Source organism: Neobacillus drentensis (assembly GCF_036965645.1).
In the GTDB taxonomy this organism is placed as follows: Bacteria; Bacillota; Bacilli; order Bacillales; family Cytobacillaceae; genus Neobacillus; species Neobacillus drentensis_D.
The window spans coordinates 1-57671 of sequence record NZ_JBALPZ010000128.1 but is presented as its reverse complement, the minus strand read 5'-3'; the positions used below and the strand labels follow the sequence as shown (position 1 = coordinate 57671).

Sequence of the window (57671 nt, the reverse complement as noted above, 5' to 3'; positions counted from 1 at the left end):
ATTAATTTATAAGAGATGAAATTTAAGTGAGATCAGGAGGTATTATCATTGAAATATGTTTTTCCAAAATCCTTCCTTTGGGGGACAGCTACATCTGCCTACCAAGTAGAGGGAAATAATGATAAATCGGATATGTGGGCTGAAGAATATTCAGAAGGGTCTCCTTACAGAGATTATTCGGGTGATGCCGTCGATCACTATAATCGGTACAAACAGGATATTGAGTTGATGGCAAGCTTAGGTTTAAACAGCTACCGTTTTTCGATTGAGTGGGCGAGAATTGAACCGGAGCAAGGAATATATTCACAAGAGGAATTGGATCATTATCGTGACGTCATTAAGGTATGTTATGACAACAACATCACTCCAGTCGTCACCATGATGCATTTTACGTCTCCACAGTGGCTGATGAAACTAGGCGGTTGGAAAAATCCTGAAACCGCAGATCTATTTGCGAGATATTGCGAGGTTGTATTCAAGGAATTTGGTCAGGATATTCCTTACGTCTTAACAATGAATGAAGTCAATTTGCCTGTTATGTTAAAAGAATTGTTTATTAATATGAACTTTATGCCGCCTGTTGGGATGGATGCCAAGTCATGGACAGCTCCAGGCTGGCGTGAATCGGCTGCTGCAAAATGTGGTACAACCATCGATCAATATTTTACTTTCCATATGGCTTCTGATGAGGCTTCTTTGGAAATTGTGATCGATGCCCACCGGAAAGCAAGAGAAGCGATGAAAAAAGTGAATCCATCCACTAAAGTGGGTCTTTCCTTGGCGTTACCTGAAATCCAGGCTATTGAGGATGGGGAGGAGCAGGCTGCAAAAGTATGGCATGATTATTTTGGGCAATTCAAATCTGTCATTGAGGGTGACGACTTTATTGGTATACAGAACTACACCCGTGAAGTATATGGTCCAGAGGGACAAGTTCCGCTGCGTGATGGAACAGAAGTAACAGCAATGGGATATGAATTTTATCCGGAAGCACTTGCCGGAACTATCCGAAATGTGGCCAAAGAGTTAGATATCCCTGTGTTGGTAACAGAACACGGCATCGCAACAGATGATGATAGCCGTCGGATTGAGTTTATCCAACGAGGACTTAAAGGGCTGCATGCGTGTATGGACGAAGGAATTCAAGTTTTAGGTTATCTTTATTGGTCCACTTTTGACAACTATGAATGGACGTTTGGCTATGATCCGCATTTTGGGATTATTGGGGTCAACCGTGAAACACAAGAGAGAGTAGTAAAAGAAAGCGGTCTTGTTCTAGGGGATATTTCAAGGAATAATGTTGTAAATGAATAGACTTAAACAGATAGTTGAATTGTTTGGACAGGCTGATGAAAAAGCTGGCGTACTTGTCCGAACCCGAAGCGACTTCGGACAGGTCTGAAGTAAAAGCAGGTGTATTTGTCCGAACCTGAAGCAACTTTGGACAGGCCTGAAGAAAAAACAGGTGTATCTGTCCGAACCCAAAGCCATATCGGACAGGTTTGAAGAAAATCTAGTGTTCCTATCCAAATTCTAGTAAATCTTCTTATAGACTTGGAAAAGTATATGGTGATGTTGTAAGAATTAAGTATCTTTCGAAAAGGGTTATTATTTAATCCCTAATAAACAAAAATCTATGAATAAGAAAGGGATTTCGGTTATGAAATATCAAAATCCAGTTATCAGCGGTTTCCATCCAGATCCAAGTATTTGTAGAGTAGGAGAAGATTTTTATCTAGTCACAAGTTCATTTGAATATTTTCCAGGTGTACCGATTTTTCACTCAAAGGATCTTGCTAATTGGAAACAAATAGGTCATTGTTTAACTCGTGATAGTCAATTACCTTTACACGAATCAAAGAGTTCCATGGGGATTTTTGCTCCAACACTTCGATATAATAATGGCCGTTATTATATGATTACAACGAATCTAACAATCGGAAAAAACTTTATCGTATGGACTGAAAACCCTGAAGGCCCTTGGTCAGAACCAATTTGGCTGAATTGGCCTGGAATAGATCCCTCTCTATTATTTGATGAAGATGGAAAGGTTTACCTAACAGGAACACAAGATATCTTTAGTGGAGAACCTTCAGGGATTTATCAGGCTGAAATTGATGTTGATACAGGAGAGATTCTTACTGAGCGCCGCCTAATATGGCAGGGGACAGGCGGGGCCCATCCCGAGGGACCGCATCTCTATAAGATAAACGGCATTTATTATTTGATGATTGCTGAAGGTGGAACAGAATACGGACACATGGTAACCATGGCACGAAGCAATCAGCCTTTTGGTCCTTTTGAAAGTCATCCCAATAACCCAATTCTTACTCATCGCAGCAGTGCAAGTCCGATTCAAGCTACTGGACATGCTGATTTAGTACAGTATATAGATGGCAGTTGGTGGACGGTATTTTTGGGAATACGTCCTGCCCCCATTCCATTTAGCGGAAAGCATCATTATATTGGCAGGGAAACCTTTTTGGCACCAGTGGATTGGAATGACGAAGGCTGGCCGATAATTGGCGCTCAAGTCGAATTAGAAATGGACGGAAGAACACTCAAGCTAGGTGACAAAGAACAGCTAAGTTGCAAAGATGACTTTAATCAGACAGATTTAGATTTTTCTTGGAATTTCTTGCGCAACCCTAGCGAAGAAAGCTGGTCTTTAACTGATAGGCCGGGTTTCCTTACGTTATATGGGTCTTCAACTAGTTTAAATGACTTAGGTTCTCAAGCGTTTGTAGGTCGTAGGCAGCAGCATTTTGAATGTACAGTTTCTACAATTCTTGAATTCTCTCCAACTGAGGAGGGGGAAGAGGCTGGATTAACAGTCTTTATGAACGAGAGATTCCACTATGAAATAGCCTTGGGTACTCGGGGTGGTGTAAAGAAGGTCTTTGTAAGAAGAAGAATCGGTTCTCTTTGGAAGGTTGAGTCTGAGCATGAATATGGAGAAGAAGCGATAATTCTAACGGTTGATGCAGATGCAAAAAATTATATATTTTCCTTTCAACAGCCAAGTGGGGAATCTACTATTTTAGGTTTAGGAGAATGTTCGCTTTTATCAACTGAAGTGGCCGGCGGGTTCACTGGAGTATATTTCGGACTTTATGCCGCAGGAAATGGACAGAAAAAGGGGACTCCTGCTTATTTTGATCGGTTTGAGTATTCTATATAAATCTCTATTAAAAGAGCACCATTGTGAACTGCCCCGTAAATGTTAGACACACTACTAACATTTAGGGGCAGTTCATTGAGGTGATCTTTTGGTGAATTTACAATAGAATCTACCTAGATACGGATTTAATTGAAAGGATTGATATCCCTCCAATTATCGAGAAAACAAACGACATTATAAAAATGGATGAAAATCCTATTGCTGAAATCATAAATGCAGCAATAACCGGGGCAATAGCTTGAGTTACAGTATTTCCTAAATTGTAAATTCCTAGGAAAAATCCAACGCGATCTTTATCAGGGATAACTTTCAAATTTAAAAGGTTATCCAATGAATTCCATATTCCCATTCCCAAACCAGCCATAAAAGCATAAATAATTATACCAATTTCATTTTGTAAAAAGAAAATGCATAGTGCACCAATACCTAATAAAATAGTAGATAAGCCTACTGGTAATTTTAATAATTTGAACTTATCTGCAATAGGCCCAGCAATAAATCCCATAGCAATACCAAATATCAACATTATTAAATTAATTAATTGTATAGAATGTTGTGTAGCAGATGTATTTTTGTGTAAAAAATCTGTCATTATAAATAATAGATAACCTGTAACAGCAAAGTTTCCAATCCCTTGGAAGAGTTTTCCGATTAATGCCAAATAGTAATCATGGCCAACAGACCACTTTGGAAAAATTGTTAATACTTCTTTTATAGACAATTTTCCTTTTTTTGTTGATGTTGATATATCTAATTTCTCGTTCAAGTTTGATGGCTCACGGACAATAAATGCTGTAATCAATGTGCCAATAAATGTAATAATACCAAAAATGATAAAACCTAAACGGTATTGCCCTAAAAAAATAGCTCCTATAATATTAAAACCATTATTGCCGAGCGCCATACCTAAGCCGCCATAAGCAGCTGAGGCTATTCCTTTACCATTTTCAGGTGCTAAGTCTAACCAAGCAACCATTGGTGCTACAATGAAATTTAAAGCAACCTGTCCTAGCATCCAACTTAGTAACAATAAAGGAATAGTAGTACTTATGGAGGCAAAAATCATTGCCAACATAAATACGAATGCTCCGGAGACTAGCCAAGGCGTTCGTTTCCCAAAACGAGACTTTGTACGGTCAGAAAGATATCCAGCGACCATATTTGAAATCGCTGCGGTAATCATCGCTACTGATGAAAATAATGCTACTAATTTAATTTTGTTATCGGCATCCAGATGCTGAATCAAAGCTGGTAAAAATAAACTTACACATGCAATATAGGGTCCAAGCCAGGAAGCTGGTCCAATAATTAATCCTGGTACTAAACGTTTTAGTGATATTGTATTCACGTGGACCTCCGATGTTTCAGTTGTTTCGGTTGTATGTTTTAATGGAATAGCCATGTAAAACTTCCTCTCTGGAAACTAGTAATTTTTTACTGAATAGTAATCAAAATCTGCAAATGAGTCATGCTGATGAGAATCAACTGAGCCTATAAAATTAAACAATCCTGTAAACCCACCAATTTCACCTGGTTCCCCGTTAACGCCTTCATCAGACAGATAAAGAACATCGATATGATCTACAAATAAATGCCAATCCAAGTTGTCACTCAAACGATAAAAGATATCAGCTATACCTGAATTGTAGACAATCTTCAATTCTACTACACCTTCAGGTACTGAAATATTGTTCTGAACAAATTCGATACGTTCTCCTTGTTTAGCCTGTAGTAAACTTAAAACTGTTCCACCAAATGATTCTGAATGAGTTAAGTGGACATATATCCAATTATTCGAATCATAGTAAAGCCCCATACCAGCAGTTTCTGAGTAATGATCAGGATGAAATTCAACTTTTGTTTGAAATTCATAATTAAATGATGTCACTCGTGTTGCCATAATTGCAGGATTTACTTGTGAAAAGAAAGAGTTCTCGCCGTGAATACGCAGATATCCTGGACGCTCAATCGTATTCACCCAATCAACCACTTGATTTCGATAAGGAGTCATAAAATGTATATCATATTTTTCGTTATTAAAATGATCAAATACATCATGAGATAATCTAGTAGATAATTTAACTCCCTCCATACCTTCGACTTCCATCTTTGCTAAATTTGATCCATCTTCCATTTCCAGCCAACTGTCTTCCGTCCACTTCATTTTTTGAATAGACGTTTCACGTCCTAATGGATTTAAGTGAGTTCCATCAATTGGGCGAGACATTAAATGAGCAATATACCATTCGCCTGTTTGGGTTTGAACTAATGAACCATGACCTGCTTTTTGCATTGTAGAATTTGGATTAAACATTTCAAAATGCCCCGCATCTGGATCACCAAGTGAAAATAGATGTCGTGGTGAAGATGTAATAATCGGTTCTCCTGATGGATGAGGTTCATATGGCCCAAAAATACTCTCCGAACGTCCAATCTCTACACCATGTGCATAGCCTGTCCCACCAGCAGCTATAATTAGATAGTAATACCCATTATGCTTATATATTTGTGGTGCTTCAGCACATCCACGACTGGTGAACCCTTGCGTTACTCGGTGCCATTTACCAATAATCCCCCCATTATCTAAATCAACCTCGGCAATTACAATATGTCCAGGCGCTTGATACCCTTGACGTGTTTCCCATTCAAGTATGGAAATGTAATGTTTTCCATTTTTATCATGAAAAATAGCTGGGTCGAAACCTATGGATGTAAGATAAATCGGATCTGACCAAGGTCCATTTATATCTTCTGCCCACATTGCATATGAGTCTGCGTTAAATTCACGACCTGCCATATTTACCATGTGAGAAAATGCTAACCAGTATTTGTTCGTGGAAGAATCATAGGATAAGTGTGGCGCCCAAATACCAGCCGGTGTATTCGTACCACGTAAATTGACTTCACCGTTTTTTAATACGAAACTAATTAGCTCCCAATTTGCTAAATCCATTGATTTAAAAATTTGTATGCCGGGGTTCCAATGAAAAGTGGATGTTGCGATATAATAGACATCCTCGACCCGAATAATTGATGGATCTGGTGCCATACCTGGAATAATTGGATTTTTAATGATTGTCATTTCTCTAGTTCCTTTCGCCGCCTAATGGTTTTTTTTTTAGTCGGTGGTTCAATATAAGCGCTTTCTATTTTACCCCCTCCTTATTTACCCTTTTTTCTAAGAAGCCATAATACCTTAGACAACAGATTGATACCGTTTTCTATTTTGACTATAATAAACATACGCTTCGCTAAATGATCGGTAATCTAGGTGTAATCATTCCAACAACGAAAGCGTTTCCTGTTTTATAGCTATATTATAATAACTATTAATCTGAAAATGCGATTGTACAATGACGGACAAATTTACCCAAATCAAAGGTGGGACTTAAAAAATGGAAAATAATATAAATAGTTTTGTAGGTAATAAAACACAAATTCTCCCGCGTATTGATTGGAATATACGTTTTTTTGGTGCACACAAACAAACGGTTTATACAAATTGGTCAATGACTAAGGAATTTCACCATGCTTTCGAGATATTAATTGTATTAGATGGTGCACAAGAAACATTTATCGAAAATGAACAACATATATTAAAAAGTGATGATATTCTCCTTATCCCTCCTGGCTTTGAGCATATCAATAAATGTATCTCCACTAAATCTATGACCTATTTTTGTGCTCATTTTGATATAGACGAACCTTCTTTACGAATGAAAATAATGAAAAACTGTGATTGGGTCTATAAACCTTCCAATTCATATCATAGTAGGCTAAAAAAATGTCTTCAAAAATGGATTGACATTTTGGATGAACCAGAAATATTGGTTTCTAAAGCAAAATTAAGAGCGCAAGTTGTCCTTTTTGAGTTATTAGAAGTATTGGTAGATATACAGCCACTAAACACGGACATAGGAACAAATCAATCAATGACTACAGCAAAATATGCCAAAGAAATTGCTGAAGCAATAAAGTGGACCTTTAAAAAAAGATGTATAGAGAAAAATGAAAATGTAGATTACACAATTCACATACAACCGATTATTGCTTCTCTTGGGATAAGCCCCAATTATGGATTAGAAGTCTTTCAGAAAATTTACCATATGTCTCCCCGTAAATATTTATCTGATCTAAAATTGCAAGAGGCTAAAATTTTACTCCAACAACCTGAAATATCTTTAAAAGAGATTGCAAATCGTTTAGGTTATAAAAACCTTTCTCACTTTAGCAGACAATTTAAAAGGTGGACTGGATTAAATCCTACCGAATTTCGTAAAAAAACTTACGTGTAAACATATAAAGGGATATATATATATTTCTGGCATATGATTGATGGATGTTTTGGCAGGTGTCGACTGAAGAAGCAGGAGGATTTACGGGTGTATTTTTGGACTTTATTGACGACAGTCGCTCAAGTAAATGGACCAGCAGGGTAGTCAAGAGAGCTTATTGACGACCGTCATCCAATAAAATTAATCATCAGAGTATTCAATAACCATTTATTGGTAGAAGCTGCCATTTACTAGCAGCTTTATTTTTATTGATGAAGTTACCTAAGTTGAACAAGGATTTTCTAGGTGATTAACATATCATAACTATTTTTCACAGAATTTGATGAACTTGTCTTGATGTATTAAAATCCAAGAAACTCTTTGTGCAGCCTTACGAATATACCTCTTGACGGTATCAATAGAGTCAACCCCGTCCCAATAACGGCCGAGAAAATGGATAAAGACATCTAAACTTCGAAGCTGGATTAGAAGCGGAAGGGCATGAATTTCTCCTTCTGTCAGCTGAATCCTACTGCCATACCCCGTTAGGAAGGCAGTAATCTTTTTAAAAATAATGGTCTCATCCTCTTCATCGTCTATAAAATCGGAAACAGAAACAGCCACTTCCATCACTCGTAAATCATGTGTAACAAATTCAAAATCAAGAATGGCGGAAATCTTTTCATCCCCTCCCGATAGAATGTTGGAAGCATTTAAATCTCCATGGACGAGCTGGTGGGGAAGCCTTTTTAAAAATGGAACTCTGTCTTGAAATGAAACTAGTTGTTTGTAGATAATTAATAATTCTTGAGTTAACTCCACAAAGTCCCCTGGTGGAGTTAGTGAAAAATCTTTAATCTGATCCAAAGAACATCTTGGGTGTGTACTATCCATATCATAATACGGTTTATATACCGGCAGTTGATTTATACTGACCTCGGCAAGTTCTGCAGTAAGTTGACCAGTCACATTACCAAATGAATATATTTGATCTAAGTCCTCTAGGGCGGGATTCATCCCATCGACAAATCTAAACAATCCTGCAAGTAATCCGGACTCTGTTTTGACAATGGTTTGCCCATCTTTTGTTCTCATTGGTACTGGTATGGAGAAGGAAAGAGGGCGTTCTTTTAATGCTAGTAATACAGCATGTTCATAGTTTACCTTGTTTTCATCTTGATGGGTTTCGTAAATTCTCAGTACGTATTGCTCATTGTTTGTCAGAATAAATATGGTTGTATTGTTTTCCCCACTTGGCCCGGGAACAATCTCCCAGTTATCCATTGGGAAGTACAAAGGTACTATTTCTTCAATAAATGATAAATTTTTTTTCATCTATCCAAAATCCTTTTTTAAAAGAAGTCTATCATGTACTTAAAAAAGAAAAAAGTAATTTTGAATAGAGAAATTGGAAGTAAAGAATTATTGAATTAACCATAATCTTTGAATCAAGCAGCAATAGAATCAGGACACCACCCTATTATTAAGTTTTATAATTGTTTAGGTCAAAAATTTGCCTATTTTCAGTCAAAAAAAGGGATGTTTTATACAAAAATTAGGTATATTATAAAACTTATAATAGAAAGCGCTTTCTATAAGTGGGATTGTATTAGAACACTTAGTCATTTAGTTTAACATTCATATTCTTATATCCAGATTTAATGGGAGGCTTTTAATAGGTTAGATTGAAAGATTATATGTTTAGAACTTTAGGGAGGAGTTTTTTAAACATGCGAAAATATGAAACAAGTGCCATCGACCAATTACAAAAGGAAACAACGATTATCGAAAATCACGGAGTGAACATTATCGTAAAACCAAGCCCTGGAGAAGAGAGACCAGGATTTATTGATCCTAAGGAATTAAGTCTTATGGATAATCATTGGGCAGGAAAGCTAGATGGGGAAGAACCTGCAGCCATGCCGCCAATGGAAGTATTGATTCCCATCATGAGGGAAACCATGGGATTCCCTAACTATAATTTAAACACAGTAGAAATACATACAAAATATGAAGAGATTACAGATAGCGGAAATACAGTAGGCTTGTGGCGTTATTACCCAAGAAAATCTGAAAAGAATCCGAAACGTCCTGCTTTTGTATTTTTTCATGGAGGCGGATGGATTGGCGGCAGCGTCTATACGGTTGAAAACTTCTGCAAATTGATAGCTGAATTAGCAGATGCGGTTGTATTTAACGTAGACTATTCTTTAGCTCCAGAGAAGAAATTTCCTAATGGTTTAAATGACAATTATTATGCAGTCAAGCATGTTTATGACCATGCAGAAGCCTATGGCATTGACCCTGATAAAATCTGCGTTGGCGGAGATAGTGCGGGTGGAAACTATACAGCCGCAGTCTGTTTAAAAGCAAGAGATGAAGGAACACCCAAAATTGCGATGCAGGTACTGATTTATCCGGCAATTACACAAGCGGATGCCAAGGTTGAAGGATATGAGTGGAGTGAGAACTTTTTTGAAAAGTCAATGGAGCACAAGGACATCATCAATGGGCTAATTTCACTTGGAAGACCTTCAAAATTTGAAGATAATCTTTTTTTAGGGGCTTATATTTCTGATAAGGAAGATGTCAATCATCCATATGTTAGCCCAATGCTTGCCGAATCACATGCAGGTCTGCCAAAAGCGATTCTAGCAGGAGCAGAATTTGACGGTTTGCGCATTCATACAGAGTTTTATGCAAAGCAGCTTCTGGATGCAGGAGTAGAAACCACTTGTTTCCGTTATAAAGGGATGACCCATGCCTTTATTGATAAATTAGGCCATGTTCCGCAGGCAGAGGATTTGTGTATCGAGATAGCAAAGGCAATTAGGAAAATATAACACTAAAAAGATATTTCGAAATTCATAAAAAGTTTATTAAATAAAAGATAAGAAAGCGTTGACAACTCTCTTAGTATGATAGTATATTATTAACATGAAAGCGATAACAAAATATTACTAGGATTGTTACTGGTCAGGCAGGCAAAACCTAAATCACATGAACGTTTTGAGTATGATGCTCGAAAGGTCCGTGATTTTGGTTTTGCCTGTCTTTTTGTCTTTTGTTATTCTCCCGCGGGTTCTATCATTCTTTCTATTTTATATTAATGGAGGTTACGAACATGAAGTATGAAAAGTTAGCTAAAGACATACTTGAATTAGTTGGCGGAAAAGAAAATATCAACAGTGTTTTCCACTGTGTTACAAGACTTCGTTTCAAATTGAAAGACGAAGGCAAGGCGAAAACAGAGGAAATTAAAAATCTAGATGGTGTTGTTACGGTCATGAAAAGTGGCGGACAATACCAGGTCGTTATCGGAAATCACGTACCAGATGTTTATGCTGCAGTATTAGAAGTTGGAGGTCTTAGCGGAGTGAGTGAAAGCGCTTCAAATAATGATGAAAAAGTAGGATTAGGTGCTAAATTCATCGACATGATTTCAGGAGTTTTCACCCCAATCTTGGGCGTACTTGCTGCAACCGGTATGCTAAAAGGTTTCGCTGCATTGATTTTAGCCTTACATTGGGTAGAAGCAACATCGGGAACTTATAACTTGCTAAATATTGCAGGAGATGGATTGTTTAACTTCTTACCAATTTTCCTAGGTTACACAGCCATGAAAAAATTTGGTGGAACCCCGTTTGTCGGTATGGCAATCGCCGCAGCACTTGTTCATCCAGGGCTAACAGCGTTGTCAGCAGGAAAACCCCTTTATACCTTATTTAAAGGAACGTTATTCCAGTCTGATATTCATATCACATTCTTAGGAATTCCAGTTATCTTAATGAGTTATGCATCAAGTGTTATTCCAATTGTCTTGTCAGCATTTTTTGCAGTAAAGGTAGAAAAAGGATTCAAGAAAGTGGTTCCTGATGTAGTAAAAGCATTCCTAGTTCCATTCTTAACGATCATGGTTATGGTTCCAGTAACCTTCCTAGTCATCGGACCAATTGCAACATGGGCTGGTAGTTTACTAGGTGCGGCAACCATTTGGATTTATCAATTAAGTCCAATTGTGGCTGGTTTAATCCTTGGTGGTTTCTGGCAAGTGTTCGTTATGTTCGGTCTTCACTGGGGACTTGTTCCAATTGCAATGAACAACATTACATCTATGCATTACGACCCAGTTTTAGCTACAGTCACTTTCGTATCTTTTGCTCAAACTGGTGCTGTTTTAGGTGTTATGTTAAAGACAAAAAACAAGAAGTTGAAATCTCTAAGCATCCCAGCTTTCATTTCAGGTATTTTCGGTGTGACAGAACCAGCGATTTACGGTATTACATTACCGCTTAAAAAGCCTTTTATTATGAGTTGTATCGCTGGTGGAATTGGTGGCGGAATTATCGGTGCTTTTGCAAGTAAATTATGGATGTTTGGTGGAATGGGAATTTTCGCAATTCCAAGTTTTATCAAACCAGGTGCAGGACTTGATACAGCATTCTGGGGTGCTATGATTGCGATTTTAGTATCTTTCGTAGTAGGATTTGTCTTAACTTATCTTTTTGGCTTCAAAGACACTGCTCAAAAAGAAGAAACAAAAGTAGAAGTGAAAAAAGTAGAAGTGAAAAAAGCAGATGGTCCGGTAGGAGTTGTAAGCCCTATTAGAGGTCAAATTGTTCCTTTATCTGAAGTAAAAGACCAAGTATTTGCAAGTGAAGCCATGGGTAAAGGCGTAGCGATTAACCCATCCGAAGGAAAAGTATTTGCTCCTGTGAATGGTGCAGTAACTACCTTGTTTAAAACCAAGCATGCGATCGGTCTTACAGCTGAAGACGGTGCTCAAATCCTTATTCACGTGGGCATGGATACAGTAGAATTAGACGGAAAGTACTTTACTGCTCATGTAAAACAAGACGATGTAGTAAAAGCAGGAGATTTATTGGTGGAGTTTGATGTTGAAGCGATTAAAGCAGCTGGCTATCAAGTTGTTACACCGGTTGTTGTTACAAACACTCCTGATTATAAAGAAGTTAATGTGGTAAAAACAGGTCGAGTTAATACAAATGAGAGAATATTAGTGCTTAATTAATAAAAATATGGTTTCGGTCTCAAAGCCGGAACCATAAATCCTATACATTACTTGGAGGTAAAAATAATGGCAAATTTTAAATTTCCTAAAAACTTTTTATGGGGCGGAGCAACCGCTGCAAACCAATTAGAAGGTGCGTATAATGAAGGCGGCAAAGGATTATCGATTTTCGATATGGTCAAATTTGTGCCAAAAGAGGAACGCGGAAACGATATCGAGATGGATGTCAGAAGCGAAAAAGAATTAAAAGAATTATTATCCTTACAGGATGGAGAAAATTTTCCGAAGCGACGCGGAATTGATTTTTACCACCGTTATCAGGAAGATATCGCTTTGTTTGCGGAAATGGGCTTTAAAGTCTTCCGTATGTCTATTTCTTGGCCTCGTATTTTTCCAAATGGCGATGAGTTAACGCCTAATGAAGAAGGTCTAGCATTCTATGATAAAGTATTTAATGAATTGCAAAAATATGGTATCGAGCCTTTGGTCACTTTATCACACTATGAAATTCCTCTAAACTTGGTTCAAAAATACAACGGCTGGACGGACCGTCGCGTAGTTGAGTTCTTTGTAAATTATGCGGAAACCGTATTTAATCGTTACAAAGATAAAGTGAAGTATTGGCTTACATTTAATGAAATCAATATCTCGCAATTTTCTCCGTATATCGGTTCAGGTATTCTAGTTGATCGTGTGGAGCATAAGGAACAGGCCGTTTATCAAGCGCTTCACCATCAATTTGTAGCTAGTGCAAGAGCAGTTAAGGCTTGCCATGAAATCATTCCTGGTTCGCAAATCGGCTGTATGTTGGCTCGGATGGAAGTATATCCAGAAACATGTAATCCAGCCGATGTACTAGTCGCATTGGAAGAAGACCAAAAGAATCTATTCTTCACAGATGTACAGGTTCGAGGCTATTATCCAAGCCATATGTTAAGTTATTTTGAGAAAAATAACATCCAAATTGAGATGTTACCTGGTGATGAAGAAATCTTGCTGCAACACCCAGTTGACTTCCTATCATTTAGCTACTATATGACAATGGTGGCGAGCGGTGATCCTGAAAAATTGAAACAAAAAGGGAACTTTTCGAGTGGAATTTTGAACCCTTATTTAGAAACATCTGATTGGGGCTGGCAAATTGACCCTACAGGCCTAAGAATCACATTGAAGAAATTGTATGACCGCTATCAAGTGCCTTTATTTATTGTAGAAAATGGCTTAGGTGCGTATGACAAGGTAGAAGAAGATGGTTCAATTCAAGATGATTACCGAATTGATTATCTACGTGAGCATATAAAAGCCATGGGAGCTGCCATTCAGGATGGAGTAGACCTAATTGGATACACCACTTGGGGATGTATTGATTTAATCAGTGCTGGTACTTCAGAAATGTCTAAACGCTATGGGTTTATCTATGTAGATCAAGATGATTATGGTAATGGTACATTAAAACGGACACCGAAAAAATCTTTCCATTGGTACAAAGATGTTATAGCCACTGATGGAGAGAAGCTTTAACTATTAAAATAATATGGTTAATCTATTTATAAAAATGGATGATGGCAGCAAGACATGAGGCCGCAAAAGGAAAAGGTCCGATAATTGGTTGTTTACAGGTGGGATTGAATTATTAAAGATGACTATATGCAATGTGTAGTTGACTGGAGCTCTTATTATTAAGGGCTCTTTTTTTCATTCTCTGTTAATCTACGAACATATTGAAATAAAAATTAGAACAAATATCGTCCTGTTTTCAGCCAAAAAGGGGAAAGCGATTTAAGGCTGTTTTTTATATCATAATAATAGTAATAGTAATAGGAAACGCTTTCAGGTGGTGCCGCAATTAGTTGCAACATCGCTTACTATTGGTATAAGGATGGGAACATATGAAAATATCAGCAGTCATTTTTGATTTAGATGGTGTGATTGTTTCAACTGACGAATATCATTACCAAGCATGGAAACAAATCAGTGATCAAGAAAATATATATTTTGATAGAGAAATAAATGAAAAACTTCGCGGTGTAAGCAGAATGGAAAGTCTCGATATTATTCTGAGTCATTCGGATAAAGCTTACAGTGAAAAGGAGAAACTTCTTCTTGCACAGAGGAAAAATGAGATCTATTGTGAACTGCTTAACAAGTTATCACCCAACGATATTTTACCAGGCGTTATCAATCTCTTAATAGGTTTAAAAGGTAGGGATATAAAAATCGCTATCGGTTCTTCAAGCAGAAATACTCCCTTTATTTTAGATCAAATTGGATTGGCAGCTAATTTTGATGCGATTGCAGATGGAAACAGTATTAAAAAAAGTAAGCCAGATCCAGAGGTATTTTTACTAGCAGCAAAAATGCTCGGCTTGGAACCTGAAGAGTGTGCTGTTATTGAAGATGCCCAAGCGGGAATTGATGCGGCAAAGGCTGCTGGGATGAAGGCGGTCGGTATAGGTTCCGCAGCTAATTGTTTAAATGCAGATATGAAATTTCAAGATTTAACCAATTTAGATATAAACCAGCTATTAGAAGTTAATCAGATTAGGAGTTGAAAACCATGTTAAAACTTAATGAGAGTCTAGCCCATTTAAAAAATAAACCCTTCTTCCTAAGTGATAAAGATATCGAGTGGGTGGAAGAAACTCTGCAATCGATGAGTTTACATGAAAAGGTGGGACAATTATTTTGTCCGATTGGCGGTTCAGGCAATAAAGAAGAGTTAGAACCATTTATTGCGAATTATCATCCTGGGGGCATCATGTACCGGCCGGATACAGGCGCAAAAATACAGGAAACACACCGGTTGTTACAAGAGCTTTCTCCAGTTCCTTTATTGATCTCTGCTAACTTAGAAGCTGGCGGAAATGGCATTGCTACAGATGGCACCTATTTCGGAAAACAAATGCAGGTGGCCGCAACCGACAATGAAGATATGGCCTATAAATTAGGATTAGTTGCTGGCCGTGAAGGACGGGCAGCTGGGTGTAACTGGGCTTTTGCACCGATTGTTGATATAGATATGAACTATCGAAATCCAATCACAAATGTAAGAACATATGGGTCTGACCCGATCAGAGTTGCTCAAATGTCTAAAGCTTTTATGGAGGGAATTCATGAAAGCGGACTTGCAGCGGCAGTCAAGCACTTCCCAGGGGATGGAGTAGATGACAGAGACCAGCATCTCTTAGCATCCGTAAACAGCTTATCTACTGAGGACTGGGATCAAACCTTTGGGATGGTCTATAAAGAGATGATTGACAGTGGATCTAAATCGATAATGGCAGGACATATCATTCTCCCAGAGTATTCGAGAAAACTAATGCCAGGTATTAAGGATGAACAAATCATGCCGGCCACACTTGCACCAGAATTACTCAATGGTCTATTAAGAGGAAATCTAGGTTTTAATGGTTTAATTGTGACTGATGCATCCCCTATGTTAGGGTTCACTACTTCAGAAAGAAGAGAGATTGCTGTACCTAAGGCAATTGCTTCAGGCTGTGATATGTTCCTCTTTAACCGTAATATAAAAGAAGATTATGAGTTTATGTTAAAAGGGATTGAAACAGGTATTCTAACTTTAGAAAGAGTAGATGAAGCTGTTACTAGAGTACTTGCTCTTAAAGCATCACTAGGTCTGCATGTACAAAAGGAAATGGGCACTTTAGTACCCGGGGAAGCGGGATTATCGGTCTTACAGTGCGAAGAACATAAGGATTGGGCAAGAGAATGTGCAGACCAATCCATTACATTAGTAAAGGATACACAAAAACTACTCCCTATAAATGCTGAAAAGTATAAGAGGGTTCGTCTGTATGTATTAGGTGATCATGAAGGAGGCCTAAAGGAAGGCGGTTCTGTCACCCAGCCGTTCATCGACTCTCTTGAATATGCTGGATTCCAAATAGAACTTTATAATGATAAGCAAGTTAATTTTCAAGAGTTGTTTATGAGTGTGAACGATTTTAAAGAGAAATATGATCTTATCATCTATGTTGCGAATCTTGAAACAGCAAGTAACCAAACAACGGTTAGAATTAATTGGCAGCAGCCTTTGAATGCCAATGCTCCATGGTTTGTAAAAGATATTCCTACATTATTTATATCGGTTGCAAACCCGTACCACCTTCAGGACGTTCCAATGGTGAGGACCTATATCAATGCTTATTCATCTAATGAATTTGTGGTTGAAGCAATTATGGACAAAATTTTAGGTAAGTCTGAATTTAAAGGGAAGAGTCCAGTAGATCCGTTCTGTGGGAAATGGGATACTAGATTTTAATTAAGAGAAAGCACTCCATTTTCAAAATGGAGTGCTGCTCCTCTTAATTGGTTTCCTAACTCCCTTTATCTTTGATTTGAGCAATGTTAATCTTTCTTTTCAATATTAAATAATATAAAAGCGTTTGCTAAAATAAATTTATGGAAATATCAGTTTAATCTTTTAAATAGTTACATGTTTTGTGACTACCTATTGAGAGGAAAATGAAAACATGAAAATAAAAAATTTGAAAACAAACCGTATTACAAACCCACTGGGATTTGATTTAGGAAAGCCGCGTTTATCTTTTGTCACTAATGACACAACCGCTAAAAAACAAACAGCTGCGCAAATTGAGGTTGCCCTTGATGAAAAATTTGCAGTTATAGTATTTGATAGTGGAAAGAGTCCGGAGATTGATAGTCTTGCTTTTGAACTTCCTATTCAATTGGAGCCCTGTACGCGCTACTTTTGGCGAGTGACGGTTTGGGCGGATAATGGGGATGTGGCCGCTAGTGACACCGCTTGGTTTGAAACGGCCAAAATGGCAGAACCTTGGGAGGCAAAGTGGATTACACCAGAACTTGATAAGGAAATACACCCTGTTTTAAACAGGAATTTTGAACTGTCAAAGGAAGTTGTTTCTGCCCGTGCCTATGTATGTGGCTTAGGTTTATATGAAATGGAGATTAACGGTGAAAAGGCTGGGGATGAATACCTGGCTCCAAATTTCAATGCCTATGACAAATGGCTGCAATACCAGACCTATGATATTACTGATCTAGTTAGAACGGGACAAAACTCAGTTGAAGTTAGTCTTGGAAATGGATTATACAAGGGCCGCTTTGGTTTTGAAGGCGGAGAAACGGAAGTTTATGGTGATCAATTTGCCCTTCTATGTGAAATTGTTATAAACCATGCAGATGGAACAACGACCGTCATTCATTCGGATGAATCATGGAAAGCCAGAAAGAGCAATATTCTATTTAGTGGTTTATATGATGGTGAGATTTACGATACAACCTTTACTGATGGTACATCGTACAATGTTAAGATGCTTGACCCAGGATACGACAGACTAAAGGCAAGATTGAGCCTGCCGGTAGTAGTGAAGGAAGAGTTAAAGCCGATTGACGTGATCAAAACTCCAGCTGGAGAAACGGTTTTGGACATGGGCCAGAATATGGTTGGCTGGGTTCAATTTAAAACCAAAGCTCCAAAGGGTTCTGAAATTGTTTTACAGTATGGGGAACTACTGCAGGAAGGGAATTTTTATCAGGACAATCTGCGGACGGCAAAGGCAGAGTTCAGGTATATCTCCAATGGAGAAGAATCAACGGTAAGGCCGCATTTTACTTATTATGGATTTAGATATGTGAAAGTATCCGGTTGGAACGGGGAAGTAAATAAGGATGATTTCACAGGATGTGTCTTGTATTCGGATATGGATCAAACGGGAAGTTTTGAAACTAGTAATCCATTGGTTAATCGATTATTCTTGAACGCTTTATGGGGGCAAAAAGGGAATTTCTTAGATGTACCAACAGATTGCCCTCAGCGTGATGAACGGATGGGCTGGACTGGCGACGCTCAAGTCTTTTCAGGAACAGCTGCCTTCAATATGGATACCTACGCTTTCTTTAGTAAATACGGTTATGACCTTGCTCAGGAACAATCAACATTAGATGGGATGGTTCCAATGGTAGTCCCAATGGCAACAGTTAAAGGCGGCGGTTCAAGTGCATGGGGAGAGGCAGCTACTGTCATCCCGTGGAATGTCTATCTTCACTATGGTGATAAAGCGATCCTTGAACAGCAATTCGATAGTATGAAGGGCTGGGTTGATTTTATTAAAAGGGCAGACGAAGCTTCTGTTGCTAAAAGGCTTTGGACAACAGGCTTCCATTTTGGTGACTGGCTGGCATTGGATGGGGATGATCCCAATTCTCCAATGGGTGGAACAGAAACAGCTTTTATTTCATCAGCTTATTATTACTATTCGGCTATGCTGGTGGCAAAGGCAGCAAAGGTACTAGGCAAGGAGGGAATTGCCGAGGAGTACGAACAGTTATCAAATGAAGTAAGAGCTGCAATCCAAGCAGAATACTTTACTTCTACAGGACGTCTCGCCCTGAATAATCAAACAGCATTTGTTGTTGCCTTATTTATGGATCTTGTTCCAGAAGCACATAGTGAAAGATTAGCTAATGATTTACGTCAAAGATTGAAAAAGGATAAGAACCATTTAAAGACAGGATTTGTGGGAACACCTTACCTCTGCAGAGTGTTGTCAGAGAACGGAAACAATGATTTAGCTTATACACTTCTCTTAAATAAGGATTATCCAAGCTGGTTATACGCCGTAACAATGGGAGCAACAACCATTTGGGAACGTTGGAACTCTGTATTACCGGACGGCAAGATTAGTGGAACCGACATGAACTCATTAAATCACTATGCATATGGTTCGATTGTGGAATGGATGTATCGAAACGTGGCAGGAATCAACCCTGTTGAAGATCAGCCAGGCTTTAGACATGTAAGATTAGCGCCACAGCCTGATTACCGATTAAAGTATGCAAAGGCAACACTGGATTCATCAGCAGGTTTATACGAAAGTCAGTGGGAACTAAATGAAGACGGACAGTTGAATTTTAAATTTGTTATTCCTTTTAATACTACGGCTACAGTTGAATTACCTGATGCGAGGCTAGAAAACATCCTTCTAAATGGAAGGTCTTTAAACGAAGTAGAAGTTAGTGCTAGTCAATCCGATAAACAGGTGCATGTTGAACTAAACAGTGGAACCTGGGAATTTTTCTATACACCGGAGGCTGACTATTTAAAATACTACAGTACACAAATGCCATTAAGTGAATTGCTTGGAAATGATAAAGTGAAAATTGTATTGGCAGATTCAGTACCTCAAGTTGCAGCATTTCCTCAGGAAATGATTTCCAATATAGGCCATCAATCTCTAAGGGAATTGTCCCATATGCCGTTCTTGCCAATTTCAGCAGAAGTTCTCGACGAGTTAGATGTAAAGCTAAACAAAATAAAAGTGATGGTTCAATAATCTATAATTGATAGTCATTCATAAAAAGGACGAGACAGGAGAAATGATGGATGAAAACTAGTGATATAAATATTCGGGATCCATACATTTTATATCATGAGGAAAAGTACTATCTTTATGGGACAAGGAGTGCCACCACTTGGGGGCTTGCAGATGGCTTTGACTGCTATGTAAGCGAAAACTTAGAAGACTGGAAAGGTCCGATAGAAATTTTCCACAATTATGGGGACTTCTGGGCTGACAGATGCTATTGGGCACCTGAATGCTACTATTATAAGGGCTCGTTTTATTTAGTAGCTTCTTTTAGATCAGCAGTTAGAAATTTGGGAACCCAAATATTGATAGCTGATTCACCAACCGGACCCTTTAGGCCTCATAGTGATGGTCCAGTTACACCAAAAAACTGGAATTGTCTGGACGGAACCCTATATTTTAGTGATGACGACAAGCCATATATGATTTTTGGGCACTCATTCGAGGATAATCCGAATGGTGAAATGCATGCGATTGAACTATCTCAGGATTTACGAACCCCTGTAGGGGAACCAAGAATGCTATTTGAAGCTTCAGCAGCACCATGGTCCGTTCCCATTCCCTTTGCAAAAAAGGAATTCGGAATGGATGGGGATGTTTATTTTGTTGATGGTCCATGTATGTATCGGACGAATTCTGGGAAGTTACTTATGCTCTGGTCTAGTTGGGGAGCAAAAGGATATTCGGTTGGAATTGCCTATTCAGATAATGGAGAAATCGACGGGACATGGCATCACTTGGAGACGCCGCTTTACGGTGAAAACGGCGGGCACGGAATGCTGTTCCAAACTAAAACAAAAGAATGGATGTACGCCCTACATTACCCAAATGATTTATATAAGGAAAGACCACAGTTTAAAAAGGTCAAAGAAGCAAATGATGTTTTGTTGTTATAGAGTAATAAGCCAAACACAACAAGTGTTTGGCTTTTGGCCATTTGAGCCATTTAAAGTTAACAAAAAGTCGGAAATTTGAAAATAATTAGTCGTATTTACAGTGGGAAAGGGCTTTCATATATTCTATCTTTAAAGTAGAAAAGACTATTAAAAATAGGATTTCAAATCTAAAAAGAACGGACGTGACATTAACATGAAATATACTAATCCAGTCATAAGCGGATTTCATCCGGATCCAAGTGTTTGCAGGGTGGGAAAAGATTATTATTTAGTTACCAGTTCCTTTGAATATTTTCCCGGAATACCGATTTTTCATAGTAAAGATTTAGTGAATTGGAAGCAAATTGGTCATGTATTGACACGCGAAAGTCAGCTGCCGCTTACCCGTATTCATAGATCGGGGCCTTCACAAGGAATATTCGCCCCCACAATCCGTTTTCATAATGGACGTTTTTATGTGATTACAACCAATATCTCAACAACTAAGAATTTCTATGTATATGCTGAACATCCAGAGGGTCCTTGGTCCGAACCAATATTCATTGAGGGATGGGGAGGGATTGATCCATCCTTGTTCTTCGATGATGATGGAAAGGTTTATATAAGTGGAACAAGTGCTTTTGGAAGTGCTGAACCGGCGGGAATCTATCAAGCTGAGCTCGATATTGAATCCGGAACGCTGCAAACTGAGCGTCAGTTACTTTGGAAAGGAACAGGTGGCAGTTCCCCGGAAGGTCCGCATCTATATAAAATAAATGGATGGTATTACCTTATGATTGCGGAGGGCGGTACAGAATATGGCCATATGGTAACGATCGCAAGAAGCAGAAGTCCTTACGGGCCTTTTGAGAGCAACCCCAATAACCCGATCTTGTCAAACCGTAGTACAGATAAACCAATCCAAGCCACCGGGCATGCCGATTTGGTTCAGGCAATCGATGGCAGCTGGTGGTCTGTGTTTCTAGGCATTAGACCAGTTGGTTATCCAAAACGCCACCACCTAGGGCGAGAAACCAATCTTGCTTCAGTCCAATGGACAGAGGAAGGATGGCCGGTTATTGGAGATCAAGGCCGAGCAGAAGTGGAAAATGAAGCTGATTCCCTTTCATTAAATCAACCTCAGCAATGGCAAGAGAAGGATAATTTTGATAGCGCTTCCCTTTCGGCGGATTGGAATTTTTACCGAAATCCGGCTGCTGGCTCTTGGTCCTTAACAGAACGATCTGGTTGGTTAACACTCCATGGTCAATCTTGTACCTTGAATGATCCGGAGTCTCCAGCATTTGTTGGCCGCAGGCAGCAGCATCTCAACTGTGAGATTTCGGCCCTTATGGATTTTATCCCAAATGAGGAGGGAGAAGAAGCCGGACTAACTGTTTTTATGAACGAGAATTATCATTATGAAGTAGCAAGAACGTTAAAAGAAGGAAAGTCTCTTATTCTATTCCGCCGCCAAATCGGCAGCCTGAGGAAGGTTGAGGCAGAAGTGGAATATAACGAGCCTACGATTATTCTCGGAATAAAAGCCGATGATTTTAGTTTTACTTTTTCATTTACTTCCCCAAGTGGAGAAAAAATTACTTTAGGTAAAGGAGAAAGTGCTTTGCTTGCTACTGAAGTGGCAGGAGGTTTTACCGGGTTGTTTTTTGGAATGTATGCGACGGGTAATGGTAAGCCATCCACAGCGCCGGCACATTTCGATTATTTCAACTATCTACCAGGTGAGGATTCAGAGACAGATTTGTTTGCTGCTTTAATAGCTTCAGAAGTGAAGTAAATAGTACATTGTTTCAGGCCTTGTTAATAGGAGGAAGTTAAATGATTGGAACTTGGAATACAAAATTGGAAACTCCAATAGCTAAGATGAAAGTTGTTTTTACAGTAAAAAAAAATGAGAAAGCTTATAGTTTACATGTCAAAACGGACCCTATTCCGTTAAACTTTGAATTTGATTCAGTAACGGTAGAAGGAGAGGACCTTCAGGCAATAGGCAGGTTCAAGCTTTTATCAGAAGAAAAGGCAGAGATTAATCTTAACTTTTTAGAAGATACGTTTACAGGCTCCATTAGCCTTCAATCTTTAGGTGAACTTCAAATGGAGGGACAAAAAGGAGAGGGAGTTTCATTAGCTGAATCACTATTAAAAGAAGTGGAAAAGTATCGAAAGCCTGAACTGATTATTGAAAGAACAGAAGAAGAAATTCAAAAGGAAGTGGATAAGCTGATTGCTAAAATGACCATTCAAGAAAAAGTCGGTCAGATGAGCCAATGCATGGCGTCTACTTTTTCTTTTGGAGGAGATGTTGAATCAGATTCTCCACAGAAACTGGTTGAAGAGGGCAAGGCTGGTTCCATTTTAGGAGCTTTTGATATTAATAGAGTTTTTGAATTGCAAAAAATTGCCATAGAAAATTCACGATTAGGAATCCCGCTGCTTTTTAATGCTGATATTATCCATGGCCACCAAACGATTTTTCCTGTTCCGTTAGCGTGGGCGTCAAGTTGGGATTTAGAAGGAATTAAGAGGGCATGTGCCATTTCAGCCAAGGAAGCGTCAGCATCAGGAATTACATACAACCATGGACCGATGGTGGATATAACAAGGGATGCTAGATGGGGAAGAGTGGTTGAAGGTGCAGGTGAAGACCCTTATTTAGGAGCATTAATTTCCAAAGCTCAGGTAGAGGGATTTCAAGGAGACAGCCTCTTTAGTGAGGAAACGATCATTGCTTGTTTGAAACATTTTATTGCCTATGGTGCAGCAGAAGGCGGCCGGGATTATAATACTGTGGATATTTCCGAGGGAACATTAAGAAATGTCTATCTACCTCCTTTTAAAACAGGGCTGGAAGCTGGAGCGGGTTCAGTTATGAATGCGTTTAATATTTATCAAGGTATCCCGGCAGCTGGCAATAAAACCCTATTAAAAAATTTATTAAGAGACGAACTCGGTTTTGAAGGGATGCTGATTTCCGATTATGGTTCTATTGACGAAATCGCCATTCATGGAGCTGCCAAAGATAGCAGGGAAGCGGCAAAAATGGCACTTGATGCCACTATGGATATAGAAATGGTTTCAACTTCTTATCTAAACCACCTGCCTGAGTTAATTAAGGAAAATAGAGTACTAGAAAGTCAACTGGATAATGCAGTAAAGCGAATCCTTACTTATAAATTTAGGATTGGAATTATGGACGATCCGTTCCGTTATATAAGACCTGACAAGGAAATTGAATACCACTTTTGTAAAGGACATTTGCAGGAAAGCAGGGAACTTGCGAGAAAATCAATCGTCCTGCTTAAGAATAAAGGGGTTCTCCCTCTTAATAAAGAAGCCGCAAAAATTGCCTTGATCGGACCATTTGCGAACAGCAAAGATCTATTGGGACCTTGGCAATTCTCCAGATATGGTGATAAAACAGTGACCTTGTTGGAAGGATTGAATGCAAAATTCGAAAACCAGGAACGTCTTTTATTTGCAGAAGGATGTAAAGTGGAAAACGAACTAACTGGTGGGGTGGAAGAAGCTATCCGCCAAGCAAACCAGGCAGAAATCGTGATACTAGCTTTGGGGGAAAGCAGTGCTATGTCAGGGGAAGCCGCTTCTAGAATGAAACTAGAACTTCCTGAAGCTCAAAAAAGATTAGCTGAAGAGATCGTCAAATTGGGTAAGCCTACCGTACTTGTTTTAACCAATGGACGTCCGCTTGTATTAGACTGGTTTGAGAACAACGTAGATGCTATCGTTGAAACCTGGTTCTTAGGTTCAGAAGCCGGGCATGCCATTGCTGATGTTCTAGTAGGTGATTTTAATCCTTCGGGAAAACTGACGATGAGTTTCCCAAACCAAACTGGACAGGTTCCTGTTTATTACAATCACTTTAATACAGGGAGACCGTTAACAAAGAAAAATCAACATGAGAAATTTATATCCAAGTATCTTGATGGACCAAACGAACCTCTATATCCTTTTGGATTTGGCTTAAGCTATACAACCTTTGCCTATTCTGCAGTTACATTGGATAAGAATCAAATGTCTAGGAAGGAAGAAATTCAAGCCAGCATCACGATAAGGAATACGGGAACCATGCCAGGGGAGGAAGTGGTTCAGCTTTATATTCAGGATCTTTATGGAAGCGTTGTCCGCCCAGTTAAAGAGCTCAAGGGATATAAAAAGGTTCATTTACATCCTGGTGAAAGCAAGGAAGTCATCTTCACCATTACCGAAGAGGATTTGAAATATTATACGGCTGACATGAGTTACCAAGCGGAAGAAGGAGAGTTCAAAGTTTACATTGGAACGAACTCGAAAGTTGTGGAAGAAGCGTTTTTTAAATTAATAAGGTAATTTCAAAAATAATAAAAAAAGGGGTAAAAACGCAATGGAAATTGGATTAAATTTATTTTCAGTCTTTAGAGAGTTAAATGAAGACTATTTCGGTACTTTAGAAAAGGTAGCTGAAATGGGTTATAAAAATGTAGAGCTAATTTCTGCTAATTTCTCAACAGGGGAGCGGTTTACCGATACCTTTTCTCTTCCCGTTATAAAACAGAAGTTGGACGATCTTGGATTAAAAGCCTTTGCAGCACACGAAGGTGTTTCTCCAGGTAAAGCGTTACTCGACAATAATTGGGACAAGATTATTGAAGAAAATGCAACACTCGGATGTCAGTCGATTGTATTCCCAATGGCATTTATATCTGATCTACAGGATACCCTGCGAACGGCTGAACAGCTTAACCAAATAGGGGAAAAGTGTAAAGAAGCGGGTATGGGTTTTTACTATCATAACCATGCACATGAGTTTAAAAGAATAGGAGAAACATCATTATTTGAACTTCTTGTAGAAAATACAGATTCAGAGAACGTGAAATTTGAGATTGACCTTGTATGGGTTATGAGGGGTGGATATGAACCAATGGCGTTGTTAGAGAAATTAGGCAATCGCTGCGACATGATCCATCAAAAGGACTTAGGCAAACATGTTAATCCGGTTAATCTATTCGCCGTTTCTAGCCAAGAGGACAACCCAGATACGATGAAATTATATACAGAGCTTGTGAAACCAAATGATTTTGTTAATCTCGGTACTGGTATTGTTAATTTTCAAGAGACCTATCAAAAACTGAATGAATTAAGATATATCCGTTATGCGATTGTGGAAAATGAAGGACAGCTAGGAAATAAGTTTACAAGTATTGCGGAAGATTTAAAAGTGATGGAGAAATATGTACAAGGACTTATCAAAAATTAATTCTAAAAAAACAACATGATTGGGGGTAATTAAATGAATGATTATCAAACAAAAATTAATACTGAAGATCATATCAAATACATGGAAAATAACGGTGGGCCGACCTTAGGCTATTCAGAAACATCAGGAATTACAATCATTGAAAAAGATGGGCACTTTTTTAAGGATTTAAATAAAGATGGAAAAATTGATAAATATGAGGATTGGAGATTGACTTCAGAGGAAAGGGCAAAGGACCTTGCTTCGAAGATGACAATTGAGCAAATTGCCGGACTCATGTTGTACAGCAGGCATCAAGCGATTCCGGCAGTGAGTAAAGGCTGGTTTGCTGGTACCTATGGCGGGAAGGCCTACGAAGAAAGTGGTGCCAATCCATGGGACTTAACCGATGAACAAATCGAGTTCCTATCTAAAGATAACTTGAGACATATTCTTGTAACTACCTTAAAAAGTCCTGAAACGGCTGCGCGCTGGAATAATAATATTCAGGCATTTGCAGAAGGAACCGGCCTCGGCATCCCAGCAAACAATAGCTCAGACCCACGCCATGCATCGGATTCGAGTACTGAATTTAATGCAGGTGCCGGCGGAAAGATCTCCATGTGGCCTGAGCCTCTTGGGCTTGCAGCTACATTTACTCCAGAATTAGCAGAAAGATTTGGAGAAATTGCTTCAAAAGAGTATCGGGCACTCGGTATTACAACGGCCCTGTCGCCGCAAATAGATATTGCCACAGATCCGCGCTGGTTCCGTTTTAATGGAACTTTTGGAGAAGATTCACAGCTTTCGGCAGATATGGCTCGTGCTTATGTGAACGGTTTTCAGAAATCAGCGGGTGATAAAGAGATTGCTGCAGGCTGGGGTTATGAAAGTGTTAATGCCATGGTAAAACATTGGCCGGGAGGCGGCTCTGGCGAGAGCGGCAGGGATGCCCACTATGGATATGGTAAGTATGCTGTTTATCCAGGCGGTAATTTTGAGGAACATTTAATTCCTTTTACAGAAGGTGCTTTTAACTTACCTGGTAAAACAAAGATGGCTTCAGCAGTTATGCCATATTACACAATTTCAGTCGATCAGGATCCTTTGAATAAAGAAAATGTCGGTAATTCATACAATTCGTATTTAATTAATGATTTGCTTCGAAAAAGATATGGTTATGACGGTGTGGTCTGTACGGATTGGATCATCACAGCCGATGAACCTGAGAACATTGATACCTTTGTGGGCGGGAAGCCATGGGGAGTCGAAAATCTAACCGTAGCTGAGCGGCATTATAAATTAATCATGGCAGGTGTTGATCAATTCGGAGGAAATAATGAAGCTGGTCCCATTTTGGAAGCTTACCAGATGGGCATTGCCGAACATGGTGAGACATTTATGCGCAAGCGTTTTGAGGAATCGGCCGTACGATTATTAAAAAATATCTTCCGTCTTGGCCTTTTTGAAAATCCATATTTGAAAGTAGAGGAAACGGTTCAAGAAGCCGGGAAACCAGAGTATATGCAGGAAGGATACGATGTGCAGCTTAAATCCATCGTGATGTTGAAAAACAAGAATAACATTCTGCCATTAACGAAGGACAAGGTTGTTTATATCCCTAAAAAGTTTACACCTGCAGGTAAAGATTGGTTTGGTAATCCTACACCTGAAAAATTTGAATACCCCGTTAATATCGATGTAGCAGGAAAATATTTTAAGGTGACAGATAACCCAGAAGAAGCAGATTTTGGACTCGTCTTTATTAGTACGCCTAAGTCTGGAACAGGCTATAGTCATGATGATGTGAAGGAAGGGGGGAATGGGTATGTACCAATTAGCCTTCAATACAAACCTTATACAGCGACCTATGCCCGGGAAAAAAGTCTTGCTGGAGATGTGCGCCCAAATGATGTGCTAAACCGATCGTACAAAGGAAAAACAGTGACACCATGTAATACAACGGACCTGGATATGGTGTTAGAAACAGTGGAAGCCATGAATGGGAAACCGGTTGTTGTGTCGCTGCTGTTATCAAACCCGACGATCGTAGAAGAATTTGAAGGAAAAGTAAATGGCATTATTGCGAATTTTGGCGTGCAAGATCAAGCGATTTTTGACATTTTAACAGGCATAGCGGAGCCGTCAGCCCTTTTGCCAATGCAAATGCCTGCGAATATGAAAACAGTCGAGGAACAATTGGAAGATGTTGCCCACGACATGGAATGTCACATTGACACAGAAGGACAAGTATATGACTTTGCCTTTGGTCTAAATTGGTCTGGCAAGATTCAGGATGAAAGAAGTGAAAAATATCAAAAAAAACAAATAAATAGTAAGCCTTGGTAAATAGAGGAGGGCTTCATTACCCTAACTTGAAAAAATATAGGTCCTTGGTAAATGAAAGGCCAATTCATTGCCCGAGATGGAATAAAAGGAGCTCTTTGAGTAAATGAAACTGTTTCTATCAAATAATTATTCATAGGTGGGGAGAAAAGTGTCCAACGAGCGATATTTAATACTAAATGCGGATGATTTTGGAATGTGTCATTCAACAAATGAGGCGATTAATACGCTGCTTACGGAAGGCTCCATTACTTCTGCCAGTTTCATGATGACATGTCCTTGGACATTGGAAGCCGTCCGCCTCATTAAACAAAATCCATGGATGGACATTGGGATTCATTTTACCCACACATCCGAATGGGATGTTTACAAATGGGGGCCGCTAAAAACAAATATGTCTACCCTAGTTGATGAAAAGGGGTATTTTCCTGCAGATACACAAACGGTTATATCACAAGCAGATCCAGACCAGCTTCGCGAAGAAGCGATTGCTCAGATGGAGTTTGCGCTTAAGTTAGGATTAGACCCCACCAACATTGACAATCACATGGGAAGTATGCACCATGTCATGGAAATCCTGTTAGATCTTTGCGAAAGGTATCAATTGCCCTTAAGATATGCCAAACAAGGCCATTCGTTCAGAACGCAGGCCAATCATGAAGAAATTATTTCGCTTGCCGAAAAAAAGGGGATTCAATTGCCGGACTATATCGAGATGTTACCTTTTTTTACGCCTGAGGGAAAAGAACCAGCTTATCAAATCACCAAAGAGGCTGCCATTAACTGTTTACGTTCATTAAAACCAGGTGTAACGGAATTAGTTTTTCATCCTTCCTTAGATACAAACGAATTAAAAGCGATAACGGAAACTTGGCCTATTAGGCGGTTTGAATTTGATGTATTCCGGGATAGAGAAATCAAGGAATTACTGCGTTCAGAAGATATAAGACTAATCCAATGGCGTGATTTGCGTAATCAACAAAGACAAATGTGATGATGGAGCCCGAAAATTGGACGCTTGAAAAAAGTCCAATTCTTCGGGTTAATCTGTTTTATTGGAGGGTTTTTAACATGAAAAAGCTAAGAATCGGTTCCGGAGCCGGATATGCAGGAGACAGGATAGAACCCGCTATAGACATTATTAAAAAAGGAAACTTGGATTATATTATTTTCGAATGCCTAGCAGAAAGAACCATCGCACTTGCACAACAGCAAAAACTTATTGACCCAACTAAAGGATATAATGAACTACTAGAATATCGTATGGAAAAAATCCTCCCTTTATGTGTTGAAAAGAAAGTAAAGATTATCACCAATATGGGGGCAGCCAACCCCTTGGAAGCCGTGAAAGCAACCAAAAGACTGGCAGAACAATTGGAAATCAAACAGCTCAAGATAGCAGCCGTTCTTGGGGATGATGTTTATCACAATACCGAAAAATACTTGGATTATACACTAATGGAGACAGGTGAAAAACTTCGCTCTATTCAATCTCAAATGGTATCTGCCAATGCCTATATTGGTGCAAAAGGCATCTTACAAGCTCTAATAGAAGGGGCAGATATCGTCATTTCAGGCAGGGTTGCGGACCCATCTCTGGTTGTTGGACCCTTACTATATGAATTTGGCTGGGATGTTCATGATTACGACTTATTGGGAAAAGGGACCCTTGCAGGTCATTTATTAGAATGTGGCTCACAGGTGATGGGAGGATACTTTGCTGACCCTGGTTATAAGGACGTTCCTGATTTATGGAACATTGGCTTTCCAATTGGAGAAATTGATGAAAAGGGCAGCATTCTCATTACCAAGCTTGCTGAGGCCGGCGGATTGGTTACTCCTGAAACCTGTAAGGAACAAATACTATATGAAATTCAAGATCCTGAAAACTATTTTACGCCTGATGTAATAGCAGATTTTTCTAAGGTGGTCGTACAACAGCTTGAAAAAGACAGGGTACTAATCCAGTCTGCTAGTGGCAAAGAAAAGACCAGTCTTCTAAAAACCAGCATCGGATATAGGGATGGTTACATTGGAGAGGGAGAAATAAGTTACGGCGGTACTGGTGCCTTGGGAAGGGCCAGGTTGGCCGGAGAGATTGTTAAAAGACGGATAGAGAATTGCGGCCTGCCAATTGATGAATTAAGAATCGATTTTATTGGGGTCAATTCACTTTATCAAGACTCTTTAAGTGAAATTTTGTTTGATGGCAAACAAGATTTTAAAGAGGTACGTTTAAGAGTTGCCGCTAGAACGCAAACAAAAGAGGCTGCAGATCAAATTGGAACCGAAGTAGAAGCACTCTATACGAACGGGCCTGCAGGGGGCGGAGGAGCCAGAAAGTTTACCAGAGAAATAATTGCGATAGGATCCATCTTAATTCCGGAAACTGATATAAACCATGAAGTAGTTTATGAAGAGGTGAAATTATGAAATTAAGGGAAATCGCCCATTCAAGAACCGGAGATAAGGGAGATATTTCTGTGATATCCGTCATTGCCTATGATATGGAAAACTATGAAAAAATAAAAGAACAGGTAACTGCTCAAAGAATAAAAGACTGGTTTAAGGAAATTATTCAGGGTGAAGTGACCAGATATGAGATACCAAGTCTAGAAGCATTAAATTTCGTCTTAGAAAAAGCCTTGGGTGGAGGAGTTACTAAGTCACTAGCAATCGATATGCACGGAAAAAGTTTAAGTTCAGCTCTGTTAGATATGGAGATAGCAGATTAGATTTTTAAGAATACTTACTAAAAAATAGAATGGGAGAAAATAAATATGGCCTTAATCGAAATGAAATTTTTTTCTCAAGTCTTAGGAATGTCTACAGCAATGAACATTATACTGCCAGAATCTAATTTTCATCAAAATATAGATAACAGCAAACCTATTAAATTTCAAACCCTATATTTACTGCATGGGGGAACAGATGATCATACGGCGTGGACAAGGCAAACGGCTATCGAACAGTATGCACAGGAACATATGGTTGCCGTGGTTATGCCTAATGTGGATCTAAGCTATTACACAGATATGGTCCATGGAAAAAGATATTGGACTTTTATTACAGAAGAGGTGCCACTCATTGCAAGAAGATATTTTCCATTATCCGATAAAAGAGAAGATAATTTTGTTGCCGGTTTGTCCATGGGTGGGTATGGAAGCTTTAAATGGGCGTTGAAAAAACCTGAAATGTTTATGGCAGCTGCCAGTTTCTCCGGCACACTTGATATGCCCCATTTGCTAAGTAAACTGCATCCTGCCATGCAGCCAATCAGGGAAAAAATCTTTAATGAGATATTTGGAGATTACGCTAATATGGCAAATGGAGAGGAAGATTTATTGTTTTTATCCACTCGGGCAAAGGAAGCACAAACAAATTTGCCATTATTATATCAATGCTGCGGCACCGAAGATTTTACCTATGATTTGAACATCAACTTTAGAAACCATGCTAGAAATTTAGCATTAGACCTACACTACGAAGAAGGTCCAGGAGGACACACCTGGTCTTATTGGGATATGTGTATTCAAAAAGCACTTGCATGGTTTCCTTTAAAAAGAACCACAGTTTAAGTATGATATAAAAGTCGGAAAATTTAAAATTATTGGTCGTTTTTTTAGTAAGTTTGCCATTAGATTCTCTTTTAGAATGAAGTTAAGAAGGAGATCATATCAAATTCTTAATTTGATTTTTTGGTAACGCTTTCAGGGAGAGCGCTATCGCACAAAAATAAGGGGGAAAACGATGAATAAGAAAATGATTTTTGCCAGATTTATAGTGGTCATCCTATCAGTTTTTTTAATTCTGACAGGATGTTCCTCGAAGCAAAGCAGCACTGCTAGTAAAGGGGAGTCGAATGGAAAAGGCGAACCATATCAACTGACAATGGCCTACCTGGCTTTTACAAAAATTGACGATCTTCCATTGGTTCAAGAGGAAATCAATAAAATTACTAAGAAAAAGATCAATGCAACCGTTAAACTAATGCCAATTAACGGTTCCGCCTGGTCACAGCAATCTAACCTGCTGCTTACAGGAAATGAAAAACTAGATTTAATCGTATCCTCATCATTCTTTGGCTATAATACATCTGCTGTGAAGGGGCAGTACCTGCCATTAGATGATCTCCTTGAAAAATACGGCAAAGGAATTCAAGAAGCAGTGCCTAAAACGCTTCTTGAAGGAGACAGAGTGAACGGAAAACTCTATGCAGTTCCAAGTGCAAGAGACTGGGGCGTTGATTATGGTTTTGTTATGAGAAAGGACATTGTAGATAAATATAACATTGACCTTTCACAGGTAAAATCTTTTGCCGATTTAGAGAAGGTGTTTAAAGTTGTCAAAGAAAAAGAACCAACTTTAGCCCCAATTGTTAATACAGGTGCCATAACAACAGCGAGTGTCATAAATGGCGGAAAGTATGATGTTCTTGGTGATGGCTTGGGCGTCATGTCTTTTAAAGACAAAAAGTTTATCAATATGTTTGAAGATCCAGATTATTTAGATTCAGTAAAATTAACAAGAAAATGGTTCAAAGCTGGGTATGTCATGAAGGATGCAGCAACATCACAAGAAGCAGCAGCTAATATCGTAAAAGCAGGAAAAGGGTTTGGTTACTTTTCTCATATGAAGCCAGGATTTGAAGTACAGGAACAAGGAATCACAGGCCACGAAATGGTAGCGGTTAGATTTACAGACGTTTACGCATATACTGATTCTGCCACAGCTTTTGGGATGTCCATTGCGAGAAACAGCCAAAATCCTGAAAAAGCAATGGAACTTATGAACTTACTTTACACTGACAAAGACATTATGAATTTAATTGCAAATGGTATTGAAGGGAAACATTACGTCGTTAAATCCGATGGAACTATTAAATTACCGGATGGTGTTAAAGAATCCAAATATGTTTTTGGACAATGGGAAATTGGAAACAACTTCTTAACTTATCCTTGGGAAGGGAACCCGTCAAATTATTGGGAAATTTTTAAGAAGCATAACGACTCTGCTATCTTCTCGCCAGCTTTTGGTTTTACGTTTAACCCAGATCCAGTAAAAACAGAAATTGCAGCAGCAACAAACGTTTTAAATCAATATAAAGTAGGGATTGAAACAGGTACATTAGATCCAAATAAGAGCTTACCAGAATTCAATAAAAAGTTGAAACAAGCAGGTTTGGAGAAAATCATTGCTGAGAAACAAAAGCAATATGATAAGTGGAAAAAAAATAAGTAATCAAGGACCAATAGGAGAGCTGGACCATACTTCAGTTCTCTTTTTTATAAGTCTATTAATACTATTCATAATAATATAAAAGTTAATAGAGGAGTTGGAAAGATAGATGTTGTCATATCAAAACTTACAACCATTATTGAAAAGTTTTATAGAGAAAGGGCCTGTGGGCTGTTCTTGTGCGGTGATGCAAAATGGGGAAAAGGTATTTGAAGATTACCTTGGCTACGCGGATTTGGAAACGCAAAAACTAATTTCCGCTGAAACGATTTTCCGAATCCACTCTATGACAAAGATCGTTACATGTACTGCTGCTTTAATCTTATTCGAACGAGGGAAGTTTTTGCTGAATGATCCGCTTGAGGAATATTTGCCCGAATTTAAAAATCCTCAGGTCTATCGGACCAGTAAAGATGGAGAACAAGAAATTTTGCCTGCGTCAAAGCCAATTCTAATCAAAGATCTCTTTACTATGACATCAGGACTGAGTTATAGCTGGGGAACGACGGAACAGGAAATCCGGGTTAAGGAAGTAGAGGAACATTTAAATAACCAAGAGGATTTCACAAAAGAAACCTATATTCGAGCACTTTCTAAAGCACTAAGTACTATTCCGCTTGCATTTGATCCTGGAACGGCATGGAAATATGGGTATAGTCACGATGTTTTAGGGGCTTTAATAGAGGTCATATCTGGAAAAACGCTTGGTCAATTTCTAAATGAGGAAATCTTTCAACCTTTATCAATGAATCATACATTTTTTAATCTGCCTGAAGAGAAAAGAGAGCATCTTTCCAGCTATTATATCCGCAATGAAGAAGGTAAGCTAATTAAAACCTTAGATATGTTTCCGAAAGTTGATACACGTTTTGAGAGCGGAGGTGGAGGGCTTTTCTCTACTCTAGGTGATTATAGCCAATTTGCCCATATGTTAGCCAGAGGAGGGGAATGGAATGGTAATCGAATTATAGGAAGAAATACGATCCAACTAATGTCAACCAATCATTTAAACATACAAAATTCCTCAGATTTTAATTGGAATCGCCTGGAAGGATATGGTTATGGTCTTGGAGTTCAGGTTATGATAAACCCACCATTGTCTGGAAGCAACAGTCCTATTGGTGAATTTGGCTGGAACGGGATGTCAGGTACATGGGTAACTATTTGTCCAAATGAGAAACTCTCAGCTGTTTATATGCAGCAGATGCTGCCAAACCTTGAGGATTATCAGCAGCCAAGATTACGGTCCGTTATATATGGATCATTATAAGTGTAATTAAATAATATCTTATACAAGTCTTGAGTGAATGCTCAAGGCTTTTGCTTTACTAGCAGTTTATAAGTGTACGACGCTATTGACGAACGAGCAAGAGAAAAAAGCGTCTCGAAGCTAAATCAATAGGACTTTAGCACCGATCCGTTGACAATTAATTTAAAGTTTTTTCATAATTTCAAAAATAAATCATGTATAATAAGATTTAATAGTTTGTAAGGGATTACATCAGGAGGGCTGCCTATGCGATCGATTAAGCCGATTTTTAACTCGTTACTGTTAAAACTCTTTTTAAGTGTATTTTTTATTATTGGACCACTAATCGTGGTTCACATTGTCAATAACTATTATGCAGTCGAAGTAATCAGGAGCCAGGTAGCCCAATCAAACAAAAATATGCTGAATATTTATATGGACCAAATCGACAAAGGGCTGGAAGGTGTCGGAAAATATATCTTTCAAATGACGCAGAACAATACAGATTTATATTTTCTTCAATATAATGCAACCTTAGATCCCAATGATTATGAAGAGGCCAAAATACGATTATTTAATACGATTACTAACCAATCTTATTTATATACCTCAATCGATTCCATTTTTATCTATTCGAAGGCTTATAACGATTTATTATTTACACAGAATTCATCAGATGATTATTTTGCCCGGTATGAAGCAAGAGATGAAATTTATCAGTTGCTCGAGAAACATCCGGAGGAGCTTAGCGAAGGGAGATGGAATATCTGGAAAGGGAAAAGTAATTATTATTTGATTCAATATTATAACGTTAATGGAGTATATGTTGGTGCCTGGGTGAATATGGACAAACTTATTACACCGTTTAAATATATTGATTTTGGAGATACAGGAAGAGCATTACTGGCAACTTCTAACTTAGAACCCATTACGAATAAGACCTTTATTAAACAGGAAAAAATAGATTTAACGATAAAACAGAAAAAGTATGTCATAACTGGGGAAAATAACCGGTTTGTATTAATGAAAAAAAAATCATCACAAGCTAATTTCTATCTTGCAGCGTTGATTCCCGAGAAAGAAATATTAGAGAAACTTCCATTTTTACAAAGAATTTCGTCGTTAATTACCTTTTTAGCTGTATTGTTCTTACTATTTTTTATTTTTATTATGAGAAAGGTTTTTCTACAACCGATCAATCAAATTGTCTCAGCTATGAAGAAACTGCGAAAAGGAGATTTGGATATTCGTCTTCCTGCTAATCGGAATTCGACGGAGTTTCGGGTAATGAATGGAACCTTTAACCATATGGTCTCTGAGATTAAGGATTTAAAAATAAATGTATACGAAGAAAAGTTAAATTTACAAAAAGCAGAATTAAAGCATTTGCAGCTGCAAATCAACCCGCACTTTTTCCTTAATTCATTAAATATTATTTATAATTTGGCCACAGTAAAGGATTTTGCAGTCATTCAAGAAATGGCTAAATGTCTGGCCAATTACTTTCGGTTTATGTGTCGCAGTAATTCCTATTTTGTTAGCTTAGTAGATGAACTAAAGCATACAGAAAATTATTTGAAAATCCAACAACTACGTTTTCCTGAATCCTTTAAATATTATATAGAATCACCACCAGAGTTTTTAAAATGTAAGATTCCTCCACTTGTCATACAAACCATTGTCGAAAATTCAATTAAACATGCCTTTAATCTTGATGATCCTCTAGATATTTTCATAGTGGTAATGAAAGACGATGACCCTAAGTATTTGAATATTAAAATTCAGGATACTGGAGAAGGTTTCCCAGAGGATGTTTTATGTAGTTTGAAATTGGACAAATCATTGACAAATGAAGAAGGAGAGCGAATGGGAATTTGGAATATTAAACAAAGATTAAGTTTGTTATATCATGAAAAAGCAGACATATTATTTTTCAATGAAATGGGCAGGGGAGCAACTGTACAGATACGAATTCCTAACGAATTAATCTAACAAAAAAGGTGGCATGGTTATGAGTCAATTTCATGTACTGATCGTTGATGATGAAATTCATTCCATTCGGGGTGTACAAGCGGGAGTTAATTGGGACAAGCATGAAATCACATCTGTTTATACCGCTAATAACTTAAGACAGGCCCAAGAAGTATTTTTAAATCACAAGGTTGATTTGCTATTATGTGATATTGAAATGCCTAAAGGTTCCGGCCTGGATTTGTTAAAGTGGGTGCGTGAACACTACTCTGAAACGGAAGCCATTTTTTTAACCTGTCATTCAGACTTTTTCTATGCGAAACAAGCCTTACAATTGAAAAGTTTTAACTATTTACTTAAACCAGTTGATTACCAGGAACTAGAAGAAGTGATCCAAGAAGCATTGGAGAAAATCAAAAAAGATCGAGAAGCAAGAATGGTAGAGGAATCGTATCTTCGATTACAAAAGTCTCACCTTTCAGTCATGGAAGAACGGTTCTGGTTAGATTTAATTAATCAAGTTTTCCCGGCTACCAAGGAAACAATTGAAAAACAAATGATAAATTACCATTTATCTTATTCAGATGTAAATACTTTTCTGCCAATTTTATTTCATGTTCAAGAATGGAAAGAAGATCTGTCGGTACATGAAGAAAAGGTGAGTCGATATGCTTTGAAGAAATCGCTGGCTGAAATTGTAGAAGAGTATCATATGGATGGGTATGTTCTTGATTTAGAAGGTGGATATGTCTTAATGATTATTGCTCTTGAAGACTCCATCAATTTGAAAGAGTTTAAGGGAAATTGTAATAAGTTTATTTTGGAATTTGCTCAGTTTTTTTCATGTGATCTTTGCGGTTACATTGGTCATCAGGTTCCTATTGAAGAATTAGTAGGAATGGTCCATACTTTGCATGAATTTGATCGAAATAATGTCACTGTAAGTAATAAGACAGTGGTATGTAACCATCAAAAAAAATCATTATGTTCTTTACCGTTGCTGCCTACAGCTGAGTGGACAAATTTTATGAAAACTGGTCCAAAAGTAAAATTTTTAGAGTCGATTAATCTATATTTTACAAATTGGAAAAAGGCAGATGAAAATATAACTGCCCAATCATTGCATTTGTTTTATCAAGATTTTTTGCAATTAATCTTTTATGTTCTTCAGGTAAAAGGAATTCAAGCCAATCAAGTTTATTCTCAAAACCTGCTGACTGAAAAGCCACAAAGAGTGTTGAAATCATTAAACTCACTCCATAATTGGGTCATATATATAGCAGAAGTAGCCATGGACCAGCTTTATTTGCCTCAAGAAAAAGGGTCAGTGGTGGATATAGTGAAAAAGTATATACATGATAATCTTGGTGAACAACGTTTATCTCGTGAAGATATAGCCAATTTCGTTTATTTGAATCCGGATTATTTAACAAGATTATTTAAAAAACAAACAGGGTTATCCATATCTGATTATCTGCAGCAGCAGCGGATTGAATATGCAAAAAAATTATTAATAGAAACCAATTTGCCTGTAAGTGAAGTAGCATTGTCTGCAGGATATTCTAATTTTTCCTATTTTTCTACTATTTTCAAAAAATCGACAAAATTAAATCCGATGGAATATCGAAAAAAGTCACTATTTTCAGAAAAGTCGTTATAACAAAAATAAAAAGTCGGATTTTTAGTAAGTGTTTTTTATCCTATCCTCTATACTAAAATTAGTTCTATGGTAACGCTTTCAAAGGGAGATTCATAGAACCGACTAGAAAATAAGGGGGAAAGAAAACAATGAATTGGTTTAAGGCATCCATAAGATTTTTACTAATCGCTATATCAGCTATTTTAGTTTTAGCTGGCTGCAGTTCAAAGGAAAGCAGTACAAGTAATAATGGTGGTACGGACTCAAAGGGGCAGCCTTATCAGATTAACATGGCGTATATCACCTTTACAAAGATAGATGATCTTCCATTAGTGCAGGATGAAATTAATAAAATTGTTAAAAAGAAAATCAATGCTACCGTTAAATTAGTACCTATTAATGGTGCAAACTATCAACAGCAATCAAACTTAATGCTGACAGGCAATGAAAAACTAGATTTGGTAGTTACCTCATCCTTTTTTGGCTACAGCACACAGGCCGCAAAAGGACAGCTTCTTGCATTAGATGATTTGGTTCAATCAAAAGGCAAAGGCATTTTAGATGTCGTGCCTAAGCGCCTTTTAGAAGGTAATAAAGTAAATGGTAAAATGTATGGTATTCCAAGTATCCGTGACTGGGGTTCTTATTATGGATTTGTCATGAGAAAGGACATTGTCGATAAATATAAAATCGATCTGTCACAGGTTAAAACATTTGCAGATTTGGAAAATGTTTTTAAAGTGGTCAAAGAAAATGAACCAACTTTAACTCCAATTGTAAACACTGGAACAACAACGACGACCACCGTGCTTGCAGGTGGGAAATTTGATATTCTTGGGGACAGCCTTGGAGTAGTTTCTTTTAAAGACAAGAAAGTTGTCAATATGTTTGAAGAGCCTGAATATGTGGATGCAGTTAATTTGACTAGAAAGTGGTTCAAGGCCGGCTATATCATGAAGGATGCAGCAACTTCACAAGACGCTGCTGCCAATATTGTGAAGGCTAATAAGGGATTTGGTTATTTCTCCCATATGAAACCTGGTTTTGATGTTCAAGAAAAAGGAATTACAGGATATGACATGGTATCTGTGAAATTATCCAATGTATATTCATACACGGATGCAGCAACAGGCTTTAACCTATCCATTGCCAGAAACAGCCAAAATCCAGAAAAAGCAATGGAATTAATTAATTTACTTTATACGGATAAAGATATTATGAATTTACTTGATAACGGTATCGAAGGGAAGCATTATCAAGTTAAATCGGACGGAACTATTAAATTACCGGATAATGTCAAGGAATCCAAATATGTATTTGGCCAATGGCAAATCGGTAATAACTTCCTAACCTATCCTTGGGAAGGAAATCCAGCAGATTACTGGGAAGTCATGAAGAAACATAACGATTCTGCTATTTTCTCTCCAGCATTTGGTTTTACATTTAACCCAGACCCTGTGAAAACAGAAATGGCCGCTGCAACAAACGTAATTAATCAGTATAAATTAGGACTTGAATCCGGTACCTTGGACCCAGGAAAGAGCTTGCCAGAGTTTAACAAAAAGCTAAAAGCAGCAGGCCTAGATAAAATCATCGCCGAAAAGAAAAAGCAGTTTGAAGCTTGGAAAGAAAAGCAATAAGGAAACAGAAAAAGAGAACTAGCGGATCTAGTTCTCTTTTTTCATAGAAGCATGGGGACTGTTCTTCTGCTTCCATCTATATCCAGAACTAAGTATTGAAGATATTTTCTGAAAAGTCGGATAAACAAAAATAAGAAGTCGTATTTTGGATAGTTTCTATTTAACTAGTTTTATAAAATAAAGATATAACTTGGAATGATCATTTTGTAAGCGGAATCATTTAACTGCGAAAAAGGGGGAAAAGGGATGTCAGAAGTGACAGTGAAAAAATTGGAAGCAGGGGTCCAAACGGTTCCTGCAAAAAAGGTTAACACCAGGCGGATAAGATTAAAAAGGGCTTTACCACTTTTTATCATGATGATGCCTGGATTGGTTTACTTATTGATCAATAATTATTTGCCAATGTTTGGACTTATCATTGCTTTTAAAGATATTAACTATGCTAAAGGGATCTTAGCCAGTGATTGGATTGGCTTCAAAAACTTTGAGTATTTGTTTAGTACAAGAGATGCATTTGTCATTACCCGTAACACCATTCTTTATAATGGCGGTTTTATTATCCTAAATACCGTAATTGCTATTGTGGTAGCAATCATGCTAAATGAAATAAAAAATAAACTGGCAAAAAGCTTTTATCAAAGTGTCATTCTTTTACCGTTTCTAATCTCCATGGTAATCGTCAGTTATTTGGGATTTGCCTTCCTTAGTGAAGATGTTGGTTATTTGAATAAAACTATCTTACCAATGTTGGGTCTTGATGGTATCTCCTGGTATAACGAAGCCAAATACTGGCCATACATTTTAACCTTTATCAATTTGTGGAAAGGTGTAGGTTTCTTGTGTGTGATTTATTTAGCCGCTATTATCGGAATCGATCAAGAATACTATGAGGCAGCCACTTTAGATGGAGCGAATAAGTGGCATCAAATTATTCACATCACGATTCCTTCGATTATGCCAGTTATTATTATGATGACCTTATTGGGAATCGGGCGCATTTTCTACTCCGATTTCGGACTGTTCTATCAAGTCCCAATGAATTCAGGTGCTATCTATGATACCACCAATGTTATTGATACGTATGTGTACCGAGGTTTAATGCAGCTCGGGGATATCGGTATGTCCGCCGCAGCAGGTTTGTATCAATCCATTGTCGGATTTGTTCTAGTACTATTATCGAATTATCTTGTTCGTAGAAAAAGCAAAGACAATGCATTATTTTAAACTGGAGGTGGAAAAGGATGTATAGATCTGAACGAATCACACAATGGGTTTCACATATCGTTTTAATGGTTCTTGCGGCAGGCAGTATCATACCTTTTATTATTCTTTTGTCTTCTTCCCTGAGTGATGAAGCATCCATTTTGAAGGATGGGTATTCCTTTATTCCAAAGGAAATAAGTTTTGCGGCTTATGATTACCTGCTGTCAAATTCATCAAGTATTTTACGAGCTTACGGAATTACGGTTTTCGTAACGGTGTTTGGAACGTTTGTCAGCTTGGCAATGACTTCATTTTTAGCTTATGGACTTTCTCGCCGTGATTTGCCTTTCAAGAATATTTTTGCTTTCATCGTTTTCTTTACTCTATTGTTTAACGGAGGACTTGTTCCAACGTATCTTGTCTATACGCAGGTGTTTGATATCAAAAATACAATCTGGGCATTAATCGTTCCAGGGCTGCTTATGAATGGATTCAACGTTTTATTAATGAGAACATTCTTTATGACATCGATACCAGAGCCCGTAATCGAATCAGCACGGATGGATGGTGCAGGTGAATTTAGAACATTCTTCTCGATCATTCTGCCGCTTTCCCTGCCAATCCTGGCTACAATCGGCCTGCTTCAAACTATCATCTATTGGAATGACTGGTTCAATGGGCTTATCTATATTACAGAACCTTCATTATTTAGTATTCAAAATATCTTAAACAGAATGTTGTCGGACATTCAATTCTTAGCAACAAGCAATTTAGGCTCTAACGCAAGTACGGCAGCAGCACAAGTTCCTACTACAGCTGTACGGATGGCCATTGCGGTAATCGGAATCCTGCCAATACTCATCGCCTATCCTTTCTTCCAAAAGTACTTGGTAAAAGGAATTGCTTTAGGCTCAGTTAAAGGATGATTTTATCGCTTTAATAAAATGGAGGGCTGATTGAATATCAACATTGAATATCAATAGCCCTCCGTTATGAGCGTGGATTCGAGAAAAGGATTCAAAAACAGGAGAAACAGGCAAGGGGGAAATGTCAGATGATAGGTTTTATGCGGGGATTTTATAGTATTTCGGAGTGGGTCCTAAGGTTTGCTTATGTGAATGTTCTATGGATTTCATTTACCTTGCTTGGTTTTGGTGTTTTTGGATTTTTTCCGGCCACACTTGCTATGTTCACTGTGGTACGTAAATGGGTATTGAAGGAGACTGATATTCCAGTATTTAAGTCATTTTGGTTCACTTATAAAAAAGAATTTGTTAGAGGGAACCTATTAGGACTTATAATCGGCCTATCTTGTTTTTTCATGTACTCCAACATAAGAATCGTCGAGGCAACCACAGTACCAACATTTAAATTACTTTATGTCCCCAATGTGATTGTCATAATTTTATTTATCCTTACTCTATTATATATTTTCCCGGTGTTGGTTCATTTTGATGTTAGCTTGAAAGAGGGGATTAAAAATTCATTTATTTTAATGACCATTAATCCAATCGCAACCTTTAGTATGGCTGTTTTAACTGGGTTCCTCTGTTTCATCTTTTTTAAAATACCCGGAGTCATCCCGTTTTTTAGCGGTAGTCTAATCGCATTTTTACTTATGTGGCTAAGTAACCATGTTTTTGTAAAAATGAATAAAGCCGCGGACTTCTCGGTAAAAAAGACTAGAACAGAAGCGCATTAATTTCATAAAAAAAAATAATACAGAGCTAAAAAGATAGCTGGCTTATATTAATAAGCCTACTTTACATATCTTTTTCTAAATAAAAACTAAAAATCTATTAGAGAAAGGGGATAACAGTTGAAATGAGTTATTCACCAAATATGAAAATGGGTAAGATCCTGGCTAATAAAAATGCCAAAGCAGTTTTGCAAAAATATGTGCCGCAATTATTGGAACCTACTGAATTTCCAATTATGTTTGTTAAATTTAGTACGTTGGAACAATTAATTTCACGGCTTCCTGAGTCCGAACGTAAAGAGGAGATTGTAGAAAAACTTTATTCAGAGCTGGCCAATGTAGAAGAGTTGGACGAAGAAACTGGTTATATTGCACCGGTGTCTAATTACGAATCTGAGTCAGTAAGTTTGGGGTCGGCCAAAGTTATTACCCCAAGTACAGTAGAAAAATGGTCTGTTTTTGAGGTCGAACTTCATGGTTCACAGCACGGCAACCCTTTTACAGACGTCACATTGGAAGCAGAATTTATCTGTAATGGAGAGAAACGCCATCAAGCTCTTGGATTCTATGATGGTAAGGGGATCTATCGAATCAGATTTATGCCTGATGCTGAGGGAATCTGGACATTTCAAACAACGAGCAACGCCAGATCTTTGGCAGGTATTGAAGGTAAGTTTGAATGTGTAAGCCCTTCTAAAGATAACCATGGTCCTGTCCACGTTAAGAATACATATCATTTTTCGTATGAGGATGGAACCCCATATATTCCAGTTGGAACGACATGCTATGCCTGGATTCACCAAGAGGAAAAATTAATCAAACAAACCTTGGAAACTTTACAGGCATCTCCATTTAATAAGATACGCATGTGCGTGTTTCCTAAATCGTATCAGTTTAACTCTAATGAGCCTTTATACTATCCATTTGAAGGTTCTCTTGAGGAAGGTTGGGACTTTACCCGCTTTAATCCAGAGTTTTTTCAGCAATTAGAACAAAGGATTGCGGATCTTGGAAATTTAGGAATTGAAGCGGACCTTATCCTATACCATGCCTATGACAGGTGGGGATTTGCGGAAATGAAAAAGGCGGAGGATGACCGCTATTTGAAATATCTCGCCGCTCGTCTTTCGGCCTATCGAAATCTTTGGTGGTCATTAGCGAATGAATATGACTTAATGTGGGCGAAAGAAATCGAGGATTGGGAGCGCTTTGCTCAGATTATCACGGAAAATGACCCTCACCAACATCTCATTTCCATTCATAACTGTTTTGGATTTTATGATTATTCACGGCCTTGGGTTACACATTGCAGTGTTCAACGAGTTGACGTATATAGAACATCTGAAAATACGGATGAATGGAGAAAACAGTGGAATAAACCAATCGTCATCGACGAATGTGCCTATGAGGGAGATATTGACCAAGGATGGGGAAATATCACCGGGGAAGAAATGGTACGGCGGTTTTGGGAAGGTGCAGTCAGAGGCGGTTATGTTGGACATGGTGAAACTTATCTTCATCCAGAAGATATTTTATGGTGGTCCAAAGGTGGACAGTTACATGGAGACAGTCCAAAGCGAATTGGTTTCTTGAGGCGGATCATGGAAGAGGGGCCGCGAGAAGGTTGGAATCCTTTAGAAACCGCTTGGGATGCACCGTCCGCAGGAATTCCTGACCAATATTATTTATATTATTATGGCTTTAATCGACCTAGTTTCAGAGAATACCGGATGAACCCTGGTACCCAATATAAAGTGGCAGTCATCGATACTTGGGAAATGACGATTAATGAACTCGAAGGTGTTTTTGAAGGGAAATTTAGAATAGAACTTCCTGGTAAACAGTATGTGGCTGTTAGGATGACTAAAATATAAAGTATTTATTAACTATTAAAAAAGGAGAGGTAAAAATGAATCGTTCATATATGACAGTGACTGAGGTTACTGACTATGGCCCTTATATTACAAAAATCATTCTTCCACTTTCCCAATCTATTAAATTAGATGCATTATCGGAAGATACTTTTAACGTTTATGTCGAGAGACGTAGCAAAAAAACGGGCGAAGTGCTACAACTCAGAAAAGATTGGATTTCGGAAGAACGTTATCCATCAAAAGGCTATTGTTGTGTGACAAATGCCTATACATCAGACAGTGAAGGGAATAAAACTGAAATAGGCAGTCACGCCACGCTGGAACTAGAATGTGAGGCAATCCACCGTTTGAATTCGGAAATTGCGTATGTACAGGAACATAATGTATTTGTTTTCTGTGATTTTCGAATAACGCAAGTGGAGGAAATACAAACCAGTACTGATTCCATTTCAGGACTTGTCTATGATCATTTCGGCGGCGGTAACTTGGAGCAGGTCAAAGGCTGGGTAAACAGGGAGTCATCATATCCTGAAATGCCCCTGCGTTTTGGCTATTTTTCACCAAATATAATCAGAGATAAACATCCCTTAATCATCTGGCTCCATGGTGCAGGAGAAGGCGGATATGACACGTCGGTCGCCTATACCGGAAATAATGTTGTAAATCTATCAAGCGAAAAAGTACAGAAAATGTTCGGTGGCGCTTATGTCCTTGCTCCCCAAGTACCCACCATGTGGATGGATGACGGCAGCGGTGAGTACACTAAGAGCGGAAATTCTATGTACGTGAAGGCACTAAAAGCGCTCATTGATGAGTTTATTAATTTACATTCAAACATAGATACAAATCGCATCTATATCGGTGGCTGTTCTAACGGGGGGTTTATGACCATGCGCATGATTATTGATTACCCCGGTTTCTTTGCAGCTGCTTATCCTGTATGCGAAGCCCTTTATGATGAGGTCATTACGGATCAAAATATACAAGATATTAAGAATACCCCTATCTGGTTCACACATGCAAAAAATGATGAGCTAGTAAAACCTGAAATCACAGTGCTTCCAACATATGAGCGTCTACTCAAAGCTGGTGCTCCAAATGTTCAGTTTTCATATTTTGATAAGGTCGTAGATACCTCAGGTATTTTTAAGGATGATGAAGGCAACCCCTTTGAGTTTTTTGGCCATGGTACCTGGATCTACATGCTCAAAGACGAATGCGTATTGGACTACGATGGTTCTCCGGTAAAAGTGAACGGAAAAGAGGTAACTCTACTCCAATGGCTGGCGTTGCAGTCAAACCAGATAACAGTCCAGACACATAGCTCCAATATGTAAAGGTGCAATTATGAAACAAATTTCTGCAAGATTTATGAAGTAAATGCTTATTGCAGATTGATAGAGCATAAATGAAGTGTTGAAATTTCTATTTTTCTCTGGAGGGGTAAAATGATCATTCGTAATTTAAAAACAAACCATGTGGTAAATCCGCTGGGATTTGAATTTGATCGATTAAGTCTTTCATGGGTGACCGAATCAGGAGAAAGTCTATCTATTTATCAGTCGGCGGCTAGAGTGGAAATTGCTGCTGAATCTGGCTTTGAGACCATTCTTTTTGATAGTGGGAAAAGTCAGGAGATTGATAGTTTAGCCTATCACCCTGATATTAGACTCAAACCTCGAACTCGTTATTATTGGCGTGTAACTGTCTGGGGTGACGCCGGGGATAAACTAACGAGTGAATCAGCCTGGTTTGAAACGGCGAAAATGGATGAAGCTTGGGAAGGAAAATGGATTTCGCCTGAATTGGATAAGGAAATCCATCCGTTAATCTGCAAAAAGTTCACTTTGCCAGAGAACTATCTATCTGCAAGAGCGTATCTCTGTGGAGTAGGTTTATATGATGTAGAAATCAATGGGAAAAGAGTTGGCAATGAATATTTTGCTCCAGGTTACAATGCCTATGATTTCTGGCTTCAATATCAAACCTATGATGTGACGGACTTATTAGTGAGTGGAGAAAACGCGATTGGTTTTATGCTTGGAAATGGCTGGTATAAAGGCCGGTTTGGTTTTGAAGGTGGTTATCATGAATTATATGGCAGTGAATTTGCTTGTATTGGTGAAATCGTTGTAACACTCAAGGATGGGTCTACAACCGTAATTGCTACGGATGAAGACTGGAAGTGCAAACCAGCACCAATCACATTTAGCGGTATTTATGATGGTGAGATCTACGATGCAAATCTTGAAAGTAAAAACTGGTCGCTGCCCGAATTTGATGACAGCACATGGACTAGCGTTAGGAAGACGGAAATTAACGCAGAAACGTTTACAGCCAGGAGAAATTTGCCTGTTAAAATCATGGAAGAAAGAAAACCAATGGAGCTCCTGCAAACACCTGCCGGAGAGGTAGTTCTTGATTTTGGTCAAGTAATGACCGGCTGGGTCCGATTTAAAACTAAGGCACCAAAAGGTACAAGATTGCAGCTTCAATACGGGGAAATTCTTCAAAATGGGAACTTCTATCGCGAAAATTTGCGAGAGGCAAAAGCAGAATATGTTTATATTTCTGACGGAAGCGAAAGAGAAGTTCAGCCTCATTTCACCTATTATGGCTTTCGGTTTGTAAAGCTTACTGGTTTTGAAGGAGAAATTGACTTAGATGATTTTTGTGGCTGTGTGATTTACAGCGAGATTGAACTAACAGGTGAAATTGAAACTTCAAATTCGTTGGTGAATCGCCTTTTCCTCAATACTGTATGGGGACAAAAAGGTAATTTTCTCGATGTACCAACAGACTGCCCACAGCGTGATGAACGAATGGGGTGGACTGGTGATGCACAAGTGTTTGCCCCTACTGCCTGTTTCAACATGTATACACCGGCATTTTACCAAAAATATATGTTTGATTTACATGAAGAACAGAAAAGGTTGGGCGGATCGGTTCCTTTTACAGTACCTGTTGTAAAACCTAAAGATGGAAACGGTTTTATTTCTGGCAGTGGTTCAGCGGCGTGGGGTGATGCGGCTGCGGTCATTCCGTGGACATTATACACGTATTATGGAGACAAAGAGCTTCTTCGTCAGCAGTTTGATTCAATGAAGGACTGGGTCGATTATATCAAGAAAGTGGATGATGAATCTGGCGCCAAGAGACTTTGGCAGGTTGGCTTTCATTTTGGCGATTGGCTTGCATTAGATGGAAAAGACCCGCAAAGCCCTTTGGGTGGGACAGATTCTTATTATATTGCTTCAGCCTATTATTGTTATTCCGCACAGCTGGTGGCAAAAGCAGCCAAGGTCTTAGGAAACAATGATATGGCTGAACAATATGGCGAGCTGGCGAATGAAATTAAAGAAGCAATGAGAAAAGAATATTTCACGCCAAATGGCAGAAGTGCTATTTACACCCAAACAGCCATGATTGTTGCTTTATATATGGACCTGGTTCCAGAAAGTTTCCGGCCAAGGTTAGTAGCCGATTTAAAAGCGAAGCTTCGTGAAGATAAAATGCATCTGAATACGGGCTTTGTCGGTACACCTTACTTCTGTAATGTTCTATCGGAGAATAGAGCCAATGACTATGCGTATACGTTATTGTTAAATGATGATTTTCCTAGTTGGTTATATGCGGTCAAACTTGGTGCGACAACGATCTGGGAACGCTGGAATTCAGTACTTCCTGATGGAAGCATTAGCGGAACAGGAATGAACTCATTAAATCACTATGCATATGGTTCCATTGCGGAATGGATGTACCGTCATATGTGCGGCATCAATCCGTTGGATGAGGCACCAGGTTTTAGAAGGTTTAAACTTTGTCCAAAGCCATATGGCAAATTAACTTATGCAAAGGCAAAATTCTCTTCTCCGTCTGGAAATATTGAAAGCGGCTGGGAATTAAATGAGGATGGGTCCTTAACTTTTACCTTTATCGTACCATTCAATACAACAGCTGAAGTAGTACTGCCTGATGCTGATTTAGAAAATATCAAGGTAAATGATGTATTGTTGGTTACTAAAGGTTTAAAAGCTAAGCAAGAAAATCAGGATGTTACATGTGAAATTACTGCAGGGACATACTTGTTTCAGTATTTACCGACAAAATCGTATATCTTAACCTATAGCACAAACAGCAGCTTAAAAGAGCTTCTAAACAATGAAGAAACAAAAGAAATAGTTACAAACAATCTGCCCGGCATCGTAAATAACCCCATTGTTAAGAATGACCAATTTATAGAAAGGTCTTTGGAAGAATTAATAAATTTTCCGATGTTCACATCGATAGCTTCTTCAGAAAAACTAGAAGAGTTAAATCAAAAGCTAGTTCTTGTTCGTCAATAGAAGGGGAGGAATTCTTGGATGAAAAGAGATATTAAATTATTAATTGAACAAATGACTCTTGAAGAAAAGGCCAGTCTTTGCTCAGGGCTAAACTTCTGGCAGCTTAAAGGAATTGAGAGATTAGGCATTCCATCCATTATGGTGACAGATGGCCCGCATGGCTTGCGTAAACAGCAGCAAAGTGCCGATCATTTGGGGATTTATGACAGTGTTCCAGCAACCTGTTTCCCTTCCGCTGTTGGACTTGCAAGTACATGGAATCGTTCCCTTATTAATAAGGTTGGCGCTGCCTTAGGTGAAGAGTGTCAGGCTGAGGATGTCGCTGTTCTTCTTGGACCAGGTGCGAATATCAAACGTTCACCACTATGTGGCAGGAATTTTGAATATTTTTCCGAGGATCCCTATCTTTCTTCGGAATTAGCGGCAAACCACATTAATGGTGTTCAAAGTCAGGGAGTAGGTACATCTCTTAAACATTTTGCTGCCAACAATCAGGAACATCGACGTATGTCAGTGGATGCAATCGTTGATGAACGGACGTTAAGAGAAATCTATCTTGCTAGTTTTGAGAATGCCGTTAAGAAAGCTGAACCATGGACGGTCATGTGTTCCTATAACAAAGTAAATGGGGAATATGCTTCAGAAAATAAAACCTTATTAACCGATATTTTAAAGGATGAATGGGGCTTTGATGGATTTGTCGTTTCAGACTGGGGTGCAGTCAATGAACGGGCAAAGGGNNAGGGGTTAGAAGCCGGATTAGATTTAGAAATGCCTTCAAGTAATGGATTGGGAGATAGAAAAATTGTTGAAGCAGTAAAGAGTGGAAATCTTTCGGAACAAACCCTGGATAAAACCGTAGAACGATTATTAAATATTATCTTTAAGGCAGTGGATAACAAAAAGGAACACGCTGTTTATGATAAAGAGGAACACCACCAGCTTGCTAGAGAAGTAGCGAGGGAAAGTATGGTTTTACTGAAGAATGATGATCGTATTCTTCCGTTAAAAAAGGACGGAACGATTGCCGTTATCGGTGAGTTTGCTATTAACCCAAGGTATCAGGGCGGCGGAAGTTCCCATATTAAGCCGACCAAGCTGGATAATATCTGTGAGGAAATAGAAAAAACTGCAGGAAATGCCAACGTAGTTTATGCCAAAGGATATCATTTAAAAAATGATCATACTGATGATCAATTAATTGCAGAGGCAAAAGAAAAAGCGATCCAAGCGGATGTTGCGGTTTTATTTGTTGGTCTACCAGATCGTTATGAATCGGAAGGTTATGACAGAGAGCATTTAAGAATTCCTGACAATCATCGCATTCTTATTGAAGCGGTAGCAGAGGTACAGCCTAATATAGTGGTCGTCTTAAGCAATGGTGCTCCAATTGAAATGCCTTGGCTTGGTAAAGTAAAGGGTCTCCTTGAAGGATATTTGGGTGGTCAGGCGCTAGGAGGCGCAATCGCTGATTTATTATTTGGCGATGAGAATCCAAGTGGGAAATTGGCTGAAACATTCCCGAAAGAACTGCGTCATAATCCTTCCTATCTTAACTTCCCTGGGGAAGGGGACAAGGTAGAATATAAGGAAGGGCTTTTTGTAGGGTACCGCTATTACGATGCCAAAGCGATAGAACCGTTATTTCCATTCGGTTATGGCTTGAGTTATACAAGCTTTGAATATTCCAATCTATTGATTAACAAAGAATCCATTTTAGATAATGAAACAGTTGACGTGAAAGTAACAGTTAAAAATACAGGAGAGAGAGCTGGAAAGGAAATTGTTCAGCTATACGTTCGTGATATCGAGAGTACTGTGATTCGACCTGAGAAAGAATTAAAGGGCTTTGTAAAGGTTGATTTACAACCGGATGAAGAGAAAGAAGTATGTTTCACCTTGGATAAAAGAGCTTTTGCTTATTACAATGTGGAGCTTAAAGACTGGCATGTTGAGAGTGGGCAGTTCGAGGTGCTAGTAGGGAATTCTTCAGCAGAAATCATATTAAAAGGCATCGTGCAAGTCAACTCAACTGTTACGCTTAATAAGCTAGTCCATCGGAACACCACCATTGGTGATCTGCTGGCCAATCCAATCCTTGCTCCAATCGTTCAAGAAATACTTGCCAAGGTAAATGAAGACAGCCCATTTGCTAATATGGCGGAAGACTCAGATGCTTTTGAAATGTTCCAGGCAATGATGAGATTTATGCCGTTACGTGCCATGGCTGCATTCAATCCAGAAAAATTAACGGAAGATATGCTAAATAGTCTTATCAATCAACTGAATGAGACATTAGACAATGCGCTTCAGGCTCAAACAATCCAAAACTAAACATCTCATAAATCAATAGGGAATTATAACAAGCCAAACGGAACCAGGAGTTTGGCTTGTTATCTTGGAATAAGGTGAAAAATCTAACAACTTTAACAATTCTCTTTAAATTAATACTATTTTTCCGTAGATAATACCATAATTCTTTAAAAAAACGAGATAAACTGACAAGTAATAAAACGTTTACATAAGTAAAAAATTCATTTGAAAGGAATGAATATAATGACTATCCAATGGATTGAAACAACACGTGATTCATATTGGCAAACGAAAGAACCAATTGAAACCTCTGATAAACAAAGTAATTTGATCATAACAGCAAATAAAGGACGTGTGGTTGAGGGCTTTGGGAGCTGCTTTAATGAACTTGGTATGTATGCGCTTAATCACTTATCTGAAGAAGACCGTACAAAAGTACTGAATTCTTTATTTGCAACGGATGGCGACTGTCAGTTTACGTTTTGCCGCCTGCCAATTGGGGCAAGTGATTATGCTTTGGAATGGTATAGCCATAATGAGACTGATGAAGATTATGCGATGGAGCATTTTTCGATCGAACGGGATCAGAAGTATCTCATCCCCTACATTCGTGAGGCACAAAAAAGAAACCCGGATATGAAATTTTTCGCATCCCCATGGAGTCCCCCAACATGGCTAAAATTTCCGAAGGCTTATAACTATGGAACACTGCGTTGGGAGAAAAAAGTGCTAGAGGCATATGCGCTTTATTTTGTTAAGTTTGTTCAAGCATATGAAAAAGAAGGAATCAAAATCAATCAAATTCATGTTCAGAATGAAGTAATGGCTGATCAAAAATTCCCTTCTTGTAAGTGGACAGGGGAACAATTACAGGAATTTATCCGGGATTATCTTGGACCAGCGTTTAAAAAGCACAATCTAGATACAGAAATCTGGCTGGGGACGATCAATGCTCCAGAACCTTGGCAAGAGTTAATGACAGATACCACATCAGATTTTGATGTGTATGCGGGTCTTGTTCTCAGTGACCCTGAAGCCTATAAGTATATCTCGGGTGTCGGCTATCAATGGGCTGGAAAATATGCCATTCAGCGGACTGCCGAAAGTTACCCTGAATTACGGTACTTACAAACGGAAAATGAATGTGGAAACGGCAAAAACACATGGGATTATGCACAATACGTCAGCAACCTTTTCCGCCATTATTTTGTTAATGGGGCAAATGGATATGTATACTGGAATGCCGTTCTAGAGCCAAAAGGCCGCAGCACCTGGGGCTGGGAACAAAATTCGATGATTACTGTGGATCCAGAAACGAAAAGCTTCCAATACAATCCCGAATTTTATGTGGTCAAACATCATTCTCATTTTGTTAAAAATGGAGCAGTAAGATTAGAAACAAAAGGTCATCTAACTGCCCATGCACTAGCATTCCAAAATCCGGATGATTCCATTTGTTTAATCGTGAACAATCCACTAAAAAAAGAACGGGAACTTGTATTTGAAATTCAAGGGAAGTCCTATCAATTTGATTTAAAACCTGAATCTTTTAATACGATTGTTTTAAAGTAAACCACTGACTTCGGTATAAATTGCCGAAGTCACCTTTTTTATGAGTAGAAAATTTGGAGGTATTTTAATGAATAAATCAGCAAAAGTAATCATTGATATAAACCATAAAAAATTTCCTGTAAGTCCTTCACTATATGGTTTATTTTTCGAAGAGATTAATCGTGCCGGAGATGGAGGAATTTATGCAGAGTTAATTCGAAATAGGTCCTTCGAGGATACGATCATTCCTGACCGATGTGAAGTTGATGGATGTGAACTACATTCACCGGCTGGGTGGGTATCTCCGTTTGAAGAAGCCCCAGGATCTATCCCTGGCTGGCACTTACGCAAAGATGCACAAGAAAGTAAAGCTAGCATTTCTCTAGATGAGAATGACCCTCTAAATAGTGAAAATTCCCTTTCTCTAAGGGTGGAGATTGAAGATGTAGTGGATAAAGGAATCTCCGTATACAATGAAGGTTTTTGGGGAATTCCTCTGAAAAAAGATGAAAAATATAATTTGTCTTTTTATGCAAAAAAGGACGGGAATTTCTCCGGAAATTTAGAAATAACACTAGAAAATAAAAAAGGAGAAAAACTATCCTCTATCCCTTGTGAAATAACATCCGAAAATTGGCAGAAATATGAGCTCGTATTAGAAAGTACTACTGAGGAGACTGAGAGTGTTCTTGCATTTTCAACAAGCGATAAAGGAACTTTTTGGCTTGAGTTCGTTTCGTTATTTCCCCAAAAAACATTTATGGAAAGAAAGAATGGTTTACGACCAGATCTTGTAAAAAGGGTAGCCGATCTAGAACCAAAATTTTTGAGATTTCCCGGAGGATGCTTTGTTGAGGGATTCTCCGTCGAAACAGCCTATCGCTGGAAGAAAACAATAGGGGATTTAACCCAAAGAAGTTCTCACTGGACACTATGGAATTATCGGACAACGAATGGATTAGGATACCATGAGTATTTGCAAATGGCAGAGGATCTTGGCTTAGAGCTGATGTTTGTCGTAAACTGCGGGCTCACCTGTCAAGGAAGACCAGGAGAACATATCCCATTAGAAGACCTCGATGATTGGATTCAGGACATGCTCGATGCGATTGAATATGCGAACGGACCAATAACAAGCAAATGGGGGGCACTCCGTGCTGAAAACGGCCATCCAGCTCCCTTTAATATGAAATATATTGAAATCGGAAATGAAAATTTCGGCCCTGAGTATAATGTTCGATACAAAAGATTTTATGATGCAGTAAAAGCAAAATACCCTGAAATCATCACGATTTGGAATACACATTGGGAAGTTGGTACAGAGACGAAAGGATTGCCAGTGGAAATCGTCGATGAGCATTTTTATGCTGACTTTGATTATTATGTCATGTATCACGATATGTATGATACGTATGACCGGAATGGTCCAAAGATTTATGTAGGGGAATATGCCATGATCCTTGGCGAGGGAGCGGGCAAACTTAAAGGAGCCATCAGTGAAGCAGCATTTATGACGGGAATGGAACGTAATCAAGACATTGTCACGATGTCTTCCTATGCTCCTCTATTTGCTAATGTCCAACATACCAACTGGACTCCAAACCTGATTTATTTTAATGGAACCAATTCTTATGTAACACCTTCTTATCATGTACAAAAGCTGTTTGCTGAAAACAGGGGAGATATCGTTCTAGAAAGTAAGGTAGAAACAGAAAATCGCTTCCCTAGTTTTAATGGTGGAATGTCATTTAGAGAAATTGATCTTCCTAATATTAAGGCAATAAATATTTCTAGTGAAGAAAAATCTCTATTTAGGAGTGAATACCTAACAAAAGAACAGCAGGCAACTTGCCTTGAATGGTACGGGTTACGAATTGGCGATTCTTCCTGGAAAAACTATACCGCTGACATGAATGCAATCATAGGGCCACAGGGGTTAAAGGTTCGTTTCTTAGACAGTACAAAAGAATGGCAGCAAAACTATTTTCTATGGGAATTTGATTCAAATGGTGAAAACCGTTTAGTTCACATCAATGGCTGGTCCCGTGTGAAGCTAAGTCCAAATCAGACTTTGAACGTTAATCCAGATGGTCATCATTTGAGTATAAAGGTTAAGCATGATTCACTTTATTGTTATCTTGACGATCAGCTTATACATGAGTATAAAATAGCAAAGATTCCATACCTAACTACCGTTTCTACACTAGATGAACAGAATAATGAGGTAATCGTTAAATTGGTTAATGCCTCTGAGCACAATCTTGAAACTATGATCGATATTGACGGAAAAGAAAAACTTGTGGGTAAGCAAATCGTTTTAACATCCGACGATCCAAACCAAACCAATACGATGGAAGAACCCAACAAGGTTATTCCTTTTGAGACTGTCTTGCAGTTAGATAGTAATACCTATGAAATTCCATCTTTTAGTGTAGTGATTTTAAAAATAGCGTTATAATAATTATTACTTAAGGTCAGGTGAATCCTGGCCCTTTTTTTATGAAGGAGTTTGGATTTTTCTGTAAGAATTAATATCCCTTCAAAATACATTTCACTACCTGTTTTATTGTAATCTCAGAAAATTTATTTATTTTCTATATTTTTTTAAAAAAATACTATTTTTTATAGAATAATACCATAAACAGTCTTGTTGCCGAATTATACTGTAATTAAATAAAGCGCTTTACATTAAAAATAGTTAACGTCGAAAAGAGGATGATCATAACAGATTGATTCCTTAATTGGAATTAGAAAGAGTTATCTTGGTAGTAAATGAAAGCCTATTCAATGAAGTTTGAGAGTTTAACTTTGAATACGAATGGAATGATATTCTTTTAGAGTTTTTAAAAGTTATCAAAAATGAAACCGTTTTAACTACATAGGGAGGGAAAGTTCATGGCATTAAGAGAACAAGATTTGAAAAATCTGAACAACGCATCAAGCTCAAATCAAAAGATGTCCTTATTAGAAAAAGTAAGTTATGGTTTAGGAGATACTGGTTCAAACTTAATATATACGGTTATCACTACGTATTTAACGTTTTACTTTACGGATGTTTATGGTCTAGGGGCCGCTGCAGTTGGTACCCTAATGTTAGTTGCTAGATTTGTAGATATGATTGATAGTCCTATTTTCGGGGTCTTAATTGATAAAACCAATACGAGATGGGGGAAATCAAGGCCTTGGATTTTATGGTCTAGTGTTCCATTTACGATCGTTGCCATCTTGCTCTTTATGGGCCCAGATTTAAGCGCTTCCGGAAAACTTGCTTACGCTTATGTCTTTTATATTGCAGCCAATGTTTTATATGCAGCCGTAAATAATCCATTAACGACTATGCTGCCTAGTATGTCAAGTGATGTTCAGGAAAGAACGGTTGCCAATGTGTTTCGTATGTTTGGCGGTCAAGTCGGGGGATTAATTGTTAACTTATCTTTATTACCATTAGTTGCTTATTTTGGTTCTGGTAACCAGCAAAAAGGTTTCTTTTATGCGATGACACTATTCTCTGTGATCGGATTAATCTTGTTCTTTGTTACTTTCTTTAATACGAAAGAACGTGTTCAAGATGTCTCTGGAGGTGAGTCACTTCCTATTAAAGAAAGTTTGAAAGCGATTAAAGGCAATCGCCCATGGATAGCTGTATTATTATTAGGAATTGTTTTCTTCATGTTGTATATCATGAAAGTATCTGCAGGCATTTATTATTTGACTTATAACATCAATAAGCCAGAAATTATTTCTACGGTCAACACCCTTTCAATGTGTTCACTCGTGGGTATTTTGGCAGTACCATTCTTATCTAAGAAGTTTAGTAAAGTACTATTAATTAATACAGGTATAGTGATTAATATCGTAGGTCAATTAATTATCTTAATGGCTGGGGCAAATGTATCAATGATTATTGCTGGTACAATCATTGGATCTATCGGTATGGGATTGCCTGCAGGATTACTATTTACCTTAATGGCCGATACTGTGGACTATGGGGAGTGGAAATCAGGTGTTCGTGCTCAGGGGATTATTGTATCCGCTGCAGGAATCGGAATTAAATTTGGCTCAGGTCTTGGCGGAGCTATCCCAGCTTGGTTACTGGCAGCTGGTGGATATGTTGCTAATCAAAAGCAAACAGCAACAGCACTGAATATGATAACACTTAACTACATTTGGCTTCCAATCATCTTTAGTATTTTATCGATTTTAATTATGGCATTTCTTTATAAATGGGAAAAGCCGCATCATGAGATTATTGCTGAATTAGAAGCAAGAAGAGCACAACGTTAATATCAAGCTAACATTGAAAAGAGACCTAGGGGTTGTGAACTGACCTATTAAAATGAGACAACGAAAAAGCACCAATTATGCTGCCTGTTCCCTAAACTCAATAGGGGACATGTAGTTTAATTTCGCCTGAAGTCGTGTGTGATTATAATGATTGATGAATTTTTCAACTCTTTCGATTACAATAGAATTTTGTAAGAAACTCTCTTCCTTGAGAGTAGAATTCTTCCGACTTTATGGTGGAGTGGAAAGATTCAATGACGGCATTATCCAAGCAATTGCCTTTCCGGGACATGCTTGTGGTAATGCCTTTTTTTTTTTCTATTCTTTGAAAG

37 protein-coding genes and 1 pseudogene are annotated in these 57671 nt (G+C 38.3%); 33 read left to right on the top strand and 5 right to left on the bottom strand.

Annotation, left to right across the window (positions count from 1 at the left end; all coding sequences use genetic code 11):
• Positions 1 to 48: 48 nt before the first annotated feature.
• Together V7266_RS22580 and V7266_RS22575 are read left to right on the top strand one after the other, a co-directional pair.
• On the top strand, positions 49 to 1314 hold the full coding sequence (locus V7266_RS22580) for a glycoside hydrolase family 1 protein (protein WP_335471221.1): 1266 nt from the start codon (positions 49 to 51) through the stop codon (positions 1312 to 1314).
• 346 nt (positions 1315 to 1660) lie between these two features.
• Positions 1661 to 3181, top strand: a complete 1521-nt coding sequence (locus tag V7266_RS22575) for a glycoside hydrolase family 43 protein (protein ID WP_335471220.1) — start codon at positions 1661 to 1663, stop codon at positions 3179 to 3181.
• Positions 3182 to 3290: 109 nt separating this feature from the next.
• Here V7266_RS22575 and V7266_RS22570 read toward each other — a convergent pair whose 3' ends face one another.
• Positions 3291 to 4583 carry an MFS transporter gene (locus tag V7266_RS22570; protein ID WP_335471219.1) on the bottom strand — a complete coding sequence of 431 codons (1293 nt, stop codon included), beginning with the start codon at positions 4581 to 4583 and terminating at the stop codon, positions 3291 to 3293.
• Between the two features lie 21 nt (positions 4584 to 4604).
• On the bottom strand, positions 4605 to 6263 hold the full coding sequence (locus V7266_RS22565; protein WP_335471218.1) for a family 43 glycosylhydrolase: 1659 nt from the start codon (positions 6261 to 6263) through the stop codon (positions 4605 to 4607).
• A 313-nt stretch (positions 6264 to 6576) separates the two neighbouring features.
• On the opposite strand from V7266_RS22565, the gene V7266_RS22560 reads away from it, so the two are divergent.
• The gene (locus tag V7266_RS22560; protein ID WP_335471216.1) at positions 6577 to 7476 is read left to right on the top strand and encodes an AraC family transcriptional regulator; all 900 of its coding nucleotides are present in this window, start codon (positions 6577 to 6579) and stop codon (positions 7474 to 7476) included.
• Between the two features lie 303 nt (positions 7477 to 7779).
• Here the strand turns inward: V7266_RS22560 and V7266_RS22555 are convergent, their stop codons facing one another.
• Positions 7780 to 8790 (bottom strand): phosphotransferase, encoded by a 1011-nt coding sequence (locus V7266_RS22555; protein ID WP_335471213.1) that lies wholly within the window; start codon positions 8788 to 8790, stop codon positions 7780 to 7782.
• 395 nt (positions 8791 to 9185) lie between these two features.
• Between V7266_RS22555 and V7266_RS22550 the strand changes: the two genes are divergently transcribed.
• The 30 genes from V7266_RS22550 to V7266_RS22405 all read left to right on the top strand — a co-directional run bounded on the left by V7266_RS22550 (position 9186) and on the right by V7266_RS22405 (position 57339).
• A complete protein-coding gene (locus tag V7266_RS22550; protein WP_335471210.1) occupies positions 9186 to 10298 on the top strand; it encodes an alpha/beta hydrolase in 1113 nt (370 codons plus the stop codon).
• Between the two features lie 281 nt (positions 10299 to 10579).
• Positions 10580 to 12487 carry a beta-glucoside-specific PTS transporter subunit IIABC gene (locus tag V7266_RS22545; protein WP_335471208.1) on the top strand — a complete coding sequence of 636 codons (1908 nt, stop codon included), beginning with the start codon at positions 10580 to 10582 and terminating at the stop codon, positions 12485 to 12487.
• Positions 12488 to 12553: 66 nt separating this feature from the next.
• Positions 12554 to 14008 (top strand): glycoside hydrolase family 1 protein, encoded by a 1455-nt coding sequence (locus V7266_RS22540; protein ID WP_335471205.1) that lies wholly within the window; start codon positions 12554 to 12556, stop codon positions 14006 to 14008.
• Between the two features lie 368 nt (positions 14009 to 14376).
• Positions 14377 to 15039 (top strand): beta-phosphoglucomutase, encoded by a 663-nt coding sequence (gene pgmB / locus V7266_RS22535; RefSeq protein ID WP_335471203.1) that lies wholly within the window; start codon positions 14377 to 14379, stop codon positions 15037 to 15039.
• A 5-nt stretch (positions 15040 to 15044) separates the two neighbouring features.
• The gene (locus V7266_RS22530; RefSeq protein ID WP_335471201.1) at positions 15045 to 16769 is read left to right on the top strand and encodes a glycoside hydrolase family 3 protein; all 1725 of its coding nucleotides are present in this window, start codon (positions 15045 to 15047) and stop codon (positions 16767 to 16769) included.
• A gap of 211 nt (positions 16770 to 16980) precedes the next feature.
• Complete coding sequence (locus V7266_RS22525) at positions 16981 to 19824, top strand: glycoside hydrolase family 78 protein (RefSeq protein ID WP_335471199.1); 2844 nt, start codon at positions 16981 to 16983, stop codon at positions 19822 to 19824.
• A gap of 50 nt (positions 19825 to 19874) precedes the next feature.
• Positions 19875 to 20753, top strand: a complete 879-nt coding sequence (locus V7266_RS22520) for a glycoside hydrolase family 43 protein (protein WP_335471197.1) — start codon at positions 19875 to 19877, stop codon at positions 20751 to 20753.
• A 193-nt stretch (positions 20754 to 20946) separates the two neighbouring features.
• A complete protein-coding gene (locus V7266_RS22515) occupies positions 20947 to 22530 on the top strand; it encodes a glycoside hydrolase family 43 protein (RefSeq protein WP_335471195.1) in 1584 nt (527 codons plus the stop codon).
• Between the two features lie 41 nt (positions 22531 to 22571).
• Positions 22572 to 25100, top strand: a complete 2529-nt coding sequence (locus tag V7266_RS22510) for a glycoside hydrolase family 3 N-terminal domain-containing protein (RefSeq protein WP_335471192.1) — start codon at positions 22572 to 22574, stop codon at positions 25098 to 25100.
• 34 nt (positions 25101 to 25134) lie between these two features.
• The gene (locus tag V7266_RS22505; protein WP_335471189.1) at positions 25135 to 26007 is read left to right on the top strand and encodes a sugar phosphate isomerase/epimerase family protein; all 873 of its coding nucleotides are present in this window, start codon (positions 25135 to 25137) and stop codon (positions 26005 to 26007) included.
• Between the two features lie 33 nt (positions 26008 to 26040).
• Positions 26041 to 28335: a glycoside hydrolase family 3 protein gene (locus tag V7266_RS22500; protein WP_335471186.1), complete on the top strand. Its 2295-nt coding sequence runs from the start codon at positions 26041 to 26043 to the stop codon at positions 28333 to 28335.
• A gap of 148 nt (positions 28336 to 28483) precedes the next feature.
• Entirely contained in the window at positions 28484 to 29326 is an 843-nt protein-coding gene (locus V7266_RS22495) for a polysaccharide deacetylase family protein (protein WP_335471182.1), read from the top strand.
• Between the two features lie 77 nt (positions 29327 to 29403).
• Positions 29404 to 30765 (top strand): acyclic terpene utilization AtuA family protein, encoded by a 1362-nt coding sequence (locus V7266_RS22490; RefSeq protein WP_335471179.1) that lies wholly within the window; start codon positions 29404 to 29406, stop codon positions 30763 to 30765.
• Positions 30762 to 31067: an AtuA-related protein gene (locus tag V7266_RS22485; RefSeq protein ID WP_335471178.1), complete on the top strand. Its 306-nt coding sequence runs from the start codon at positions 30762 to 30764 to the stop codon at positions 31065 to 31067. Before V7266_RS22490 ends, V7266_RS22485 begins: the two co-directional genes overlap by 4 nt.
• Before the next feature lie 45 nt (positions 31068 to 31112).
• Complete coding sequence (locus tag V7266_RS22480) at positions 31113 to 31910, top strand: alpha/beta hydrolase (RefSeq protein ID WP_335471175.1); 798 nt, start codon at positions 31113 to 31115, stop codon at positions 31908 to 31910.
• 172 nt (positions 31911 to 32082) lie between these two features.
• On the top strand, positions 32083 to 33573 hold the full coding sequence (locus V7266_RS22475) for an ABC transporter substrate-binding protein (RefSeq protein ID WP_335471173.1): 1491 nt from the start codon (positions 32083 to 32085) through the stop codon (positions 33571 to 33573).
• Between the two features lie 106 nt (positions 33574 to 33679).
• Positions 33680 to 34840 (top strand): serine hydrolase domain-containing protein, encoded by a 1161-nt coding sequence (locus V7266_RS22470; protein ID WP_335471172.1) that lies wholly within the window; start codon positions 33680 to 33682, stop codon positions 34838 to 34840.
• Between the two features lie 246 nt (positions 34841 to 35086).
• On the top strand, positions 35087 to 36811 hold the full coding sequence (locus tag V7266_RS22465; RefSeq protein WP_335471170.1) for a sensor histidine kinase: 1725 nt from the start codon (positions 35087 to 35089) through the stop codon (positions 36809 to 36811).
• A 19-nt stretch (positions 36812 to 36830) separates the two neighbouring features.
• Positions 36831 to 38450, top strand: coding sequence for a response regulator transcription factor (locus V7266_RS22460; RefSeq protein WP_335471167.1), 1620 nt, complete (start codon positions 36831 to 36833; stop codon positions 38448 to 38450).
• A 128-nt stretch (positions 38451 to 38578) separates the two neighbouring features.
• Entirely contained in the window at positions 38579 to 40069 is a 1491-nt protein-coding gene (locus V7266_RS22455) for an ABC transporter substrate-binding protein (protein ID WP_335471164.1), read from the top strand.
• Between the two features lie 354 nt (positions 40070 to 40423).
• Entirely contained in the window at positions 40424 to 41293 is an 870-nt protein-coding gene (locus V7266_RS22450; protein WP_335471232.1) for an ABC transporter permease, read from the top strand.
• A gap of 17 nt (positions 41294 to 41310) precedes the next feature.
• Positions 41311 to 42198, top strand: coding sequence for a carbohydrate ABC transporter permease (locus V7266_RS22445; protein ID WP_335471162.1), 888 nt, complete (start codon positions 41311 to 41313; stop codon positions 42196 to 42198).
• Between the two features lie 128 nt (positions 42199 to 42326).
• Entirely contained in the window at positions 42327 to 42974 is a 648-nt protein-coding gene (locus V7266_RS22440) for a YesL family protein (RefSeq protein ID WP_335471160.1), read from the top strand.
• Between the two features lie 122 nt (positions 42975 to 43096).
• Positions 43097 to 44845 carry a DUF5605 domain-containing protein gene (locus tag V7266_RS22435; RefSeq protein ID WP_335471158.1) on the top strand — a complete coding sequence of 583 codons (1749 nt, stop codon included), beginning with the start codon at positions 43097 to 43099 and terminating at the stop codon, positions 44843 to 44845.
• 35 nt (positions 44846 to 44880) lie between these two features.
• A complete protein-coding gene (locus V7266_RS22430) occupies positions 44881 to 46182 on the top strand; it encodes a prolyl oligopeptidase family serine peptidase (RefSeq protein ID WP_335471155.1) in 1302 nt (433 codons plus the stop codon).
• A gap of 111 nt (positions 46183 to 46293) precedes the next feature.
• A complete protein-coding gene (locus tag V7266_RS22425; protein ID WP_335471153.1) occupies positions 46294 to 49191 on the top strand; it encodes an alpha-L-rhamnosidase in 2898 nt (965 codons plus the stop codon).
• Between the two features lie 18 nt (positions 49192 to 49209).
• Positions 49210 to 51525, top strand: coding sequence for a glycoside hydrolase family 3 C-terminal domain-containing protein (locus V7266_RS22420; RefSeq protein WP_335471152.1), 2316 nt, complete (start codon positions 49210 to 49212; stop codon positions 51523 to 51525).
• Positions 51526 to 51738: 213 nt separating this feature from the next.
• Positions 51739 to 53076, top strand: a complete 1338-nt coding sequence (locus tag V7266_RS22415; protein WP_335471150.1) for a glycoside hydrolase family 30 protein — start codon at positions 51739 to 51741, stop codon at positions 53074 to 53076.
• A 67-nt stretch (positions 53077 to 53143) separates the two neighbouring features.
• Positions 53144 to 55513 (top strand): alpha-L-arabinofuranosidase C-terminal domain-containing protein, encoded by a 2370-nt coding sequence (locus tag V7266_RS22410; protein WP_335471148.1) that lies wholly within the window; start codon positions 53144 to 53146, stop codon positions 55511 to 55513.
• Positions 55514 to 55950: 437 nt separating this feature from the next.
• Positions 55951 to 57339 carry an MFS transporter gene (locus tag V7266_RS22405; protein ID WP_335471145.1) on the top strand — a complete coding sequence of 463 codons (1389 nt, stop codon included), beginning with the start codon at positions 55951 to 55953 and terminating at the stop codon, positions 57337 to 57339.
• A gap of 75 nt (positions 57340 to 57414) precedes the next feature.
• Here the strand turns inward: V7266_RS22405 and V7266_RS30800 are convergent, their stop codons facing one another.
• Together V7266_RS30800 and V7266_RS30795 are read right to left on the bottom strand one after the other, a co-directional pair.
• The gene (locus V7266_RS30800) at positions 57415 to 57495 is read right to left on the bottom strand and encodes an IS3 family transposase (RefSeq protein WP_420491482.1); all 81 of its coding nucleotides are present in this window, start codon (positions 57493 to 57495) and stop codon (positions 57415 to 57417) included.
• Between the two features lie 54 nt (positions 57496 to 57549).
• Positions 57550 to 57671: pseudogene (locus tag V7266_RS30795) on the bottom strand (IS3 family transposase); the annotation flags it as partial.

Bases quoted from the DNA above. Each gene is read 5' to 3' on its own strand.
- V7266_RS22485 (WP_335471178.1), top strand. From the start codon at position 30,762: ATGAAATTAAGGGAAATCGCCCATTCAAGAACCGGAGATAAGGGAGAT.
- V7266_RS22555 (WP_335471213.1), bottom strand. From the start codon at position 8,790: ATGAAAAAAAATTTATCATTTATTGAAGAAATAGTACCTTTGTACTTC.
- pgmB (WP_335471203.1), top strand. From the start codon at position 14,377: ATGAAAATATCAGCAGTCATTTTTGATTTAGATGGTGTGATTGTTTCA.
- V7266_RS22515 (WP_335471195.1), top strand. From the start codon at position 20,947: ATGAAATATACTAATCCAGTCATAAGCGGATTTCATCCGGATCCAAGT.
- V7266_RS22540 (WP_335471205.1), top strand. From the start codon at position 12,554: ATGGCAAATTTTAAATTTCCTAAAAACTTTTTATGGGGCGGAGCAACC.
- V7266_RS22565 (WP_335471218.1), bottom strand. From the start codon at position 6,263: ATGACAATCATTAAAAATCCAATTATTCCAGGTATGGCACCAGATCCA.
- V7266_RS22520 (WP_335471197.1), top strand. From the start codon at position 19,875: ATGAAAACTAGTGATATAAATATTCGGGATCCATACATTTTATATCAT.
- V7266_RS22460 (WP_335471167.1), top strand. From the start codon at position 36,831: ATGAGTCAATTTCATGTACTGATCGTTGATGATGAAATTCATTCCATT.
- V7266_RS22510 (WP_335471192.1), top strand. From the start codon at position 22,572: ATGATTGGAACTTGGAATACAAAATTGGAAACTCCAATAGCTAAGATG.
- V7266_RS22410 (WP_335471148.1), top strand. From the start codon at position 53,144: ATGAATAAATCAGCAAAAGTAATCATTGATATAAACCATAAAAAATTT.
- V7266_RS22475 (WP_335471173.1), top strand. From the start codon at position 32,083: ATGAATAAGAAAATGATTTTTGCCAGATTTATAGTGGTCATCCTATCA.
- V7266_RS22505 (WP_335471189.1), top strand. From the start codon at position 25,135: ATGGAAATTGGATTAAATTTATTTTCAGTCTTTAGAGAGTTAAATGAA.
- V7266_RS22465 (WP_335471170.1), top strand. From the start codon at position 35,087: ATGCGATCGATTAAGCCGATTTTTAACTCGTTACTGTTAAAACTCTTT.
- V7266_RS22415 (WP_335471150.1), top strand. From the start codon at position 51,739: ATGAATATAATGACTATCCAATGGATTGAAACAACACGTGATTCATAT.
- V7266_RS22560 (WP_335471216.1), top strand. From the start codon at position 6,577: ATGGAAAATAATATAAATAGTTTTGTAGGTAATAAAACACAAATTCTC.
- V7266_RS22445 (WP_335471162.1), top strand. From the start codon at position 41,311: ATGTATAGATCTGAACGAATCACACAATGGGTTTCACATATCGTTTTA.
- V7266_RS22530 (WP_335471201.1), top strand. From the start codon at position 15,045: ATGTTAAAACTTAATGAGAGTCTAGCCCATTTAAAAAATAAACCCTTC.
- V7266_RS22550 (WP_335471210.1), top strand. From the start codon at position 9,186: ATGCGAAAATATGAAACAAGTGCCATCGACCAATTACAAAAGGAAACA.
- V7266_RS22435 (WP_335471158.1), top strand. From the start codon at position 43,097: ATGAGTTATTCACCAAATATGAAAATGGGTAAGATCCTGGCTAATAAA.
- V7266_RS22440 (WP_335471160.1), top strand. From the start codon at position 42,327: ATGATAGGTTTTATGCGGGGATTTTATAGTATTTCGGAGTGGGTCCTA.
- V7266_RS22455 (WP_335471164.1), top strand. From the start codon at position 38,579: ATGAATTGGTTTAAGGCATCCATAAGATTTTTACTAATCGCTATATCA.
- V7266_RS22575 (WP_335471220.1), top strand. From the start codon at position 1,661: ATGAAATATCAAAATCCAGTTATCAGCGGTTTCCATCCAGATCCAAGT.
- V7266_RS22545 (WP_335471208.1), top strand. From the start codon at position 10,580: ATGAAGTATGAAAAGTTAGCTAAAGACATACTTGAATTAGTTGGCGGA.
- V7266_RS22525 (WP_335471199.1), top strand. From the start codon at position 16,981: ATGAAAATAAAAAATTTGAAAACAAACCGTATTACAAACCCACTGGGA.
- V7266_RS22570 (WP_335471219.1), bottom strand. From the start codon at position 4,583: ATGGCTATTCCATTAAAACATACAACCGAAACAACTGAAACATCGGAG.
- V7266_RS22405 (WP_335471145.1), top strand. From the start codon at position 55,951: ATGGCATTAAGAGAACAAGATTTGAAAAATCTGAACAACGCATCAAGC.
- V7266_RS22430 (WP_335471155.1), top strand. From the start codon at position 44,881: ATGAATCGTTCATATATGACAGTGACTGAGGTTACTGACTATGGCCCT.
- V7266_RS22500 (WP_335471186.1), top strand. From the start codon at position 26,041: ATGAATGATTATCAAACAAAAATTAATACTGAAGATCATATCAAATAC.
- V7266_RS22490 (WP_335471179.1), top strand. From the start codon at position 29,404: ATGAAAAAGCTAAGAATCGGTTCCGGAGCCGGATATGCAGGAGACAGG.
- V7266_RS22450 (WP_335471232.1), top strand. From the start codon at position 40,424: ATGATGATGCCTGGATTGGTTTACTTATTGATCAATAATTATTTGCCA.
- V7266_RS22470 (WP_335471172.1), top strand. From the start codon at position 33,680: ATGTTGTCATATCAAAACTTACAACCATTATTGAAAAGTTTTATAGAG.
- V7266_RS22480 (WP_335471175.1), top strand. From the start codon at position 31,113: ATGGCCTTAATCGAAATGAAATTTTTTTCTCAAGTCTTAGGAATGTCT.
- V7266_RS22425 (WP_335471153.1), top strand. From the start codon at position 46,294: ATGATCATTCGTAATTTAAAAACAAACCATGTGGTAAATCCGCTGGGA.